Source organism: Candidatus Limimorpha avicola, from assembly GCF_056978975.1.
The window spans coordinates 1-57,671 of sequence record NZ_DBMCYK010000017.1 but is presented as its reverse complement, the minus strand read 5'-3'; the positions used below and the strand labels follow the sequence as shown (position 1 = coordinate 57,671).

Here is a 57,671-nt window from a genome sequence, read left to right as displayed (position 1 = left end):
TTGTCTCTACATAAAAATCCGGACGGTTAATGTCAACAGATCCTGCCGGACGTGTTCCGAACGGAGGATTTGCAAGTACTACATCTACAAGAGTAGCTGGTTCTTTTTCCAACGAATCTTCACACACAATAGGACTTCTGTCTGTACCTACGCCATGCAAATACAGATTCATAGAAGCAAGCGTTACCACCAATGGAGTATTGTCCACACCATGTAAGGCACTATTACGCAGGAAATCTCGTTTCTCCTTACTTGCCGATTGTCCTTTCATATAATCGTATGCAGTCAAAAGGAAACCACCTGTTCCACAAGCCGGGTCACAGACCGTTTCTCCAATTTGCGGAGCTATACAATCCACCATCGCCTTGATAAGCGGACGAGGCGTAAAATATTGTCCGGCACCGCTTTTCTTGTCCTGTCCGTTCTTTTCAAGAATGCTTTCGTAAATAGCTCCCTTCACATCACCATCCATGATAAGCCATTGCTCTTCATCAATCATGGAAATGACCTTTTTCAAATAGACAGGCTTGTCAATCTTATTTTGTGCCTTTGTATATATAGTGCCAATCAGATTCTCTTGTTCACTAAGTAGTTTAAGCGTATCTTCATACTGCCTAACCAGTTCCAAACCGTCAAGAGAAATCAAATCCACCCACTGATAGCCGTCTGGAATAGCGGATTCTTCTCCAAACATTTCCACATTCTCGGCATCCATCTTCAAAAACAGAAGATAGGTAAGCTGGGTTATATAATCGGTAAACCCAATTCCTTGCCCGGCAAGAGTAGTTGCCAGATTCCATACCTTCTTTGTAAGTGATTGCTCTGTTGTATTATTTGTTGCCATATTTTTATGCTGCTTTTCTTAAAACCACGAATGTATAAAGAGAACGGAGCGCATCGTCTGCTTTCTGCATATTACCGAACGCCCGTATCATTTGTGCCGCATGGGTCGCATCGTCTTCACGGATATCCTTCACTGTACAAGCACCATTGGAGGCTATGTAATCCACTATGCGACTTATCACTTCACGCTGCTTATCGGTTATTTCACGTTGGTTTTGTCCTAACCACAGATTGAAATACTGCTTGGAGGTAGCTACCACGCTATCCAACCGTTCGATTTGCCGGAAGGCATAACGCACAAGCTGGATAATATTTGTCAGTGCATCGCTTTCTTCTTTTGTAGTGGAACGTCGCACGCTGTTTGGATTAAGAATGGCATACGAGTTCCAAAGTTGTTTGGAAGTGAAATGGTTGTCTGCCATTTTGAGCTTATTCTCCAAATCTTTCAACATTGAATAGGTAATAGGTTCTCCTTCATTGTTGTAAATGATTCGCAATGCTTCAATTTCATCACTGTGTTCTCTACAAAACTTCTCGAAAGCCTCGGTTGTATTTTTGGCTTCTTCAATGGAAAAACCTTTCGAGATAAGCGTGTCTTCTCCCGGCATCAGCGTATTGACAAATCCGGCGGCGAGAATAAGCAAATATCGTCTTGCATCCGCATGATTGGCAAGAGGAGCAACCAATCCCTTTCGCTCGTTATTTGGCTCATCAACACTGATAAAAGGCGGAAGCATGCCGTTTTCAAGTGAACCATAAATCCGGGAAGCAAGGTCTTTCATGTCATCATGAGCCAGACGAGCAAACTCTGCCCGTTGAGAGTTGTCTGCCTTGTTATATATTCTGGAAAGCGTTGCGGCAAGACGTTGCAGGTACTCATCAGGAATATAACCATGACTGATACGCTCCAATAGTTCTTTAAGGGAGATAATCTTTGTTGTCGGTTCATCCGTAGCCGTCGGTATAGTCTTTTCGTGTTCAGTTACACCTACGGCATCTACCAAGTAGAAGCAGTCTTTGCTAAAAGCGTTCGGGGTCACATTACGCAGTTGTTCATCTCCGATGGTGCGAACACCGCGTCCTTTCATCTGTATATAGAGAGGCAACGATTCGACATCACGCATGAACATCACCACCTCCAACGGCTTTATGTCAGTCCCTGTCGCGACTAACGTGCAGGTCACTGCTATACGGAAATCCCTGTCATTTCGGAACTGGCGTATCAGCTCGTTGCTATCACCTGCAGAATATGTTATTTTCTGTATAAAACGGTTATCGGTACGCCCGAATACCTCTTTCGCTATCTGCACGATATTGGTAGCGTGAGTTTCGTTGAGTGCAAATATCAATGTCTTCGATAGCCAGTCAAAATTGGCTTCCCTTTGAGGGTCATTGAACAGTTCGGTATAGACAGCATCCCGATAAGTGGATAGGACAAGCTTGATTTGTGCCGGGTTGATGACACTTCGGTTTAACTCCTTGTTAGTATAGGTCTTGGCTTCTTTGTTTAAGATGGTTTTAATATCTCCTGTATAGCGTGTTTCCTCTTTTACCTTTTCCCCTTCCAATATAGCACCGCCATTTTCCGTCACCTGTGTTTTGATTCTATACACACGGCAATCCACATTAACACCATCAACTATGCTTTTTTCCAAGGTATAGTTGACTATGCGGTTGTTATTGAAGAATGCCATGGTTTCAGGAACAGGCGTGGCTGTCAAGCCTATGAGTCTTGCTATATCGAAATACTCCAGAACTTTCCGCCAGTTGCCATATATTGAACGGTGACATTCATCTATGATGATCAGATCAAAATAATCATGCGGTAGGTTCGGATTAGGCGGCAAAATGATTTCTTCGGTTGGTTCATTGCCATCATCTTCATCGTTATCTTCGATAGTATCCCCTTTCAAGAATGAAAAAAGTCGCTGAATAGTCGAAATAATCACATTACTGTCTGACGGAATGGATGAGGAACGAAGCCTGTTCACCGTAAATATGGTATTGAAGGCATCTCCGTTTTCTGTCAACCGAAAAGTTCCGAATTCACCCTCTGCCTGTTTGCCCAGATTATTCCTGTCCACCAGAAACAGTATTCTTCGCATGGGAGTGTAGGATAGCAGACGGTATGCGGCAAGGCAAGCCGTATATGTCTTGCCTGCACCGGTCGCCAAAACCATCAGAGCCCGGTTCTGTCCTGCACGAAAACTTTTTTCCAGCTCGGTTACAGCCTCGTACTGGCAATCACGCAATCCTTTTTTCTGCAAAGTTGGAAGTCCTGCGAAATAATCACTTATTCCCAACTGTTTGACTAATTCATAGGGAGTCGGAATAGCTATGATCTGTTTAAAGCCCTGCTCTTGTTCACGAAAATCACAGAAATACAGTTCCTTGCCATTTGACGTGAAGATAAACGGCAATGGTTTCTGATATGCCTGATAGATATGAGGAACACTTTTAGCATATAATGCCGCCTGCTCACATACCTTATCGGAAAGAGCATCTATATCTTCCCTCTTTGCTTCTAACACACCAACAGCTTTACCATTAATAAAAAGGAAATAATCAGCTTCAAGATTACCTTTTAGCAACCCTTCCCTTATGGCGACAGCCGTACAGGTCGGTTCATAGTCTTCCCTATTGATTACCTTCCAACCCGCCTCGGCGAACCACTGATCTATCTTTTGCCTCGCTTTTTCTTCCGGAGTCATAGTCATTCCTATATTTCTGCATTATCAGAAGTTACACGCCAAAAAGATAACACATGCCCACAGAACATCATTCTCGTTCATCCTTATCTGTTATCAGATCTTTTAAGTCAACTTGAAGGATCTCTGCTATCTGTTGCAGTGTCTCCAAGTTTGGCTGGATTCTGTTACAAGCATAGGCATTAACCATACTGAAACTCTTATCCAGCTTTTTAGCCAACCACGTCTGAGAAATGCCTTTGTCCACCAAGACTGCCTTTATCCTATTTAACTTCATCCTTAAATGCAATTTTATTGTGCAAATATAGCGAATTATATTCGATAGCTCGAATTGTTTTTATATTTTTGTTCTCAAAAACAATAAGTATATAACAACCCCTTTCAAATACTCCTTTGAACATGGATAGAAGAACATTATATAACCAATTTCTACAGCAATTCCCTATTGAAAGTCTTGAGAATATGACTTTGGAAGAGTATAGCAATCTTAATAGAGATAATTCATTCTGCTATTGGCTTGAAGCAAAGACAAAAGAATTAGGGTCAATATGGGGTGGTGCTGCATATAAATTCGGCATTTTTAAGTTCGACAGAACTCCCAAAGACGATAATTCAAAATACGCACATGATGAGAACTATTCGTGGAGTAGCCGTTTGGGAAGCACTTCTGAAGAAGCATTCAACAATGTCCGGAATGCAATTGTAAAGATAGCCCACCATGCACGCAATGCGGAATGGGGCGAGATTGAGAAGATGAAAGAACTTTGGCCTATAACTACATGGAAGATCGCATTCTTATATTCTAATGAGCAGTTATTGCCTATTTACGATAAAGACGGTTGGCTGATTCCTCTCGCCACTCATTTTGGACTACCAAACGCAAAGAAACGCTCCAGAGTTGATTTATACAAATTTTTACTTGAGAAGAAAGGGGATAAAGATTTATATGTATTCTACGATGAACTGCTTGCCATTATGGAGGCAGAAAAATTTAAAGCAAAGAGCAAAGTCTGGCTCTTTGCCCCAGGTGAAAATGCCTGTATGTGGGATGAGTGCAAAGAATCCCAAACCATGCGTCTTGGCTGGGACTTGATTGGCGACTTATCTGAGTTCGAAAACAGAGAAGAACTGACCAAAGCGTTACAGGTGGCCTACGGCAAGGAGGATGCTTCATTTAAGAATGACAGTCTTGCGCTATGGCAGTTTGCACATGAGGTTCGTGAGGGAGATATTATATATGTCAAGAAAGGCATTAACAAGATTATCGGACGAGGAGTTGTAGAAGGTGACTACCGTTACGACGAAACCCTATCGACTTACCGTCACATCCGAAAAGTAAAATGGACTCACGACGGAGACTGGAACTATTCCATTCACAAGCTTGTGCAGAAAACGCTAACGGACATTTCCAAATATCCGGAATTCGTAAAGAACCTGAATGATATTGTTATTGACGGGAATGAAACAGCACCATCCCAGTCAACAACATCAAAGCAATACTGGTGGCTGGTAGCGTCTCCTGACGTATGGAAGTTCTCAGATATTGATGTTGGTGAGATTATCGAATATACATTGGTGAACGAAAATGGCAATAAACGTAGAGTATACCAAAACTTTCTGGATGCCAAAGCAGGTGATGTCGTCATAGGTTATGCATCGACTCCGACCCTGCAAGTGGTTGCGTTGGGAGAAATAGCCAAGGACACAGATGACAAGCACCTATACTTCAGGAAGACAGAACAGCTACTGAATCCCATTGATTACTCGACCATTAAAGGGTATGAAGAATTGCATAACATGGAGTGCTTAGCTGGCGGTGGACGTGGCACACTTTTCAAAGTCACAGAAGACGAGTATCAAGTGCTAATGGAAATAATCCGCAAGGAGAATCCACTATCGGCAACACAGACTCTTGAGGCATATACTGATTCGAATTTTCTGAATGAGGTTTACATGTCTTCTACAGACCTGCATAGACTAAAGGCCCTGCTTAAGAACAAGAAGAATATCATTCTTCAAGGAGCACCAGGAGTGGGCAAAACTTTCACGGCAGAAAGGTTAGCTTATACACTCATGGGCGTCAAAGACAAACAAAGAATCGAACTTATCCAATTCCACCAAAACTATTCATACGAGGACTTTATTCTGGGTTACAAGCCCAATGCGGATGGAGGATTTGAGCTGAAATACGGTATATTCTATAGATTCTGCAAGAAAGCACAGAATACTCCAGACAAAGATTTTTTCTTTATCATAGATGAAATCAACCGAGGAAATCTCAGTAAGATTTTTGGAGAATTACTGATGCTTATTGAAAACAGCTATCGGGGAAAAGAAATCAGGTTGGCATACACGGATGAACCTTTTTCCGTACCGGAGAACTTATACATCATCGGCATGATGAATACCGCTGACCGCTCTTTGGCCATGATAGACTATGCGCTTCGCAGACGGTTCAGTTTCTTTGAGATGAAACCCGGCTTTAAGACAGAAGGCTTCAAAAGCTATATAGCGTCTTTGTCGAATAAAAAACTAGACAATATCATTGACGGCATACAGGTGCTCAATGAATCCATCAGCAATGACGATTCATTAGGCAGTGGATTCTGTATAGGTCACAGCTACTTCTGTAATCAGTCGGCGTTCTCTATGGAATGGTTGGAGAATGTGATTGAATATGACATCGAGCCTATGCTCAAGGAGTACTGGTTTGATGATGTCCAAAAGTATGAATCACATATCAACACCTTGAGAAGCTTGTTAAAATGACAATAGACAGAACCATACCCATAAAGAACATATACTATATGCTCACCTACGCATTCAAGGAGTTGAGACACAACAATTATGAGTATATAGCCGGAGAAAGTTTCGACAATATATACGACCTGTTTGCCGAAATTATCTCCAAAGGCATAGCATATCTATTAAAACAAGGATTGCATAAGGAGTATGCCATCATAGAAGACACTCTGACCACCTTAAGAGGTAAGTTAGACATACAAGGAACAATCAAAGAGAAAATCAGTCAGCGTACATGCCTTGCCTGTGAATATGATGAACTTACAGCCAATAATCTCTACAATGCAATTGTAAAAACAACAGTCAATTTACTTCTTGGTAAATCTGATGTTAAAATTGAGAGGAAAAGAAGCCTCAGAAAACTGATGCTGTTCTTTGACGGCGTTGACACCATGAATCCATCATTCATAAGATGGGATTCATTAAGATACGACAGGAACTCCAGAACTTATCAGATGTTGCATAGTTTGTGCTATTTCATATTGAAGAACCAGCTATTATCTACAGAACAAGGTGACACCAAAATGCCACAGTTCTCTGACGAACACATGAACCTGCTGTTCCAGCGTTTTGTAATAGAATACTACAAGAGGCATCATCCGGAATATAAAGCCTCTGCAAAGCAGATAAAATGGAATGTTAGCGACAATAGTGTAAGTTCATCAAGCATGTTGCCTATCATGCAATCAGACATTACGCTGACGCTTGATGAGCGAACACTTATCATTGACACTAAATATTACAGCAGGAACTTTCAGGAGCATTTCGGTAAGCCCACCTTCCACTCCTCTAACATCTATCAAATACACACTTACGTTATGAATGAAGACAAGGATCATACCGGGAATGTAGATGGTCTGCTGTTGTATGCTAAGACAGCAGCAGACATTCAACCTTATGGCAATTTTAAAACTAATGACGGGAATATCTTGATGGTCAGAACCATGGATCTAAGTCGGGATTTTGAGCATATCAAAAACGATCTAGATAAATTAGTGATATACTAACTATGCAAGACTTCGGAAGTACAATAAAAGCACCGATATTCGCCATCAGCAGGCTGCGTATGGGGACTGACGGCAAGGGCATTACTACGCTAGTGGCTTTCATGGGCTGTCCTCTGAATTGTAAATACTGCCTGAATCCGCAATGCCACGAACCCGTCTATGAAACTGACGGCACAACTCTGCTGAAAAACATAATGATGCTTACGCCTCAAAACCTGTATGAGTTGGTGAAAGTTGACAATCCCTATTTCCAAACCACGGGCGGAGGCATTTGCTTTGGTGGTGGAGAACCTACAATGTACGCGGATTTCATTGTGGAGTTTCGGAAGATATGCGGTCATAGATGGAAGATTACCTTAGAGACCTGCCTGCATTGCTCAGATAACGTAATTAAACAGTTGAGCGAGGTGGTTGACCATTGGATTGTAGATATCAAGACAATGGATCCACCCGCCTACGAGCAATATACAGGAAAGACATCAGGAGTTCTACAGCAACTGAGCTTACTTCAAATGAACATACCACAGGAAAAGGTAACGATAAAAGTTCCGCAGATACCCGGATTTACTGACGGTCGCGATTTAGACCTCGATATCAAGGATATTGAACGACGCTTTAACTTCACGGACATTATAAAGGTAAGATATAGAACCAATAACCGCTAACATTCATAACACTACGAACATGGAAACTGGTAAAGAAAAATGCGAAAGACTGAAAGCAATCCGAAAGCAGATAGCAGAACAGTATGGTTTGGAATACGTCCCGACAGAATGTACCCACAAGGGCGAGTGCACGGGCACTTGTTCCAAATGTGATGCAGAACTGCGTGACTTGCAGGAACAGTTAAACAGGAAAGGAATTATGGATATTGACCTGAATGTGAAAATCCCCATTCAAGGCAGTGGAGATGACACAACTGAAAATGCAGACATACATATTCTTCAGGGTGAAGTAGCTGCTCCTGAACTTCCGCTGGATGGTATGCCTGCACCACCTTTCATACCCCGCCGAAAAATTCATGTTCTGTATAAAGAGTGTCATATAGCAGGAACTACATTTCACAATCTTGAAAATGTATGGGATGAACTTTATGAGGGTGCGGAACTTGCTTTGGTCAGAGAGAAAGGCAATCTGCACGATAGGAATGCCGTTGCCGTAGCATTGGCAGATGATTACAATGGCGATCCCGAAGATTTTGATTTCGATTATATCTTAGGTTATGTTCCACGTACCGAGAATGAGCCCATAGCCATGATGTTGGATATGGGCTGGACAGAGACTTTTGGATGCGAACTCAGCCGGATCGAGGGAGAGAATCCACGAACCGGGAAACTGTATATGAAAATCTATATTGTAAGCAAGGATGAAGTGGAGGTTACCAACCATCTGCTGAGGGCGATGGAGCTTGATGACGAAGAATTTGCCGACTTCACAATCTCGTTGCTCAATCAGGGATGTACCTATTTTCGTTGGGGTGGCTTTCCGCCTTGGAAACGAAATCTTCCGAAGAAAAAGGACAAGGTGGTATTCATCTATAGACATGGAAACGAAGTAGATCTTTACCTACTCTATTGTATAGCCGTAGGCGATGATGACGCTGCCTATTTTGTGGAAGAAAAAGAACTCCTTCATGCCGTTGACGACTGTTGTTTCTATGTCTTTACCAATGCCAAAGGTCCCGTCACTGTAGCTAACGAGCAGCTTGATTTTCTGAACGGAGAGCCGGTAGAAAGCGGTCAGCCTGAAACATACCTTTCCGAATCTGCATCAGGAAGACTGTATGAATTGTTTGGAATAGAAAAACCTCAATTTGACGGCAGATAAAATATTTTGGAAATATGTTAGGTGCAATCATAGGTGACTTGGCGGCATGGACGTGGGAGAACGATCACGAGAGCTTTTATCCGAAATTGGTTTCTCAGGAAGCAAAATTGTCAGATTATGCCCATACCTTATTGGTTACATGCGATGCCCTCATACATGACAGAGATGTGCCGATAAGCGAATATCGGAGACTGTTCTCTTTTGACGGATGGGAAAAAGAGCGGATAAAATCTGTCATAAGGGCAATTGCTGTTGCATGGCTGTATGAGAATGAAGAAGAAATGCGACATGCCATAAAGACCTATTGTTATTGTCTATGGAACGACAAAGAAGAAATTTATGCTGCATCCTTTATGGCTGAAATCATCTACGCATTACGGCATGGGACAACAAAGAAAGAGGCCGGGCAAGTGGAATTTGGTGGTACATTCTACTCTTTTGCACAAAACGATAACTGGCAGAAAGGGACTGGAGCGCTCAGCATACTTATCCGTGCATGGAATGCTTTCTATTGCGCTTTCGACTATACAAGTGCCATACACAATGCGATAAAACTTCCCGGAAACAGACAAGTCAATACCATTCTTACAGGAGCGTTTGCCGAGGCCATGTATAGCTGTGAAATGACGTTTCTCAAAAAGAAATACAGACCGGAGGGAAACTGGTACAACCATATTGTGTTTCCTGACAGCATCATTGCAAAATATTCAGACATTCTCAACACCATCAAACAACACAAAGAAAATGTCCGTGTATTCTACCCTAAAAACCGCGCCTTGACAAATGTGGAACTCCATAACTGGATTACGATTGAGAATCCGTTTCAGAACATACGGATTAACACCGAATTACGCAGACGTATTCTCAAAGCATTTGATACGGGTTGGGAGGCACGATATGGATTCTATCTCGATGATGGCTGGATTTATGTCTGCCGCAGCGGTATTCTCCTGCATAGATTCCAATTGCATCAAAACAAGGATGGTCTATGGGATATCGTACATCTACAAAGAAGTGAGGCCAAACAAAGCAATAGTACGGTAGACATTACAGAAGCCTTATACGTTTGTGAACATCGATGGTTTTTGAAGAGTGGCGAGCAGAAAACATCTGAACAAAATCGAGACTGTAAACTAAAGTGTGTCAAGTAAAGGAAAAGCGATTAACTTTACAGACACACTTTAATTATGAGCAATTCATTTGATTTTGAAGGGTTCAAGGCGAATGCTATTGAACAGTTGAAGGCCGGAGTCCCTCTTTCCGGCAAGGATGGAGTATTGGCACCGCTGTTGGAGAATCTGCTTAACAGTGCCCTTGAAGGAGAGATGGACAGCCATCTGGAAGGAGGCGAACGCGAGTTTGGCAACCGCCGCAACGGACACATGAGCAAGCAGGTACAGACGTCGATGGGCGAAGTGACCATAAACACACCGCGCGACCGGGACGGCACATTCGATCCCCAGGTTGTGCGCAAACGCGAGAAGATCCTTGCGGACTCACTAGCGGACCGGATCATAGGCCTGTACGCCATCGGCAACAGCACAAGAGAGATAAGCGACATCCTGGAGGAGCAGTTCGGCAACCGCATATCGGCCGAGACCATCAGCAGCATCACGGACCGAGTCCTACCTGAGATACAGAGCTGGAAAAACCGTCCCCTGGACCGGGTGTATCCCATCGTATGGCTTGATGCGGTTCATTACAAGGTAATGGACGAGAAGAACCGGCCTGTGACCAGAGCCATATATAATGTGCTGGCGCTCAATTCCGAAGGACGGAAAGAACTTTTGGGCATGTATATATCCAAGAGCGAGGGAGCCAACTTCTGGCTCGGGGTGCTTACGGATCTCCAGAACAGAGGAGTCCAGGATATCCTCATAGCCTGCGTGGACGGGCTCAAGGGCTTTCCAGATGCGATTGCAAGTATTTTCCCGGAGACCACGGTCCAACTGTGCATCGTGCACCAGATCCGCAACTCGATCAAGTATGTCGCGAGCAAGAACCAGAAGGCGTTCATGCGGGACCTGAAGCTCGTATACCAGGCTGTCAATAAGGATGCCGCTGAAAAGGCTCTTGACGATCTTGAAATCAAGTGGGGCGAGAACTATCCGATTGTCATCAAGAGCTGGCGAGACAACTGGGACCGACTGACCGCTTATTTTCAGTATTCACAGCATATCAGGAGGATAATATACACCACCAATACTGTGGAGGGCTATCATCGCCAGTTGCGCAAGGTAACCAAGGACAAGGGAGTATTTACCTCCGACACCGCCCTTGAAAAACTTGTCTATCTCGCATTTACGCGAATCCGGAAGAAGTGGACGCAACCGGTCCAGAACTGGGGGCAGACCGCCCAGCAACTGGCGATCCTGTTCCCGGACAGGTTCAGGATACTGGCCTGAAAAACACTTTTATTTGGAGTTCTTTGATAGGTTTGATAAATTCGCGATCAGAGTTGGCGGACATGTCCGCCAACTCTGATCCTATAAAACTAAGCTTGACACAGTTCAGTTTACACTGCCAACAAAATCTGTCAGACACCAGTTCATGACATGTCTGACCCTTTTCAGTTCATAAATCGATAGCCTCCATATCATGTAAATAATGAATATCAATCATTGATTTCACATACTCTGGGACATCAGATTTAAACATTCTCACCAACCGGCCATCATCATAATTTAAATACAGCGTTACAGGTAGTTTCGAAGAAGCAGAAATTATTCTTGCTACAGTTTCTTTGTTTGGTAGACAATAACGATTAATTCCATCTGCGCTAATAATATACTTTTCACATTGTATCATCTTAAATAGAGCTAAGCTATTATTTGCTACACTTCCATGATGCGAAAGCAAGACAGCATCGCAATGCAGTTTGTTCGCTTCACAATATCCTAGTTTAAACAATGAGTGTATTATAACTGATGGCACAGAGTCAGAAAGCCATAAAATTCTTTTCCCCACACACTCAAACAATGCGGCTATACTGCTGGCGTTCTCAACACTTATGTCTTCTTGAAAACAGTCTGTATTAAAATCATTCAGTGATGTTGCATAATCATCAACAACATTACCCGCTTCAACACTAATCTCATTTGTTTCAGACTTACACAATGGACGATTGTTTGAATATTTTTCTCTAAGTAGGTTCAGTTTGTCCTCATCAGGAGAAAGGATTGTTATCCTCATTCCATCAATACTAAAAGACATCCCCTCTATAACATCACCCAAATCTAATGGGCTATGTGACTGAATATATTCATAGACTTTATCCCCTGAGACTATGCCACATAGCACTCCGTTCTTATTATCAAAAGTTTGTTCAACATCATACATTCTTGGCGGATTATATATCCACCGACAAACAACATTCCCCAAAGCACAATCTTTTTGAATATCTTTTATGAATCTACCAGCTCCGCCAATGTGGTCATCATGAATATGGGACAAGAACAAAGCATCTATCTGTTCTGAACTCCTAATAAGATTTGAAATAACACCTTTCAACACCTGGGTATAAGTCTTAGAGTACCCCATGTCAAGAAATATGTTACGACATCTACCACTTTCACCCTCATATTGTAGATGAAATGCATCACCACACTTTGCTTTGTAACAGAACAGTCTCATATCACACTCTCTTATATGTTCTAAGGACACCTTCCGGAACATTGTTATCATCCAAATAATATACTCCACATGGGGCATATAGGCACTGACATCCCATTCCTCCACTTATATATACCCGCTTTTCCCCCCGTACAATCCACAAGATAGCCAGTCCACTTTGCTTCAAAAATCGTAAAAGAGGCTCCTTTTTAACCAAAATCTGGTCGTACCCATATGTTAACGCCACAAGGTTGCCGTCTTTATCCAAATATTGACCGTCATGTAAATCATACTCCATGCCCATACCCTCGAATAATAACCTGCACGGAATGCTATATTTGCTGATAGTGCCTGACATGTCAGCTTCAATATGTCCGCAGGCTTGCTCACAAGAATAATAATATGGTACATCTAGCCCATCTATTGAATTTGCCCAACCTTGTCGGTTTCTATAAACATCTTTATATGCTGGTGACCAGTATTTTTCCCTGTTCACAAGATATTGCCAGTCGTCGGTTGGTAATTCTATACCATTCCATAAATCTCTACCATCTAAAGACTGTATTGCCTCCTCTTTGTCTTGTTGCTTTACAAGGATGGCATCTGCAGCCAAATAGACATCATGCTTTAAGTGTTTATACTCATATTTTTCCTTACCAATGTCTTTGGGTTCATCCCAACTCCTGGAGTTATTCAGGGTCAACCATTCTATGCCGTTATCATCCAATTTTTGGATTAAAGAAACAGGATCTGGCAAATCTCTAATCATGGATGCCCATGATTCATTTGTACCAGAATACTCCCAGTTATCAAACTGTTCTTCCTCATACCATTCGTGTTCTTCAGCCGCCCAGTTATCATCCGCAGCCTCACTCTCAACGCTTTTTACTCTTGCAATCATTGAAGGATTGATATTTCTCAGAAAAGATTGCCATGTTCCATGAAACAGCTCATATCCTCCAGAGCCCTCGTTTGCATAATCATCCTCATATTTGTAATTGTCTGCCAAGATCCCCATAATCTCATGAAAGGCTATCCACTGATATTTCTTTCCTATGCGGTCTATTCTTTTATCTGAATTACGGAACGTCCAGTTCTTTGCAAAACGATCGTAAGCACCATGCAAATTCACATCAAATCCTAATTCATAGGCTCTCTTAACAACCCAATTTCTAATCCCTTCAGTTGGAAATCTATCATAATGATGTTGCTTCAAAGGTAATTCCCTTACTTTAAAAGGAATCATTATTTCGTATAAAGCCTTTTTCTGCTCTACCGACATTAACTTTTCTATCTTATTACAAATAATTTCGAACATAGTATCGTTTTCGCTAGCATTCTTTAGCCCTTTTTGCCTATTTAAGATTAAAACAGCTTTCCTTTCACACATATTTTTAGCCAGTTTCTTCATACTTCCCTTAAACAGACGTAATGCTTTATTGAATTCTTTTTCATCAGAAATCGGTATTGGATAAAAGTGTTCGATTGTCGGCATAGCTATCTTATTCCAGAAATCCGCCAACCCACCTTTCACCGATTCCCAAATTAGGTTTTGCTCCGAACCTTTTCTTTCCTTGAAATCTGGTGCATCATAATCAATATGAAAGTAGTTAACTTCATCATCGGCAGGCCATGTAGGGAGTGTGGTCGCATATGGCGGGCGAACCTTTTTCATATCAACAGCAGTTATAGCCCCCTTATATCTGGCGTACTCAACAATATTTCTTGCATAATCTCGCAGTAAAATATTTTTTGGTGGGTTATTACGTTTGAAAATGGTTTCATATACATATCTTGCAAGTTTCAACAGCCCATCGCGTGATGAAGTCCGCAATGCGACCCCGTAAGCCACAGCATACAACCGTTCATAGATATACATATCATCCACATTCTCAAACTGGCGTAGCGTTTCAATCAATACTTCTACCTGCTCAGAAAGAAGGTTGACAAGAGCTTTTGTTGCCTCATCTCTGTGTTTAATATATGTTGATGACAGCAACCAACAAAGCATAATGGCTGCCAATCTAGTTGATTCGGGATCTGCTTTTACAGATACATTTTCAGCCCATGCCCAGTCTATCAAACGCCGCAGAGGATTGGCACACCTGTTATCATCATATCCTGCGCAACCATTGAAAAAGAATTGGAATCTGCCATCACGTTTTGGCATGGTAAACCCCATCATTAGTGTATGAAAATAATCAGCATTAAAAGGATGATTAGGGATAGTTGAAAACTCTACCAATTTATTATACCAATAATCAGAATCTATATTGCAATATTTGGAGCCTAGAAACTGCCTTATAGTTTTTTTGTCAATGGATTCTATAGTGCGCCAACACAAACTATTTATCTCGGCCTCAGAAATTGTGTCAAGACATGTATAATATACTCTTTCAAACTCATCTTCTGGAATGAAATGAATGACATCTGTCATCTCATGAGAAAATCTCTCGGGGATTAAGATAGCCATAGCTTCTAGAATTCCGTTGAATGACCAATGCTTGTCTACAAAAATGGAATGCAAAGTTTTGTCTGTATTTATGTTTTCTGCAAACGATTCCCAATCTCGAAACTTATTGACAATTTCACGCGCAATTATAAAATCACTGATCCTCTGATAAGAGAAAACAACACCGTCGATATTTTCTCCATCAAAAGAATACTTCGTTTTAAGCAGCAAATTGTTGTCTATTAGATCTGCAAGCAAATTATGACAAGAAGGAAATTGTTGTTGCAATAATGAGTCTGCATCTTTTATCCTTAGAAGATTATATTTAGCCTCAAATATAGGGAATGCCAGCAGTTTAACCGCCGCACTGACAACATCCCTATATTTATATTCGGATCTCTTTTCAGCAAACTTCTTATCCAAATTCTTGAAGTACTGATTAAACAGTGATGAAACGCCATTAAATCCTTTAGGAAAATTTTTCTCTCCAGAGGTTTCAAGTGTATCGCAAATTATCTTCAAAAATAAAGGGTTACAAAACTCAGGTGTAAGAATGGGAACATTGGGCAAGTTCAACTCATACGCCGAACAGAACTGTCTTACCGCCTCATATTCCAAACCTTTAAATCCTTTATGCTCAATAACGGTAGCTCCCGAATCAGTTTCCACCCCATCGGGAATAACATCATCAAAGTATGTATCACGCACTGACACCACTAAACCTATCGCAGGATAGTCTTTAAGAGACTTGATAAGTCCAGAAAGTTTGTCTTTCCATAATACAGCCTGAGGTCCTTCATTCAGCGCATCAATCATCAGAAGTGCCCTCGAACCTACTTGGGTTCCTATCTGATTGAAACTGGATAGGAATTCCCGGAAAGAACCTACAAAACCTACTTTTGAAGTAATGGTTGTTTCATAAGCCCCCTCAGAGAAGTCTGTTCCTAAGAACAACAAAGTGGGCAGACCATCATCGATTCTCTTACTGGCAACATCACCTAACAAATGCGACTTTCCACAACCAGCTTCACCCTTAATTATCAAATAGGGATTGTTTGCTAGATTAATCTTTAAATCTTCAAAGTTTTCAGTGAATGAATACAAATCTTGAGATATTTCTGATAATCTGGCTTCATCAGCTTCAAGCTCTTTCCTTACATTATCATCTTTTTTTGTCGAGGAATAATCAGAATAAAATCTAAGTCTAACTTCTTCTATTTCGTTTTGAAGAGATTCAACGCGCTTCATCAAACCTGAAAAATCAATGATAGAATCTACATGTTGATCCAAATCTGCCAATGCTACAATAAAATCGTCTCGAATCGCTTTAAGATGAGATTCTAACTGGCCTATTCTAATAGAATCCTTTCTTGTTCTATAGCTTTTCTCTGTTAACCAAGAATCTATATTTTTGTACAATCGCTCAAAATATGCAGGAGTTTTTGCCACGCAGTCAAAATACTTGGCAGCTCCTGTCTTAACATTGACTTTCTTACAATATCTTGGACCCAAGTTTGCTACGGAATCTTCAACATTGTTTTTTAATGTCTTATGTCCTAAACCGTGATACCCGAGGAATGACAATGACATTTTCTTTTTATACTCTTTTTCCAGCAGTTTATTGAAGGAAATCAACCTCTGAGCACTTATAACCTTTCCACGCTCCTCATCAGTGTACCTAATGAAAATTCCATTAATATACAACTCCTCACAAGCTTCTATAAAAATACCGGAACCTGACATTCCGATAATTGTATCTTCACTATAATCGTCATTTGTAGAAAGCTGGAATACATTCTCAGTTATATCTTCATGAAGGTAAGTCATTCTGATCATTGCCAAGAATGACTCTCCATTTTCGTTGGTCTGATCAAGGGTTGCCACAGGGAATCCCTTACTCACTGCTTCGTCAACTCCAAAATTCTTATCAATCACGTACACCGATGGAAGGTCAGAGACAACCGGGGCAAGCTCTCGTTTATTAATAATGATTATACCTGCATCGTCTACGGGATGAAGCAAAATTTTTTGCTTAACAGGGGTAACGTATTCGTATGTACTGGTATCAGGTTTATAAATTCTTAACGATACCCTACCTTTTTCCCCTAACTTTACAAGGCAATGCTTGGCCGTCAAAACATATATCACCCCAGACAATTTCCTATTGGTATAAAGCACACCAGTCCCCAACTTTTCTTTTGAGGTATCATCTTTATGTAATTCAACCGTTAACTGCGTTATTATATTAAGACATGTATCCGTCATAATCATTTATGTCATTTTTTTTCACATCTTCTCATGAAAATCCTATATAGACTTCTTGTCATTCCCAAAATAACCATTATTTTCACACCTGTAGAACATAAGGAAATCTTATTCATTCGTCTTCCTCAAATCCATCCGAAGCATTTGCCACTAACGCTTTGCCTATTTCCAGCTGCAAGAATTTAGGCAACCGAAGCAATTTTGCCATAAGTTGGCTGTAAGTGAACTCAACTCTGGTATCCAGTATCGGTTCTTCTTCGATATCCGTGTCAATTCTTTCAACAGACTCAGAGCCTTCTATAAAATCAGAATAGTCCGGATTCTCAGGCCAGTTTTCTATCGAGCCGTCACTATTGATCCTTAAACGGATATAGTCACCGCAGTCATCTGACTCCGGAATCAGGCCGTTTGGGACATATCCGGCAATCTTACATATTGCTTTTTTATCTTTATCGAGCAGGAAATACGTGCCGCTGTCGCAGACTTTGGCTTGTAAGTACATATCCCCATATTCAGACTTCCAATTTAGCAACTTATTTGTTTTCAAGTCGATTATTCCTGACCACAAACCTTTAGAAACCAACGGATATTTGTTCTCGTACAGTTGTTCTCCCATCCATACATCCGTATAGCTGCACATTTCCTCGTTATATGGGAAATATATCATAAGATAGTGCGCAACCTCACTCAGTTTCTTTTCCTTAATGCCAATCAAAATCTGTTTTGCCATAATCAGTAAATATTAACTGTTATTATTCAAACTTCATCATATCTGCCAACTGGACAAAATAATCGTTTGACCAGATGTCAAGTTCCTTGGGATTCCTAACAAAGGGAAGAACATCGCTCTTTACCTGATTAATGTTCGCCGAAACTAATCTGTCCTTCAATTGAGCCAAGAACTCCGCCTGTCCGATTTCTTCATTGTTGAACTGGCGGACACGTTCTGCGAGATGGGCAAAATCAAGAGGTACATTATGGCGAACATACCATTCAAAATCATACCAGTCACGACCTTTCACCCTGTTTTTCCAGCCCCTGTACACCAATGCGTGCATCTTCCCGGCAAACAAATCCGGCAAAGTGAAACAGCGTGTCATGAAGGAGTGCGGTTGTAAAAGCAGTTTTTGCTCCGTTCTGAAATTCAACGGGGGTTGAGTATCAACCTCAATTTTTATTTTTATGGATTTATCGGTCTGGAAAGATACATCATACACATCCGTATTGTCTTTCAGGAAAGCGGATTCCACCTTCCCGAATCCCTTTTTGTCCTTCTTTTTAATCTCCACCTCACGACCGACAATGGCAAATTCATCTATGATGGGCTGGAAGTATTTCGTGAAATCAAACTTGTCATCGGGAGCTAGAAGGGAAAAATCCATATCCTCGCTGAAGCGCTGGAGGCCATGAAAAATTCTGAGGCAGGTACCGCCATAGAAAGCAGCCACGTCGAAGAAGCCACCGTTGTAGAGCCCTGCAAGTATCACCTGCTGGTTCACTTCAAATATGGCGTTCCGCTTCTGTTGCTCCGTAGCCATATCGTATGCCGAGAGCATATTGTCATAAATCTCATTCTTCATTTCTTCAGCAATTTAAGTAATGTGCGTATCGAATCAGACTTTTTGCCGACCTTGATGTATTCTTCAAATACCCCGGCATCCATCTGCATAAAATCTTCTCGTTCCATCCGTATATCCTCCTCCAGATAAATCTCGGCATCTTTCAGATAGCGCAAATTCACTTTTGGAGAATTTGCAATCAGATCACAAAGAGCCTTTTCCGGTGTAGCCATCACAAATGCGTAGCCATCTTTCTTGATACTTGTCAGTCCTACAGGAAATGCGGCCTTAGATATATGCGTATATTCAAACCTGCCAAACGGCGTGTCAAAGTTCTTGGCATACTTCAAAGTCATGGACTGTTTGGTGTAAACCTCTTCCGGTATCAGCCCATAGTAACGCAAAGCCGATGACATGGAAACATATGATGGAGCATACAGATGATTAGCTATCAATTCGGTCGAAAGTGTTTTCCCCGTTATTTCAGGACTGCACACATAAAGCCCTTTCTTGAGACGTATTATCTGTTTGTCACGCTCAAGTAACCTGAGTTTCTGGTTTCCGCCCTTGATATGTGGAAACAGGGACTCCAAAACGGAAGCCGTAACAGGGATATTTCCCAACTGTCGCAATGGATTGTTCATAGCACAAAGATAGATATTATTTTAATATAAAAGCATATTCAATATGTTTTTCTGCTGAAAATATCACTTTCCATATAACTATGTTTTTAGTGATGCAAGTAGATAAACAATGAGGGTTATACTTTCCACCAAATCTTTTTTCGCTATTTTGTCAATATCCACCAAATCTTCCCTGGTCCGGCATATTCTAAAAAGTAACTTTACTTTATCACCGTACTCATATATACGCCTAATAAAGTAAAGTCAGAACAAAGGGAAGAAAAGAAATGGCTTCGCCAGACAACCTACCCTGTTGACCAGAATCCATACACGACACAACATGTTTTTCTTTTGGCTGCAAAAATCTTCGTGACTGCATCTTGTTTTTAGTTGACTTCAGTTGGTGAAATTACCGCTTATTTCGTATCTTCGCAACGGATAGAAAATAGGTGGACTTCGGACGGGAAACGGCAGTTTTCCCGTTGGTTCCGATTCAAGAGAAAAGAGTGGCAAAATAGGCAGTTTTGAGCCTGAAAAACAAGCGAAAAATGGCTTTTCTACCGTTTAAATGCCAATTCTTTTGTTTTCAAGCAGTTCGATATGCTGCATCGGAAAATAAATGGCACTTTTATGAATTGAAAACGGATACAAAGAAAACCGTATAAAACGCAAATATCAGCAATTAAAACGCTATAATACAGCAGATTGCGATATTTGCGTTTCTTTGTATATGAAATTGTTACTTATTTTGCAGTATCAGATATTTGTTATACTTTTGTCCCCCAGATGGTCCCCCGAGACAAAAAAGGCACTAAAATTTTGTCCCTTCTTGTCCCTCGGGATTCTCGGGGGACAAAATTGAATAGTAACGACTAATACTGTAATTAAATGGCAAAGAAAATCGACGTTCAAAAAGAGCCTGTCAAGCTACGCGAGAAAGTGCTCAAAAATGGAAGTATCAGTTTGTTCCTTGACATCTATAGTAATGGCCGTCGCCACAAGGAATACTTAAAACTGTATCTCATCAAAGCTACTACTCAGGCAGAGAAAGAGCAAAACAGAGAAACATTGGCAACTGCTCAAGCAATTAAAGCAAAACGCCAAATTGAAATCCAAAATGGTCAGTACGATTTTACCCGTCAGTTCAAGGAAGACATATTGTTTCTTCCCTACTTCAGAGAGATGATTGAAGAACGAGGTAAAAATGCTGATAGCAAAGGTAACTATGGTAATTGGAAAAGCTGTCTTCGTTACCTAGAGATATATTGTGATGAGAAGACAACATTCCGTGATGTAACTCCTGAATTTGTACAAGGCTTCAAGGACTATCTTGACGTTGCGGACAAGGAAGACTTCAAACGTGGTCCGAATGCACCAAAGCGTGTTTACGAAAAGCTATCAACCAATACGAAAGTTTCATACTTTAATAAATTGAGAGCTTGCATAAATCATGCTTTCAATGAGCGAATAATCCCAACCAATCCAATAATTGGCATTACAGGATTCAAGGCAGAAGAAGTAAAACGAGACTATCTCACTTTTGATGAAGTCAAGCTGCTCGCCAACACCCCATGTGCTTCACCTCTGTTAAAAAGAGCTTTTCTTTTCTCCTGCTTAACAGGTCTCCGTGCAAGTGATATTGAAAAATTGACTTGGGAAGAGGTCAAGAAGTTTGGAGAATATACAAGAATAGAGTTTAAGCAGAAGAAGACAGGTGGACAGGAATATATGGACATTCCCGCCCAAGCTGTCAAATATCTTGGTGAACGAGGAGAACCAACAGAACGTGTATTTAGTGGCTTTAAGTATGGCGTTTGGATAAGTACATATTTGAGGAAATGGTGTGACGCAGCAGGAATTACCAAGAAGGAACTAACCTTCCATTGCGCAAGACATATAATTTACTCTTACTCATTGAGAATAAGGAATTTACAAGATTTATTTTTTAGACAGGTAATGGTTTAGAAACGAGTAGAATTCTTCAAATCACCTGCTTTTGCATAAAATAAAAGAACACTTTTTTCACAATCAAAGATAATGAAATTCTCTATCATAACAAATAATATACCGAGAAAAATCTTGTGAAACAACAGATGCAAGATTAACAATTTATATAAATGTTAATAATACAAACTTCATTTTGTATATCCTTCAATCTATCTTTGTCTAATTTCAATTTTTTACCATTAACTACAACATAATTTTCTCCTAATTCACTTATATGGTTTGCATTTACAATACAATTCTCGCTAATAGTAACCATCTTATTTAGTGACATTAGTTGTTTTATTGCTTTTTTGATTGGAACACTTAAAGGGAAAGTCCTTTGCTCAGACACATAGACAACTGCAGTTTTGTCATCTCCTTCTGCATACAAAATTTCATTAGCTTCAACACAAGCGTACCCTTCTTTATCTTCAATCATTGCAAATCTTTTTCTGTTAGTTTCTTTAATTGATTTGCTATTTTGTGTTTTAATCTTACTTAAGGTCACACTTTTCTGCCGCTTTATTGAGTATTTATTTTTTATCTTTCTAGCTTTCTTCATATCCTATTCAAGATTAAATGCATATTGACTCTACCTGAAATCGTCATCCAACGATAAGTGGCTGAATATATTTGATGTATCTTTTAGCTAAAGAAGTAATCTCCCGCTATTGTCCCACCGGATTCTTGCAATATTTTGCAGTGTCTTGCGGAGTCGATTTTATTATACGACAAAGATAACGCTTTGCTTTGAAATACAAGTAAATGCCTTGTATTTTTGCTCCACCTCTATGTGGGGTTCATCTTTCATCCCAAATTTAGTGCTATGGTATTGGCTTTTTCGGTTTAATCCATAAACACAACATAGGGGTATCTTTGAATTTTGTTAAACATACATCTGCATCATTTAATATTAATATTCTATTCCAATTGTCAGCTTTTAATTGAGGTAGTTCTATCGCTTCATTAAATAATGCAAAGTTAGCTCCCATCTCATTGAATACTCTAACTATTCTATTGACTATAATCTCTATTTCTTTCGTAAGAATAGGCTGTTTAAGATCAAAACTTTTATGTAGTATAATGACTGTTTCTTCTTTTGATTTTCTTTCAAACATACAGTTGAAGTATCCAAAATATTCACAGGATGTCTTTAGGTGTGTAAAAATATATTCTTGTGTAGTATCTGCTTTCAAAATTTGTTTGGCTTGATAATCTTTATTGATTTCATCAAAGTATTCATATGCTGATTTTTTGTTGTTATTGATTGCTTCATCAAATTTTCTGATAAAATCATCTATTGAATATACTTTTGTTCCAAAATTAAAGAGTTTATATAATGTCTTGCTTTTTTGACGTAATCCTTCGTCATCACTAACGATACAATCACAATATGATCCAAAAAAACTATGACAGCAATCAGCTTCCATATTTTTAAGTTTAACTTTCTTTCTAGTTTCTTTATTGACACCTAATAGATCAAGAAGCATATATGACATATAATATACTGTAGCAGAATCAGAGGAGGATAATCCTATTTGAGTCAAAATAGCTTTAATCATATCTATAAAAGATAATCCTAACGGAGCAGAAGCTAACTGTTCGTTAAAGACATTTTCATCTTCTGATGTAATTAATGTAGGATTGTATTTGGCTATGGTATTATCTCTTACTATTTTATATGGCTCTTTCTCTTCATAAAGATTGTGAAACATAAATTTTACAAATGCTGAAAAACTAGAATTATCTATTTGGAGTTCATCTGTTGAAATTGGAGTTCTTTTTATTATCCAATCAAAATTTAATTCTCCTTTTAAATCCAATATACTAATATCAATAATATTATTGATTGCTTTCCTTTGTTCTTCTGTGATTTGCGAAAGATCAATATTTTCAAGCCAAGATATATCCCCGACTTTTCCTATATTCATGAAAGCATCTCTAGGAGATTGCTTCATAACCACCTGTTTAGCATCTTCGTATATTAAACGATTTCCATCAACAATAGTTTGCATAAAATCCATTTCTGCATACTTTATGTTTGTTTTATCATCTTGCAAATCAAATAAATGAGCATTTGAATAAAAGAAAATGAATTCGTCTTTGTGAGATAATATCTTTTCGCGCAAAAGAGAGTACTTTTCTTCCCTTGCGTTAAAGAGGTGGCTGAAAACTTGTTTATCCAAATATATTGTAATCATAAATAATGTGTTAATCGTAGAATACTATTATTGTTTTGTTAGCAATTCCTTCAAGACCGAAATTTTTGCCATAAGGCACTATCTATGTAACTTACTTTGCTTCTCTAAGGTAAAGTAAACTCTATGTATTCTCATCTTTGTACGGTTTAATATATATTATTACGAAAGTATTGTCCAATGCTTAAATTCAATGGCAGATTGCAATGTTTCCGTATTGACTTCATCATCTATACAGGCAACAAGAGTGCTTATAGGTTATAAGTTTGGATACATACTATCAATATCATGAGCAGTAATAGAAAAACTAATACGGATAAAAATCGGTAAACTTTAAGCATTCTTCGTCGTATGCTCTTAACACGAGTGATACCGGGATCTAATAACTTATCAATTCCAAATCTTGATAGAGTCTTATCCCCCCTTGTTCCGTAGATATACCATTAAAAATTCTTTCTAGAAGAGGGACTCAGGCAAACGCTCTGTTGAGGTTGTTTCTTGTCTGTCGGAAAATATCTCAAATTTGGATGAATCTCAAAAGGAGTAATTGTTTGCACAATAATATTGATAACCGTTTTACGTAAAACTATTTTGTTATCAATCTCTATACAAAAGATAACTACCTCCTATTACTTATTGAAAATATGAAATTTATAAGATCAATATTTCGAAAGTAAAGTTTAGAAATCGCTAGATTTTACATAAAATAAAAGAACACTTACCTTAGATTTCAAAGGTACTAAAATTCTCAATCATAAAAAATAATATGAAGAGATAAATTTCATAGGAAAATAATATTCAATCTAGTAGGTACAAGATATCATATATTTACTTTTTATATATTCCCACTAGTGTCCACTAAAAATTAGAGGACGAGTTAAAAATTATAATTACTAAATAAATTTGGTCCATCAAGACCGCTTTGTTCTTTGACATCATTGAATTTAGTTTTGCTGAAGAGCTCCCTTAATGGAGTCTTGTCCGTAAGAGAAATGCCAAGAATTTGTAGAACCTCGTATGTCGATCTATCCAGTTTCATATCATGTTGCATGATAGCTACAAGACAGTAGGCAATGATTGCTGAGTAGACTTGTATCTTTACAGCGTTCTCGGAAGTACCCCAAAATTTCTTTATTTTAAGGTGTTGCTTGAGCCATTTAAAGAACAGTTCCACTTGCCAACGATTCTTGTAAAGTTCCGCGACCTGTAAGGCTGGAATATGTTTTGTATTTGTAAGATAAATGAACTCCCTTTCGTCTTCTTCATCCCAAAACCTCACCAAACGAATCGTTTCAGGGTATGATTTTTGGGTATAGAAACCGGTAAGTTCAATCTCACAGTCTGACTGTATATTCTTAGGTAAACGTCGTTTCCATTTGAGTACTTTCGCCTTAATATTTGTTTTAGCCCGTACAACAAAAAACGAATCCATCATATGTATCTTATAAAGACGATGATAATCGTTATATGCACGGTCGAAAACATAGAAAGAGCCAGACTCATAAGGTATTACATCCATTGCCTTGACATCGTTTATCTTTGCTTCGGTTATATGGATAAAGGCAGGTACTTGAGTCTCTACATCATACAACGTATGGATTTTGACACCTCCCTTATGTGTACGGAAGTTTGCCCAAGGAAACAGTTTCAGACACAAGTCAATCGTTGTAGAATCGAAGGCATATACATTTCCGTTTAGTTTGAATATGTCATTTATTCTTTTCTTTCTGGCCTCGCTTATCATATAGAATGCGTAGTCCTCAAAGATACGGTAGTCCCGGTTCTCATTTGCTTTTGCAAGGTTACTCCGAGTGACATGTTTCCCAACCCCAAGATGGTAGCATTTCTCTTGATGTGCATTCAGCGCAACAATCAGATCACGAAGACTTTCGCGGTTACACAATTGTACGAACATCAAAGTAAGGAGTTGATTCCAGCAAGTAAAATGCTTAACATACTTGTTGCCATCATACTTCTTTACGATACGGAGAAACTTATAATTGTCTAAAAACTCAACCATTTGGGCGAAAACGTATTTGTCTTTATTCATATACAGCCTAAGTTAAGGCTGCAAAGTTATGATTTCAAATCGTTGCACAAGAAAGTCTCTTGTAACAAACTGTAATTCAATTATTTCAAAGAACTATTTGCGATTTTTAGTGGACAGTAATGATATATTCCAATGATTCAAGGCTCCATTCTTTTGCTGGCTTTTATATTGTTATCAAAAACGCATAAAGTAAATTTTAAAACCGTATTTTGTAATATTGTTACGGAAATATGTATTATAGATTTGCTCTATACGATTTTATTCTTATCTTTGCATCATATAACAGATAAATTCAACGAATATGATAGCAGAATTCACCATTGAAAATTTTTTCTCAATAAAGTCTCCACAAAAGATAAGCTTTGAACCTTCATCAGATAATTTTATGTCTGACGAATATTCATATGAAGTTAAGGATGGGATAAGATTGTTGAAATTGGGCATCATCTATGGTGCTAACGCTTCCGGCAAAACCAATATCTTGAATGCTGTGGAATTTTTCAGAATGCTTGTTCTTAGGATGCCCAAAGACCGAAATGACAAAACCGGGGTCGTTCCTTTTATGTTGGATGACATATCAAGGAATGAAAGGACGAAGATGTCTATGGTATTCTATATTAATAAGTCGAAGTATATCCTTAATTTTGAATTAGACGCAAAATATATCTATTCTGAGACATTGATTGTTTACGATTCCATTCGTCCTACCAAATTGTATAGCCGTAGTTATGATGCAACTACAGATTCCACAACAATAGATTTCGGCGTAAATCTGAAAATGCCACGGAAGAGCCAGGATGTGATTTCCGGCAACACTATCAATAATTGCAGTGTACTTGCTGCATTTGGTAAGAGTAATGTGGAACGCACCAAGTTGAACGATGTATATGATTACTTTGCCAAACAGGTAAAAGATGTATTGGCTCCTGGCATGCTGCTTTCAGGATATGTAAAATCACAATTAGATAAAGATGAAACAGGCGATTTGAAGAAATTCATTTTGAACTTTCTGAAAGCATCTGATTTCAACATAGAAGATGTCGTATTGCATGAAGAGGAAGAATTGATTACCCCTGAATTGGAGCAATTGATTCAAAATGCCCCTATTGATAATGAGGCAAAAGCTGAAATGCTTAGAAAAGGAAAAATCACAAATGCAGAATTGACATTCAAGCATAAGGTTGGCGACAAACTATACGATTTGTCTGAAGAATACGAATCCAATGGTACAATGAGATTTTTGGGGATGGCAGTAATTCTGAATTTCTTATTGAAGACCAACCGGTTTGTGCTTATTGACGAAGTCGAGACAAGCATCCACTATGAACTGCTGGCTTATTTTATAAAAGTCTTTTTAGCGAACAGTGAAGGAACATCCCAAATGTTGTTGACAACACACGACATCAATCTTCTTAATGAGGATTTCATTCGACGTGATACGATATGGTTTACCGACAAAGACGAATATGGTGAGACTAAAATAGAACGTCTTTCATCTTTAGGCCTACACAAGAATCTTTCCCCGTATAATGCTTACAAGCAGGGGAAATTGGTAAAGTTGCCGTTCTTAGGTAGCCAGTATATTAACCTAAATGACTAATGATATGGGGCGGACAGTAACAAAAAGTATCGCCATCATAGGCGAGGTAGAAACCGAGTGGTTCTATTTCGATTCTCTGAGGATCGCATGCCGCTATCCTTTCAAGGTCGCTCCGGATTTTCCACAGCATAGCGACATCAATCATATTCTAAAACTGGTAGAATCCTATTTGAACAAGCAATATGACTTTATCGTATGCCTTTTTGATATAGACCGGCTGTATCAATATCCTTCCGAAATGCAACTATACCAACGAGCAAAGAAAGAGTATAGCAAGAAGAAATATGCCGGAAAGGTTATGTTTGTAGAAACGAATCCTTGCACGGAATTCTGGTTTCTTCTACACTTCTTGCCTAATGTGGTTTGTCGGCGATATGAGAGCTATGAGCAACTGCTTCCCGAATTGCAGAAATATATGCCTGGGTATGAAAAGACAAAACGATATTTCATACGCACTAACCTCTACAAGTACTTGATTGAGAATGGTAATTTGGAACGTGCTATGTCAAACTCAGAGAAACTGTGCCAACTTTGTCAAAAATCACCAGAAGATTTGAAGGCATATTCAGAAATACATAAAGTGATAAAATTACTAAATATATTAGGTTCAATGTGAATAATCAAACATTTATAGGCAATAAGCATATGGGATTAACATACAGTAGATTTTTTAAGGTAAAGCACAGGGATTTCCTTCAAAAAGGAGTATATAATGCTTTTTTGGATCAGGATTCCTTACTTCATATAGACCCACTTCTTCTTAAAGGAAGTGAGATACCCGAGTTTACGAATGCATATACAGAGTTCTTCAATTACTTTAGATTATTTATTCCTCTAGTGAAGGCTTCAAAAGCAGATAATCTTCATGACCCATTCTTTAAAAAAATGGTAAATAGATTCACCTTCAAGGAAATTCCAAATACAGGATTGGGATTTTCGAAAGGTAATACAAAAGGAAGAGGTATTAGCGGTGCCCTTTCCATACAACTCGCTCATAGTGCATACACCATCATAAACGCAGGTCTTGAAGATCCAGAAATATTTGGTTTAATGCAATTAATAGAGGACAATATGGCAGCTGATAGAATCAGTGATATGACTATTGCCATCCTGCAAAAGCATTTCTTAGAGTATACACAACGGATTGCACAAGAAATGGGACTAACAACTCACCCCTACACATTTGAATACGGGCTTGTATTTCAAGTTCCCTATTACAAGGGAAAACCAATTCATTTTATTCCAGAATCATTTTTGGCAGATCTCCCTGTAGCTCATGATTTTGAAGATATAGATTCTGTATGTAATTACAATAATCGACTAAAAAGAAAAATTGCAGAACTAATTGGGATTAATTGGTCTGATTATAAGAACTATAAAAAAGATGATTGGAAGAATCTTATTATAGGTAATAAGGACTGCTATGAAGCAGCAATTAGCTTTTATAAAAGCCTCAATGCGGTTCCATATGATTTTGTCACAGATAATAAAAATCAGTATAGATATATATTGCTTCAAGAACTCTTAGACGAAATTCCATTCCAAAAACCAACTGAGTATGCGAACGAAGATGAAGAGGTTTACAAGCTAACGTTGGCAATGTGTTATCAGTTCAAACATTTAGTTGAGCACAATAGACTTTCTGAGTTATTCTATCGAAATAATCGGACTCCAGATGAAACAGACTGGCAACTTCTGTTATATACTGTAGCGGATACATATAAAATCGCAGGTAATCTAGACTTGGCTATAACACGTGAAGACAATCCTGGTGTAGGTGAGATTGATTTTCATATAACGAAAGGTTCAAAGGCTAATACTGTTATTGAAATTAAACGATCAACTAACGAAAATCTTATTCACGGATATCGTACTCAGTTGCCTGCCTACATGAAAGCAGAACGAGCAAAGACTGGCATTTTTATGATAATTATGGAAAAGGACAATATTGAAGAAATTAAGCAGAAATTTACAGAAGTTCAAAAGGATATGTTGGATAATGATGAGTACATACCTGAGATTATTTACATCAATGGTATGAAACAATATTCTGCAAGCAATAGAAACTACAAATTTCCAGAATTTACTTAAAATATGAAAAAACAAACAAAAGAATTATTTGATAAGTTAAGACAAAATCTTCCAACGCCACAAGAGAAGATCTGTGAGTTTACATTTTATGATCCTATAGGCATACAAATCAATGAAGCTCTCGAAAATCTAAATATTCTTGAAGTAGAGTTACATGATGTAATCATGAAGAATGTTTTCAAAGGTATCGATTATTATTCCATTGTAGGATTGGTACCAATGTGGGTTCGCAATGATGGGCATAGTCAAGAGGGATGTCTTTCTAAAGAAGATTTTGAGACACTTGTACAAGCTAATGATAATGAACTCACTCATAGGCTTCTGTATTATTATGATTGCGAAATGTTGATGTCTTCTTTTCAAAATAGAACATCTGTATTAGTTAGGCTGATAAATAAAATATATGAAATTCTAACGCCTAATTTATCCCGTGATATTAAAGAATATGATGATGTGGCTTTCGGAATAGGTACACAGGGTATTGATGTTTATACATATCTCAACTCACTTATTATAACCCTTGCTTCAAGTTTTGATATCATAACTAAGGTAGCCTACGAATTGCAAGAAATGTCTAATGTAAATTTCTTGTCTTATCCTAATATGAAAAGTGCAAACATTACGTATGGTAAACGCAAGTGGCTTGGTGATAATTTAATGGTAGAGAATACACTATTTGCAAAAAAGGAAGCTGTATGTATTCGAACTATTGAGAGTTTACGTGATGAAATAATCCATAATGGCTCGCTTGATTTTCATTATGCCCTTTATCATGGATTGATTAATGATAATATTGAGCAATGGATCTTTTTCCCTGATTTAAATGAAAGTGGAACTTTAAAGAATATAAAAGCACGTAAAAAATTCTATCCTGATTGTACTCGTACATTCAACGTGATGCTTCCTCCACTTTTACTTGAGGTTGTAGGGTGCTTGGAAAAAACTTTAAATGTGTTGATATCAGCCTTTGATTGTCCTCGTACTGACAAACAAAATTTTCTGGATTTTAAGAAAGAAATATTAGGCTGGCATGGGAAAACCAGTAATATAGAATTAAACAAATAATTTTTATGGCCATATTATCTTTTCAGGAAAAGCAATTAATTGAAAGAGTTTTCGGCATGGGCGGTGGATATGTATTGAACTTCACCAATCGGGAATTTGAAGAGTTTATGAAAGATGTTGTATCTTATAGCATATATCAAAAATACCCTGGACTATCTAAAGCAAAAATGCTTCGTCGATTTATTGAAGAAGAATCAGATACGTATGTTGGGAAAATGATAATTTTGCTTGTTAATTATATGAGAGAAAACTTATTAGACAAAAACATTTCTCAAGAAGACATTAACAAGCTATATGAATTGGGGAAAATAAAATTAGGCAAGGTTCCTACAAACCATAAAGCGCAAAAATCAGATGATAAGGCATATATAATAGACTTTGAGTACTTAAAAAAGGCATTGCTAGATATAGACAAGAAACAAACGCAACAACAAAAAGGATATGCGTTTGAAAGTTATTTGAAAGAGCTATTTGATGCTTTTGGTATGGATGCAAAACCGTCTTATCGTACAACAAATGATCAAATAGATGGAAGTTTCCTATTAAATGGTAATACTGTTCTTATTGAAGCTAAATACAGAACTAAAGAAATTACCAAAGATGATTTATTATTGTTTTCAAATAAAGTTAAGGCAAAATCACCATTTACGAAAGGTGTATTCATAACTCTCTCCAAACCATCAGATAAAACGCTGGATTATTTTTATGACAAATCTTCGAGAATTATCCTTTTTACGGTTGAAGAACTTTACTTATTATGTGAAAATAAAGGATCGCTCATTAGTATTCTAAATAAAAAATTCCGCTATTTGGAAGAAACTGGACATATATATCGGCATATTATGAATCTGTTATAGGATGTATGAAAAATTATTCATACATCCTATACACATTAGAAATTAAGTTTAGGCAACGTATTTACTATATCTACCGTTTGACAAGAGAGCATAATCACCGATAGGAGCAGGTCAAGGATATAACGAGGTTGTTCGTGTTCTTGTGACCAATCATTGGGGTCATTCTTGATTTGGGACGCTTTGTCGATAGTTACGGCATAACGTTCCATTATCCAGTCGATAGCAGACTTACCATTTACGATGTACTCGTAGGCTTTAAGTGGAATATTCTCAATAATGATATGGCCGTTGTAAATAATGGATTTCTTGTCAGCTATGAGTTTGCCGTTCTTATTACGCACTTTGGCAAAATGCATCTTTTCCACGGCAAAGTATTGATAGGTTTCATCCGTCCATTTACTATTCCAGATGTCAATGTCACCAATAACTTTTATCCCCAAAGACCGATGCGCAACCATCGGCATATTTGCATAAAACGGATAATCACCGTCTTGGCCTGTAATCTGCTCGTTAATGCCTTGTTCGTAGTTCAAATGCAGGTCGGCAAGTTCCTTTCCTGCTTTATAAAAAGCCATGAAATCCTGTACATTATCCACTATGGGAATGCGTGGCAATGACTTTTTCAAATCATCGGCGAAACGCTCACGGTATTGTTTGGAATGAAGTAACCCATACACATAGTAGAAAATATGTTCTTTGGTAATAGCTCGTAAACCACCAAAGCGTTTCCGCACTTCTTTCAAAATCCAGTCTGTGATGCCATCGTGACGAATATAGCGATTTGGTTCTGCATCATCGAAAAGTGAACCCTGTGGATTTTTGTTTTCTTCGTACCAATATAATGGGTAGAACTGACAATTAAATTGTAATTGATAATCAGGAATATAATGGGTAATTATGGCTGAGGCATCTTTATTAGACCCTTTGCCATTTACGCATAAAATGATTTTATCTGTATTCTGAGGGAATAAATCTTTACATTGTCCTGGACTTTCTATGAGACTTGGAGAATAATATAAGTTTGTCACACAAAATGGCCTATACGAACATTCCATAAGTCTTTCCCTTTCAAACTTTAGTAAAGTTCCGCGCGACAAGAAATTTCTTAATGAACGAGTCCAACTTACTTTAGTTGTATCAGTATCTATGAATGATTCGACAGACAGCGCTTTTTCTTGTGATTTAATTGTTTGAAATTCGCGGCATTGAGCATTGTAATTATTAATTAAGTAATTGATATTGTCGTCCAATTGAGAATTAGAAAAATTATTAACCCAAACATCTCGACCTGTGGCTACTGCTGGTCCATTATGATTAAAAACGCTAACACCTTTTTTATCAAACAGCGGTATTAGATTATCAAATACTCCATCACGTTGATTTATCCAATCAGCCTTATCATTAGGTGTGATGATCTGCCATTCCAATTTCTGCGAAGAAATGGAACGGAAATCTTTTACCAGTTTGAGCTTCTGCTCACGAGTGAGATAATCACCTATGTCATGATAATGGATAACTGCCTTTTGCTCTTTCTTTGCCGGATTTTTTACAAGGAAAGTTATGGCGATAGGAGTACGAGAACCGCTGCCAAAAATTTTGCCGCCCTCTTTACGGGATAATTCTCCGGAAGTGCGCTGATTTCCACGCAAATTCAGTACATAAACAGAGGTAAATTCCTCCTCTATACATCTGCGCATACCATCCTGACCGATACCGTCAAGCCATGCACCATTGCTTATGAATGCTACAATACCTCCTTCATTTTGTGGAATACGGTCAGAAGCCCACCGAAATGCTTTCACATAACTGTCGTAAGTTGATTTACTAAGTCCTGCTAAACTTCTTTTTGTATAAGTTTCACTCAGTCTCTTTTCCATAGCTGGATATACAGTATTTTGTGCATTGTCATTAGCCGATTTCTGACCGATAGAATATGGTGGATTTCCTACAATTACCCTAACGTGTGTAGCCATTTGCTTCTTAACCCGTTTGGAATTGTCTTGGAAGAACTCCGTGAAAAGCTCGTTGTGCTTTTTCTCTGCCAACTGGAAGGTATCAGTCAGACAGATTCCGCTATATGGCAGGTAAGTTTTACGACGAGTTATCTCATGGAATACCGATTCTATGTTCACATCAGCTATATAATAGGCCAGCAACACGATTTCATTGCAATGAATTTCATTAAGATACTTGCGCTCCATATCCTCCGGGCAGATAAGACCGGACTGCAACAATCTCGTAATGAATGTGCCTGTACCCACAAACGGGTCAAGTATATGTACATTATGTGCGGTCAACGAAGTGTTGAACTCCGCCTTAAGAATGTCATCTACAGAGCGGATGATGAAATCTACACACTCTACGGGCGTATAAACAATACCTAGTTTTTCCACTGTAAGCGGGAATGCACCCTTAAAGAATTTCTCATATAGGTTCTTGATGATGGTCTGTTTTCCCTCCAAATTATCAATGCCACCAACATTCATGCGTACCGATTTGTAGAATTTATCCAGTATCTCGGTATCTTTCTCGAAAGCCTGTTCTTGTAAGAGGTCTATCATGCGCTGCATGGAACGGCTCACGGCGTTGTTGTTCACGAACTGGTAATCGGCAAACAAAGCGTCGAACACCGGACGGGTGATGATATGCTGTGCCAGCATCTCGATGGCCTGTGCCGCATCTACTGACGGGTTAAGGTCGCGCTGTAGCCCCTTGAGGTATTCGTTGAACGCCTTTTTGTGTATGCCGGACTGGATAAGTTTGGATATGCGCTCGATGAACTTGTGCGCGATGAGTCCGATTTCCTTAGCCCAGTTCTCCCAATATAGGCGGTCGCCGCACTTTTCCACGAGCTTGGCATACATACCGTCCTGCAACTCGCCGAATCTGAGTTCCAACTGGCGTGCGATTTCTGCATTCTCCAGCTCCCGTGCCTCACTCTCTCCCTCTTGAAAGCCTAATCCCGGCCTGCCGATAGTGACTGACGGAGTGTAGGACTGTTTGTTTGGTTTCTGCTTGTTGAGCGCAATCTTATTCACCATCGCATTGAAACGGTCGTCGTGAGAGCGTAGCGCGTTCAGGATTTCCCAAACTACATCAAAGGTCTTGCTATTATCAAGTGCTTCTTCTGCTGAAACACCAGAAGGCACGACAATAGGGATGATGATATATCCGTATTTCTTCTCATCGAGCTGTCCCTTGTGGAAAGTACGCATCACACGGCCAACAGACTGTACCACATCCACCTGTGAATTACGGGCAGAAAGGAACAGTACAGCATCAAGCGACGGTACGTCTACACCTTCGGACAAGCAACGCACATTGGTCACCACCCGACACTCTCGGTCATTGTCCGGCTCATCAGACAGCCATTGCAGAATTCCATTTCGTTCCTGTGAGTTCATAGAGCCGTCTATGTGTTTTGCGGTTATCGAAACGGTATGCGATAGGCTTTCCGCATCCAGATTTTTGTCGTACTTTTCCGATATTTGCGGCAGTACGGAAGCAACATATTTGGATGCGATGCCCGTCCTGCTTGCGCTCTTGTCAATGGACGAACAGAACGCCACAGCACGGCGCATCATGTGTGGATCGGCATCCCATGTGCGATGATCATCACCCTGTATCATCTTTGAGAGGCCGTTGATCACACCGATAAGTTTGGACGTATCATCAAAATTCAGTTCGGTGGTCGTATCGGTGATGTCCCGCTTTATATTATCAGGCACATCGTTTTCACCGACAGTAAGGACAAGCACCTTGTAATCGGTCAGCAGCCCGTTCTGTACGGCATAGGAGAAATTCACACGATAGAACTCTTCTCCATAAAGTGCCTTGTCGTCCATTGAGCAGAGGATACAGTCCTTTTCAGAAGCCTTTACTTTGGCCGATTCACCGTACAGGCGCGGCGTAGCGGTCATGTACAACCGTTTTCGACCTTTCACATTGTCATCGGAGTGTATTTTAGTGAAATTGCTCTCGTCCTTATCAGACAGTTTTACACCCGTAGTGCGGTGTGCCTCGTCGCAGATAATGAAGTCGAACACACCATATTCGCCGTTTGTTTCGGAAAGTATTTCCTGTTGTGCCTCTGACACGGCATCAATGGACTGGTATGTGGAAAACACTACCACCAGTCCATCATGGCTGCGGTACTTCTTCAGTTGCGAGGCGATGGACTTCGGATTGGTAGATGCAGGTACGGCAAGGTCTACCACACTGTCATCTGCATCATCATATTTGTTTTTCTGTATCTTACGCGAAGCCTTGGAATCCGAACAGATACAGACCGCCTTTATGGTTTTTCCCGCATCAGCTGACCATGCGTTGAGTGACTGACCCAGCAGAGCGATGGACGGAACCATAAACAACACCAGCCCCTTGCCGTTCAACAACTGTTCGGCGATAAGCAACGAAGTATAGGTTTTTCCTGTACCGCAGGCCATGATGAGCTTACCACGGTCGTTTCCCTCTGTAATATAATGCATGTATGCCTTGGATATGGCATCGAGTTGATGTTTGCGCGGTTTTTTGCCTTCTATGAGTGCTGAGTTTCCCGTAAGACCATCCAACAGCTTTTGCCAATCCACTGGGGATGAATTCAGGTCGGCCATGCCGACACGTGTCACTGGCGGTTCCTGATTACGGATGGCTTCCTCGGCATTGCTCCCCCAATGACTGGTAGTAGAAATCCATACGCGATTGGAGAAACGGGTTGTTTGAAATGTAACCTCATTTGTAAATGTGCGGCTGGAGGTGGCAAGGAACGAATCCACGGCAGGCTTGTCTATTGTGGCATCCTCGGCATAACACTTGCACTGGATGGCCCAATAGTCGCCCATTTCTGTCTTTGCCACAAGGTCTATACCTGTGTCTGTACCTCCGAAATCCTTACGTCCCGGAAACTCCTCCCATAGCCAGACTTTTTCCAACTCGTTGTAACGTGGGTCTGTCAGCAACCATGAGCGCATCAGTCGCTCGAACTTTGTACCTTTCTCCTTTTCCGTGAATGATTCGGTACGGAATTTATGCAGTATCTCCTTGAAATTCATCTCTTGATAAGAGATAAATGCAAGTAAAATCACATTTGAAAATCAGTATGTTCTGTACCTATGAGAATTTGATTGGCTCAACAGGCGGATAGTTTTAATACAATTTATGGCATTATCAACAAGTTGTTTATGCTTATTCTTCAGTATTTTGTGTACCTTTGCATCATAACTATAACTCTTATCAAGAGATTCGGCTTTTTACTAAACAATTTTCATGCCTGTCCTGTTATAAGTCTTTCAGAATAAGTCCGTTCGCCTTATCCACCACATTCGTGTCAAGCGAAGCAAGATAGATGCGTGTCGTTTCTTCTGAATCGTGCCCCATACCTTCACTAATGACTGCAAGAGGGATATTTTTGCTTTTAGCGATACTTGCCCAGGCATGTCTTGCACAGTACATGCTCAACGGATGAACCAAACCGACTAAACGGGCTATCTCTTTCAATGCAATGTTTACACGAGAGATGGCATTTCTGTACTGTATCCGTTCATCGGTACATCGGGTGATTATTGGCAATAGATATTGCATGTCAGAATAACTTTCATACTTATTTACAATCTCTCCCATACACTTTTCCCATTTAACGGTGAGTTGCCGGCTAGTTTTTTTTCTCCTGTATGTCAGAATACCATTTTTCAAATCCGATTTTCTCAGATATGCCATATCAACAAATGACATTCCACGGGTGTAGAACGAAAAAAGGAACATATCCCTTGCATAATCAAGATGCGGCTTCAATGTCAGATCAAGTTCCTTGATATATTTGATGACTTTTAGAGGAACAGCACGTTTCACTGTCTTGTCAATGCCTGTATAAACATGTCTAAACGGGTACTTCTGTTCAATCAGTTCTTTTTCCACGGCACGGTTATACACGGCACGCAAAATACGCATATAAAATGAAACTGTGTTGGGACAGATTTCTTTGCTTTTCAGCCATGCCTCATATAGCATCATCATATCGCTATCAATTTCACAAAGAAGGATATCTTGTCCATAGCGAAACTTCATGAAACTGTTCAATGCCGCTGTATAAGTTTCTGATGTCCGTATTTTGTTCAATAATTCTAATTGTTTGATGATGCCCTGCATAAAATTAAAAAATGACTGTTCATCCACCCTGTTTTGAAAGGCAACTATAATATCATTCGCTGTATATGTACTTTTTCGGTTATCCAGTTGGTGGATAATCATGTCCAGCCGTTTCAGATCCCATTCCATGCGTTCCTGCAAGGAAAGGAGCAGATTGCTTCGCTCCGAACGACCGACAAAGATACAGCTTCCGGCTTCGTTCCATTCATCCGTAAATATCCGGTAATCCGTCTTTAGCTGACGGATTACACGGTTCTGGATAATCTGATAATAGATGGTTCCTTCCTTTCCCTCTATGGTGGAAGGTCTGAATTTTACTTTCACACTGGCCATATCAATCGGATTCAGATTTTACCTGTAATTTAAGTTTCTCCTGTATCAGGCTGTCGGAAACAGCTTTCAGCTCGTTTTCATACCCGTCAGCCTGTTTTCTAACCCATTCGATGGCCTTCTCGTCACGATGGATGTCAAAAACCTTGTTCAACCAGAGAATATCTTCCGAAGTACACCCACTCCAGGAACGGATGGCACGGAACTTCAGGGCATCGTCTGCATATTGCCGGTTAGACTGCCAAAGTCTGATATTTCCCCATAAGGACAGGCTGCATACCACGCCCATTCCGACTAAAAGAGAAAATACTTTACTTGACCTGATGTCAAAACTATGCCGGTGAATATGCCTTACGCATGTTGGAATCACTTCTTCTGCCTGTCCGTCAGTAGGTGTTCCGGCTTTCTGTTCCAGTTTCCCGTTTATCATCTCAATCTTGTTCTTGATTTCTTCAAACAAAACATATACATTGTCTTTTTCCATACTTTACCATCTTATTTTACGTTGGATTTAGTTAACTTTAATCTTTCTTTAGCAAAGGAAAGAGAGATACGTAAAAGTGTTATCAATGAGCTTAACGAACTAGTGAAAAAATATGGTGCTATCTTATCTGATAAGAGTTTTTTTGAATGGTTCACCAGTTTAGACACTAAAGATATCATTATAGGATCTGAATACATAGAGCAAGTAAAAGGCATTGTAGACCAATTTGCTAAAATTGTTGCAACAAAACATACTGAATTAATAGAGGAGCTTAAATTGAAAATAAATGATCTCAAGTTATCTATTGATAATTGGAAAGCAAAAGATACGGAATACCAGCAAAAAATTGATGCAAAGAGAGAAGAATTGGAAACAAAGGGTATTCCTTTTGATCTTGGCAAAATAAATAAAATAATAAATGACAGCATGACTTATGCCAAGAAACTCAAGGAAATAGAGGATAAAGAAAAAATATTGAAGGAGAAGCTAAAAGAAAGAAGAGAATTGGTTAAAGAACGAATATCGATATCGTCTACACGTAAAATGACTCATGATGTATTTGCCACAACTATTAGTAACAGTCTTAAAAATAATGTTGATGAATTTTTTATAACACTAAAGTATGCTGAAGAAAAGTACACGACAACATTTAGAGATTTATTATTGGGGATTACTCAATGGAGAAAAACAAAACTGGATGCTATTCTTAAAAATGTAACACCGCTCAAACTCGCAGAATTTGCGATTAAAAAAGATTTCTCTTTTATGGACAACTTGAAAGATGAAAATGGTAATAGCGTATTTAGTTTGGAAGACAAAAATGTTTTTTTAGCCAAATGCCTAGAAAATTATCGGTATGAAGAGTTTGAAAGTGAATTTTTTGATGACCTTCCGACAATTACTGTTGCCAAGAAAATTACAGATGACACAGGTGTCGAACGGTATATTACACGTTCCTTGTATCAACTATCAATGGGACAACAACAATCTATCCTTTTAGCAATATTATTACAATCAGATAGTAAAAAGCCATTATTGATAGATCAACCTGAGGACAATCTGGACAGTGAGTTTATCTATAAGTCGATTGTACGTAATCTTCGCAGAATAAAAGAGTATAGGCAAGTTATTATAGTTACTCATAATGCAAATATTGCCGTTTTAGGAGATGCAGAATTGATAATCCCATTAAAAAGTACACACTCCAATTCTATGATAATGGATCGTGGATCAATTGATAATGAAAAGACGAGAGTTCTTTGTTGTGAGATTTTGGAAGGTGGAAAGCGGGCTTTTAAAAAAAGGCAGGAAATTTATAATATTTAAATATAATCTTATTTTAACGAGGGCACGAGTCTGAGTTTGCCCTCGTTAATTTTGTTATAGAATTTGTTTTACGCATTAGATTAGCAAAATCACATGATTAGTGAATCATTACCATAAATCTGACTGGCAGTCATAATTGACATATAGTTACAAACAAGATAGAGGTAAAAAATGATGAAAAGATTTCTGGGCTTAATATGGTTTCTCGTAAGAACAGCACGCTCAGGGTGAGTCTTTTATTTTATAGTGATATATCTTATTACTCTAATAAAACGAGATTAGATACTGTTCCAAAAATGTATTTGGAAAGTCAACATCCGTTTGCTCCCTTTATACACCTTTTGAAACAGTATCATTTTTTCTAAAAAATCATATCTTTTATGATATAGCTTCTAAAAAATTAAGTGCAGTCTGTATACGGTCTTTACCGGGGAGATCAAGAAGCACAAGACCGTCAAAACTGAAGATATTTTCAGCATCCCTAAAACCAACAGCATTTCCTTCAGTATCTGAAATAACCTCAAAACGATTTTCAAACTTTCTCGCAACCTTCTGTCTTTTATCCTGTATGCCAATCTTCCAGCCTTTTGGATAGCATTCCATATACATGGCATCAGAATCCGAACCCTCAGTCCTTATGTACAATGCCCCATGTTCTGTATTGTCACTCCAATCACTGAGTTCATATTCATTACTTCCTTTTGCTTCATAGAGTTTACGTACAGTGTAGGCATATGGGTCAGTATTATAACCCTGCCATGGTTTCGTTTTTGAAGATTTAATGGTCCACACAGTAAATTCATTATCTACATCATGCCTGAAATAATGGCGCATCACACCTTCGTTATTTGCTTCTACAAATTCTTTATAGTTCATCATATAATAGGCCATGCTGTCATAAAAATAACATATAGGACTATCACCGTTCATCAAATGCGTAAAAGCTTCAAGAGCATTGTCAAACCCTCTGTCATCTTTACCTATAGTAAAGATATAATCCCATCTTCCCGTCATACCGTAGAACCAACAGTCCACATATGGTCTGATACCCTTGAAACCGCAGCTTGCAAGTCTCTGGATCCTTTCTGTGTCACTTATGGCCCAGAATTCATAGAACCTTTTAATGTAACTTTCCGTATCAGTGCAACTTACAATGGAAGGCATCAGAAGCCCGAATGAATAATAAAGAGGTCGGCATGTAGACAATTCCCTGATAATATCGAAATTTGGCGTACCATACAATCTGGCTTTAACTCGTTCATCCTCAAGCGATTTATCCGTAGTTTCCAGCAAAGTCTCAAACATATTGGCTGCAGCAGAAAGTTTATTCGAAATAACGTCTGCTTCATGGAAATCCGACAAACGGGCATTTGCTCCAACCTGATATCCATTCGTAAGACGCTGTCTCATACCCCTTACCCAACCGGTCATAACACGCAAGTAATCTGTAGAAGCTACCATGTCAGAATTCGGCAGCAGTTCCTCCGGATGAGAAAGCATCCACTGTAAGAAACTCCACAGGACTATCTGATATGTAATATCCATATCAGTCCCCATTTCCAGACATGTTGAAACAAGGTCTATATTACAGTCAAACAGGTTGACCTTATGTCTCTCCACCTCTTTCTCCAGACGTTCGGTAGAAGAAGTTGCAATAAAATAACGCGACATGAAAGTACCAAAATCCCCACACTTACTGTAGATATCCACAAGAAGATCAAGAATCCTGAACAGTTTTATCACATTCTCCTCCTCCTTATACACTTCAATCCTTGAACTGTCTATTTCATGAGCATAAAGATCCTTCATGTTTTTCAGTCCGCTGTTCTTGTAAACAGACTCTGCATCCGGCATAGCGGCAAACATAAGGAACTGCGACACATAGTCAAGCAGGTTCATAAACCATTCATCAATGGACGGATACAGGATTTTCTTCTTTTCCTCCTCGCTTTTTGCATTCCAGCATTTGTATGCTCTCGGCCAGAGTATATCACACCAGTCATGTTCTATTGAATATTCAAAGTATTCTTCCAAGGTAGGCGTATCCGGTATCCCTGGAATATTCCTGAACGGATACTTTACGTCCTTGAAATTTTTACCAAGAAAATCTTCGAATTCCGCTTTCCAGTTTTCGAATGGTGTAAGCAGTTTACCTCTGGCATTCATCTTGACATACAAGTCATCATTTAGGTCCAAGTTCTCCATGTCAAGGCTCTCAAACTCAAAAGGAGAATCATTGAAGAACGTTTCCGCCATATCCTCTATATGGTCTTTATATCTCTCAGAGCCAAGTAAGGAATCAGCCTTGTCAAGAAATTCAAGCATGGAATTTATAGAAGAATCCAGTTTCCAGGATTCAGAAAACCATCCGGGAACATTCTTGATGTAATCGGATATCGGGGCTCCAAGATTTTCCGGCAGTTTGAATTCACGCATAAGTTTGCAGAACTGTTCTGTTGACGGACGTGAAGTATATGTAAGCGGCTTCAGACAATCTGAATATTTAAGGTCGCACTTCTGGTTCAGCAGCCAACCTATAAGAGCAAGCGTGGTAAGCCTCTGCTGGCCGTCCACCGGCTGAAAATACGATTCAGACGGTTTTGTCATATCCGTAGAGCCATATATGAAATGTAGTTCACACGTTTCACGGTTCAGCAGGGCATCAAGCAGTTTCTTGATGAACTTGTCACGTTTCTCGAAGTTCACATCCGCCCCCTGTACGTAGTCACGTTGAATGATAGGGATAGCCACACCGTTCCTGCCGGCGAACTTATTGTATTTTTCAGTATTCTTGTTGAGCATATTCTTGTTTATTTTGAGGTGTAATAATTATATACGTCATTAATGACTCTAAAATAGTTGTTCCTGTCTTCTGGACGCCATAAGCGCATATCACCAGGAGAGCATCTTGAATACTCTTTACAGAACACCTTACGTGTTGCCGGTGGCGCATAAGTACCATTGGTCTTGGACGGATTGGAAACGTCACAGCTGTCATGACGGTCCATAAGGATAGAGCGTTTCCTGTCCAACAGATAATTCTGCATTGCCGAATTTGTTTCTTTGTCAACCAGGGCCAGATTCCTGATACTATGCATCTCTTCCGGTTTTATCCCAGCTAGATCTCCGAAAAATCGGTCCAAGATTATGGCATTTCGGCTCAGTTCGTTATGGTTGTAATCATCGGAAAATATTTTTTTATCAGATGTAAGAGACTTCAAAACACTGATAGCCTTCTCTACTTCCTGTTTCTTATCGGTTATTCTCCTGTCCATGGAATCAGAATCCGGACTATCAGATACATCATTTTGGAGCAAGGCACGTAATTCAGCATCATCAAGTTTGTTGAAATCCTCACTTCTCCTTTCAAACCACATTCTGAAATCCTCGAAACCAATGTCGGATGTAATGTTCTGCGGATGGATATGTTCAAGTGATGTCACATTGAATATCTCAAACAGATGAAAAGCAAACCTCTTTTCCTCTGTATTATCATTGATTGCTTCCTGTACATTGAGCAGTTTTAATACTCTTATTATGGCATCGTTGTTTTCATCATAACGGAGGCTTTCAAGAGTAATACCCTTACCCAGTCTGACCAGTCTGCCCACCTCCTTTTCAAGTCTGCCGGTAAACTGCGGTCTGTCTATAGGAGTTCCGTTTTCATCAACAGACATCTTATAGATATACTCGACGAAATCCCTGCGTTTCCGTTGCTTTCCGACTTGCAGTATACGGCAAAGCCCTATCAGATGATACCAATGCCTGTTAGAGTACCAGTTCGATACAAGATTGAAAATTATCTGTATTCTTTTCCATACGTCCTCTACCGTATCACTGCTATTGTCATTCCTCCTCAGATATTCATTGATTACCTGATAATTGAAGTCATCCCTGGAATTCTTGGATTCCTTGCGTTCCACAGGCCTGTTGCCATTCTCGTCAGTCATTTCATTGTTCAGTCTGTCTGCCACAAAATCCAGAACAAGTTCCATGTGAGACAATGTTCCGTCATTTGCTTCTGCCAGCATCGACCATAAATAAGGGTTCTGTAAAGCATGCTCCATTGCGTCCCACTCAAGCGCTCTGCGATATGATGCACCCCTGCTGTAATGCCCGGAAGAATTTGTATTCCTTTCCTGTAGCAGCAAAGCTTTGACAAGTTCCGTCGAAGTCAGTGGAATTTTGCCATAGTTCAGTTCACGGAAAGCTCTGTGAGCTTCCTTGCTGCCGATTTCGTACCATATTACTCGGACATCGTTTTGTTCCTCGTCCTCATCCGGAGGCATAGCAAAGATATCCCGGATTTTTCCCTTATATCTGTCATGCCCGTCCCTAGAAAACCAATCTACAATTGTAGAATACGCTTTCTTCACATAGAAATTGTCTATGTTGTCAATATATTTCTTATCATCCTCCATGAATTCAAGTTTGGCCAGATATTCATTCTGTATATCCCTGCTGGGGAGAGAGAACTCATATACGGGGTATTTATAATCACTGTTCTCCGACAGATAATGCATAAGGATATATATCGTTGTAAGACGTTGCTGGCCATCGACAACAAAATATGTATCTGCATTCTCCGGATGACTTACCACTGTAATGGGCTGAAGACAATAGTACGGTTCACGACCTTCGTTATTACGGTTTCTTTTTGATTTCAGAGATTTTACGAAATCCAGCAGGTCATCTAGGAGTTCCTCTACCTGGCGTGATTCCCAACGATATCCGCGCTGATACGGCGGTATAATGAAATGCATTTTTAGCAATTCATGAAACGGTTTTGGTACAAGAGACATATAATATAGTTTTTAATAGTTGATTATTTATTTGATCTTATGAATTTATTTTTATATTAATACTTAGGACTATATAATCCTATTTTGTCGTTCAAAAATTGTATAGAACATATTTTGTTTATACCCAATCGTGTTGCCAATGTCCGCCATTCCTTGACGGCATCTACAGCTTCGCTAATGATTTGCTTGGCTGTCTGTTTCTGGAGCATATATTCCTCACAGGAATTCAGCAATTCATTCAAATCCGATTTATTGGTATAGCTGTTAATTAACAGACTCTGATACTCATTCAGCGTTGGATTCATATCGTAAGCCGGAGTCAAAGTCCACCCCTTGGCAGTTAGAAGAAAACCGTGATTGCGGAAATGGTCATCGCTATTCCCAATGCAGATATTGAATGCAACCCTGCGATACAGTTCTTGCAGATTATCCTCCACGTTGGTACAGTTCTGAAGTATGAAATCGACAATATCCAGATAGCCATGGCCGGTATTGGCATTATCACCATCATTTAAGCCCAAAAGAGTCATAGCTGAAGCAAAGTGTATGCGTTTACCGTCTTCCTTCCTGTCAAATCGTCGGGAAAGCAATGTATGATATTTGTCGTTTGTGAAGATTACTCTTGTCTCTGCTGCGTGTATGCCGGCCTTCTTTGCCAATAGGTGTGAGAAATGTTCCCAAAGCCCAATATCATAATCATCTTTGCGGGACGGGAACTTTGCTATATTCAGGATCTTGTTCTCATCAATTACGCTTGCCTTTGGACGCGCCCCGCCAAGGGATGAACCAGGCTGTACCAGTTGAGCAATCCAACGCATTTCAGGTAACCTGTTCTCATCTTCACTTTTCTCTATTTCGGAACTAGCTGCAATCAACTCACGAATATCTGTCAGTGGTGGTATGCGCAAGATTTCGCTTGCATTAATATAATCTCCATTTATAGACTCCTTGAAACGGAAAGCACCCATTCGGAAAAAATCATCAATACCATTCAAAAAATCAAAGGAAGACAATCTACGTACAGGTCGCCTCTCTTCCATCGCTGCAATTTGTTCATGTCGCAACAATAGCGTTCGTCCCCAACGATCCGGCAAAGCATCCGAAAAACATCCGAACATATCTTTCTCCGGTTGCGTATATTGTTGTCCCGGATAACTATTGAGGTCATCACTCAAGAACAAATCTCCGTGTTTCTTCAGCCACTCATCTGTAAAGGTAAAACAATAGCTGTCCGAGCCACGAAAAGATTCATAGACTAACTCTCCAACAAATTCTGTTTCCTTGAGCCAATCAAAATCGGCATAAACATATAACGTCTTCATCATTTACACCTTTTTTGAGGCACGTTCCCTATTCTTCAAACTTAAATCCTGCAAAGTTTTTCCTAACTTATCTTCTTTGGCCAGCCACATAATATCATCGTCAAGCTGCAAAGCATATAACACTCGCAAATAGATCCCGATTGCTACTGTCGGTACACCTTTTTCTATTCGGGACACAGTCAACGGAGAATATGTGGCACGTTCAGCCACCTGAGCCACACTCAGATTCCTGCGCAAGCGGGCCAGTTTAATTTGCTCTCCCACAACCGACATTTTCTGCTCCAACTTTCGGGGCAACTTAGTTCCCATTGTATTCTTTGACATATTAACTCATCATATAATATGCAAATATACTACTTTTTATCTATTTAATAATGTATTACAGGTAAAAATCTCAAGAATAGAAGATGTGATATTTAGTGGTTCTACACTTTTTCAAGCGAATCAGAATTCCTTTGTACACTTTTCCATCAAAATTGAAGCTTGAAATCTACACTTTTTTATGAAATCAGCAACTTTACTTTATCCCCGTATTCATATATACGTTCATTAAAGTAAAGTCAAAATAAGGGAAGAAAAGAGATGGCTGTGCTATGGCTAAATGGTTCCAGCCATTTTATCTTTTGGCTGCAAAATTTATGGGTGCTCCTGGTGCTATTAAACCCGAGCAAAACATCTCTTCAAGCAGACGCAATATTCCACAATTGGAACCCCAAAATATCCGTGAATCCATCCTCGATTTTACAGCCCGTCTGATACGATTCTGATATACTGCAAGCCTCCGGTAAAGTGCTGTTATTCTGGCTAAACATGGCTTGACGACGCCTGGATTATTGCTTGTACCATCGTCGCGTCCAGATTGCCCTGGATTTGCAATACTGTCCCTATCTGCGTGCGCATCTCTATGCTCATCGGACCGAATTCGTGTCCTGACTCTGTCTGTTTTCCTGCTTGTCAGCATCGGTTCCTGGCAACTATTGCCACGCACCAGCTGGAGAAACTCTCCTGCCGCCCACTCACCGGCCTCAACCTCGGTATATCTGCGTTTGCTTTCATAAAACCGCCACTCGGATATCCCGATTTCTTTCAGACGGCTCTTGTATGTGACTCCATGCTCATTGTGATATTGAACTATATCTACGATTTCTTCTCGTGTAAGCATTTTTTGCGTGAAGATACTTCGCATGGAATAAATTCGCTATATGCGCTTCACCGGTTGCCTACATTCCTTTGTGAGCATTACCAACATTAAAATCCTACCGAAACCTATGCTAATTCAGCATAATATTCCTCATTTAAAACCAACTGATAAATATCCGGATTTTTGATCAAATCATTTACATATTTAGAAGGGAGACAAATGCCATATCCCATAATATCATATCTTCCGCCATCTGAGCCGCCTTGACTATCAAATGGAATTTGAAATACCGTTCCAACAACATAACCTTCATTGTTAATAACAGGACATCCACTATTTCCTCCCTTTACTCTAGCTGTAATGACAAAGAAGTCAAGTTTTGACATATAAGAGCCAACTTCTGCAACAATTTGTCCTATGGATGCTTTTTGCCTTCCCTGTACATAACTAGCCACCGTTGCTGTTTCAGAAATAAGGACGGGATTAAGTCCAGGAATGGGAGGATACCCCATAGTTAATACATCGTTTAATATAAAAGGATCTTTGAGTTTAAAGGCTTTGATGTTGATCGGTACATTTCTTGATTTAATAATTGCGAGATCATAATCATTTAAATCTTCTCCTTTTGCGTACCAAACGGATTCTAATTCAACAGGACTATTATCTGGATAAAGAATATTAAAATACTCCAATCCTTTCACGCAGTGGGCAGCTGTTACAAACATATTATTTCCTATATAGTAGCATGTGCCCATATCTTCATCTCCAGTAGACCTATTTTTCCCGACTATTGGCAGGACAGAATTCTCAAAGTATCTTCTTGTATAAGCAAATCCGCGATACTTAAAATCATATAGCCCATAGACTAATTCTTGAATAAATTCTTCTGGATTTGAAGAGTTGACACTATCAACAGCAATGTATTGAGGATCAATTTTTAAAAAAGAAGCCTCTTTAACTTTTATCAACAGATTATCATCTTCCATCTGTTCGCATATCTTTAGGTATTCTTTTCCTATTGACATGTTTATTAAAGACATTCCTATTCCACGACTATCTGGCTCAGAAAAGCCAGGAATTGTCTCAAGAAATTCCATCAACGATGCAGAATTCTTATCTTTGTTTGGAAATTGATGAAAGAAATCGTATATCTTTAACTGTTTTCATTCTATGAATAATTAATATTAAATTAGACTCTTATAATAATCTGCTATAGCTTTCATGTATTCCTCTGTCAGCTTTGGATTTTCAGACCGGACTGTATTCTGCTGGTAAAGAGCTGAAATTTGGTCAATAGTTTTCATCAGAATTTGTGTGGCTTCTTTTATCATATCTGGGAGTTGTTCGTTTATTCTGTTGTTTTGTGAATAGAACTTATTTCTTGAATTGGATGTTACAAAGTGTCCATCAACCATATCTGGACTATAAATAATCACATCAGCAGGTTCTCCATTGACAGCAGTATAATAAACACTACTCCTTAAATCCCAAGGACCATTATGAACATACTCATTTCTGAATGTTTCAAACTTCCTTATTACTTCAGGATCTGTAAACAGCAATCCATTTTGTTTGAGAGATGGATCGATATTCTTAATATTAGGTTTATACATAGCCCTTTCTTTTTTGCAATGCATTTCCTTATACTTAGTGAAATCATATTGATCAAACATAAATTGCTCAACAGCTATTTTGGATAGAATATCAAAAATTGAAGTGAAAGATACAAATATACTATTTAACAATACATGAGCTTGTGTTTCGCGTTCACCTCCATGTCTTATTTGCAAAACGGATTCACATTCCTTTTTTATATAATCACGTTTGGCTGTTTTAATACGTTGATATGCAGCCTTTATTATATAATCATATAAAACCATTTTATTATTTCTACTATAATATTCCGAACAAAAAGATAATAATTGAATTATAATTTTATGTATTTCAATACACTTAGAATCCTTATATATTTTAGTTATTTCTTTTATTTTTTCTAACTGTTGTTCAGAAATTTCAAAGCGGTCTTTTTTAGAGTTTTTTAAGTTATTTTCTATTGTAGGTTGAACATTATTTGAAAACATATTTTGAACAGAAATATTTAAATAAGTCTTCTGTTCATGGTTTTCAAACTCAGCAGTACAAGTTTTTATATATTCACCAACTCCATAACATTTATTTGGTATTTTTTCTAATTGTTTTTGAGTATTATCATCTGTTACATTATCATTATCCGTTGTTGTATTTTCGTTTCGCAATGAAACAAAACCAACTACATTTTCTATTGAGGACTCTTCTTTTAACATCTGGACAATCTGTAAAATCATTTCATATTCTTTTTTTGAAGAATCATATTTTATGTCCCCTAATCGTATATTTGCAAACTTTAATATATAATCGTATAAATTTGATATATATATATTCTTTCTTTTATGCCAATACTCCATTTGAAGAGATCTTATTCCATGGATAACTTTATTCTTTTCGGAAATATCCAATTTATCCAACTCATTAACCACTGCCTGTAATTTTTCACCTTGTCTTTTACTGATATCAAGATAATCTTTTGTATAATTGATATCATGAATATTTTTCGTTGAAATATTTCCAGAAATATTATCACTAATTTTTTTATTATCCTGCTCAAATTTCACAATAATCAGTCCAATTATAGCCACAACAATGATAAAAGGTAACAACTTGTACACCAATAATGCAATAATTGCCAGTATATAGTAGAAACTTTTCTTCATTCGTTTAGTTACATCTTTCTTTCAAGAAAGTGCAAATATATGAATAATAATAAATAAAACAAATTATTTTTTAAATTAAAATCTTCTCTATTTTCAGTAAAGGAAGTTTAACTTTTTATGTAATTTTTTAAATCAGATCTTTTAATAGAAGTATTAGTACTCGAGATTATGATTCTACATATTTAATGAAAGCATCAGAAGAGACAGCCTATACTTGTGAGTGGCACTCCAAAAGTTTTTGTCCAACTTTTTTTTGGGGGGGTATTTCACCTGTCAGACATCCTCTAAATTTAGGTATAGATTTTGCGATTTTCTAATATCCAAAAATTCATACGCATGCAATATTTGTTCGAAATCATTTATCTAAACTATCCCTCCATAGTCGAACTTCATCATCTCTTTTTTTATTCAAGATTATTAAAAATTTCAACTTTTTTACTTTCATCATTATATACAACCTGAAACAATTTCCATGATTATTCAGAATACGAATGTCATTTTACAAGTCTTTTCGGTTAAAAACACACAATAAATTAATAATATCATTCAAGTCGATAAAATTGTGTAATTTTGCAGACAACTAATAAAAAATATCATGAAAATAGCAATTCCAACAAGAGACAATCATGTTGACAATCATTTCGGTCACTGTGCTTATTATACCATAATCACCACTGATGCCGACAACAACATTACGGGAGAAGAAATATTGGAGTCACCTGAAGGCTGCGGCTGTAAATCCAACATAGCCGGAATTTTAAATCAGATAGGCGTCAGCATCATGTTGGCCGGCAACATGGGACAAGGTGCTGTCAATAAACTTACAGAGAGTCATATAAAAGTAATAAGAGGCTGTTCAGGAGAAGTTAAGGATGTGGTACGCCGCTATCTTGCAGGTGAGATAACCGACAATGAACAGATATGCGACCATCACGACTGTTCCCATCATTAAAATTGTAATGCTTCGACATAAAAAATCCACGGCAAACATCATGTCGTGGATTTTTTGTCACTTGAAAACACAGTATCATTTTCTAATTTTAAACAATCTGAACACCTCACCTATTATCATCACCGGACTTGTTCCAATAATTATACAAAGCCAGTCATGCAAAGATATAGGTGTCACGCTGAACATCTCACCTCCAAAAGTAACAATAAGATACTGACCTATTGCTATTATGAACAATGCCAAAACGAAGCCTGACAGTGTTTCTTTCTTAAACAACCCGCAAAATGCAGACCTATTTGTATGGTAAGCCTTGGCATTGAAAAGATTCCAAAACTGTAAAAACACAAATATTGAGAATGTGAGAGACAACTCATAGGTCGTCAATCCATGAGCAGATATACTGAAATTAAAGAAATGCTGCAGATAAGTATTGAAATCGAAATCCAACAAAGACAATACATTTTCATGTTTGAAATACTGAACAAAACCGAACATCACAAGGACAAAAAATATTCCCATGCCAAATATACCGTATGCTATGGGCTTAGTAATGATATGAGCATTTTTGGAGCGTGGTTTTTCTTTCATAACGCTCTCTTCCGGAGGCAATGAAGCGAGAGCAAGAGCGGCGAAAGTATCCATTATAAGGTTTACCCACAACATCTGTGTCACTGTAAGAATCATCTCCGTACCAAGAAGGGCACCCAACAAAACAATAAGACAAGCAGCTACATTGATTGTCATTTGGAACAAGATAAAACGTTGAATGTTAAGATACAATGAACGTCCCCACATCACGGCGCGAGCTATGCTGCGGAACGAGTTATCCAAAATCGTAATATCACTCGCCTCCTTGGCGACTGTAGTACCATCACCCATAGAGAGTCCGACCTGAGCCGCTTTCAATGCCGGAGCATCATTGGTACCGTCACCGGTAACAGCTACCACTTCTCCTTCATTCTGCTGCAGACGTACAAGACGTTCTTTATCCATAGGTCTTGCACGAGACATTATCTTAATGAGAGGAATACGTTTTTTTGCCTCTTCATCGGTGAGAGCCTCGAAGTCCTTTCCGGCAATATGATTGATATTTCTGTCATCTTCAGGTTTCCACAATCCCAATTGACGGCCAATCTCGATAGCTGTACCCGGAGTATCGCCTGTTACTATCTTTACATTAATACCTGCTTCCATACAACTTTTCACAGCCTCAGCCACATCAGGACGTATTGGGTCGGCTATAGCAACTATGCCCAACAATACAAGATTATCAGCCACAAGATTATCGGTCATCGGATCAAACGACTGTTCTTCAGGGTTTCCGACCTTATAAGCGAAAGCCAACGTTCTCATAGCCTGACTTTGATATGCCAACAATTTCTCTTCGACTGCAGCCCTATAGGGAGCAATATCCACAAGACCATGTTCTGTTGCCACTTTGTTACAATGCTGAAGCACTATTTCAGGAGCACCTTTAACATAAAACATAGGTTTCTTGAAAGTAGGAGATTCCACTACAGTAGCCATAAACTTATATTTTGTAGAAAATGGCACCTGCTGGTACATTTTAACGTCTTCCCTATAATCCAAATAATTGACATTCTGTTTATTAAGCCAAAGCAACAAAGCACCTTCCGTGGGATTGCCGACTACTGTAATCTTTTTTGCATTCGACATATCTAAAAATGCAGTAGTATTGAGTGCAATGCTTTCTATCAGAAGACTACTGTATTCATCCTTTCCCAAAACATTATCTCGTAAGGAATATACGGTCATATCACTGACACTCATCTGGTTTTGTGTCAAAGTACCAGTCTTGTCGGTACAAATAACCGTTGTTGCACCCATTGTCTCGCAAGCGTGCATTTTTCTTACGAGGTTATTTGTTGACAACATACGTTTCATGCTGAGAGCGAGACTCAATGTGACGCTCATAGGCAGACCTTCAGGAACAGCGACGACAATGATAGTAACGGCAATCATCAAGGTATTAAGCAGATATCTTACAAATTCGAGCCAATTATCAACGCCATTAATAGCAAATCCATCTGTATCGAAGGAAAAATACATCACAAGACGCATAACAATTATGATACCTGCAATGAAATAACTTGCATAACTGATAATATTGCCGAGTTTTTCCAATTGTTGGTCGAGAGGTGTTTTTATATCATTTTCTATCTGAGAACCTTTATATACCTTACCCCATTCCGTGGCATCTCCTACTTTTTCAACCTTCATAATGCCGTGCCCGTCTATTATTTTACAACCACGCATCACCCGGTTGGATGGATAAGTAGCATCCGGGTCAAACTCGCTCTCTTCAATAGTTTTGCGAGCCATTGGTTCTCCGGTAAGGTCAGATTCATTAACCTGAAGGGCGAAAGCATCAAGAAGGACACCATCAGCAGGCACCTCATCGCCGGTTTCTATCATCACAATATCACCAACAACAATGTCCCTACGTTCCACAAGTGTGATATTGCCATCTCTTATGACTTTAACAGTCTCTTCGTCATTAACTTTATTTAAAACATCAAATTTTTTATTGGCACTAACCTCAAAAGCAAATCCGACACAAGTAGCCAACATCACTGCAACAAATATACCCATAGGTTCAAGAAAAACACTCAAACCTTCAGCATGAGTCAAAAACTGGTACAAAGACACCAATACCGACAACAACAAAGCAATAAGTAAAATCTTTATTATCGGGTCTTTAAACTTACCCATAAACTGTTTAAAAAGGGAATCTTTTTTTGGTGGTGTCAAAACATTTATACCGTATTTACTACGACTTTCTTCAACCTGCTCTTTAGTTAAACCTTTATATTTCATAAAAAAATCAAAAAAGTGTTGTTTTTATTTTAAGATTGTTGTTGCTAAATTAATTCCAATTTATAGGCACATCACGAAATTCCACCTCACAACCGTCGATATTAATAACCAAAGCATTAAATTTATGAACCTTGGAAGGCAATATTTTATCTCTCAAATAGAATTCCGCCTTAACCGGAATATTGGTTCTCGTATCAAACCTACGACTTGAAGCAGACACAATATTCCCTTCTGTATCATAACATTTGATATTATACACATTAATAGATTTGTTCACGTCAAGATTTGTTATCATGACAGAGAACTTTACTTCCTGCTGATAAGAATTGCCATCAACAGACACAAGTTCCACATCGAATTTATCCGGACAAGGATTGTTAATTTTTATCTTCTCTTCCACTTTGGGAGTTTCAATCACAATAATCTGCTGTTTCGGTTTCTCAACTAAAGGTTTTTCAACTTCTTTTTTCTTCTTGACAGTTTGTTCAAAAGGTTGGCTTTTCTTTTCAGTCAATTTAAGGACCTTATCATCTATTGTCTTATCAGACTGAGCCATTCCTTCAAAATGGAACAACAAAACAGCAGAAAACACTGCCATAAGGAATAATATTTTTCTTGTTTTCATATCTAATATAATTTAAAAATAAAACTTTTTTCTCAAATATCTTGAACCGAATTTAAACTGCACGGTAAGAGTATTGTCATCTTGGTCGTAACAATATTTATCATCATAGTTTACAATAAATTTGTCATTTTCGCACACTATATCTTTCACAGTAGCGCAATTCGACGTCACTTTTGGCAGTTTGGATGTTTTAAGAACAGTATTTCCATATTTCAATTGGAAAACAAGTCTTCCGGACTCATTCATCACCTCATTGAAAGAAATGTCATCATATATTTTGGAATAACGATTTATTATCGATTCCAATCTTGTACGTCTAAAGTCGTCTTTTTCCATTTCTCCCAGCAAGGCTCTCATTTGAGATATGGAGACATCAATATCTTCAATACTTTGAATATCAGATATTCCATCTTCAAAACCATCGATTTTGTCATCAATGGCTTTTTCCTGTTTATTGAACTCATCGATAAGTTCTCTTCTATCGAAATCATTGAAAGGGTACATGACATACAAATCATAATACTCTTCTTTAGTTTTACGGTTATAATAACGTTCAAGATAAGTCATTGCTTTAGAAAGAGATATACCTTGCAGCGCCGGTATCTTGGAAACTTTTGTCTTAACGTATGTGGACACCTGTTTCTCAAAATCGGATTCTTTTTCTTCAAGAGTATATTTGCTATTTGAGACTATTTCGCTTGACACCGTGACAGATATCGAAGAAGCCATTTCATTCAGCAAATAATTCAAAGCCTCTTTTTTAGCATCTTCGTATGACTCGGCACCCATTGCCTGTACGATGATATAACCTGAGGAGCTGCCGCTTTTTGTCCATTCAGGACGTTCCTTGCTACTTTGTTCAACGAGTTTGAACCCATTCTTTGATTGTCCCATTGCTATCAATGGAAGTACAAACAAAAAAATCAACAATAATCTTTTCATAATCTCAATTTTTTATCCAACTCACATCGGGATTTTCTTCCAACTGTTTTTTTGCATTGTTTATTTCCTCATCCGAAACATTTTGGAACAAGAGGCTACAGCTATTATAGCAATCCACATTGGATTTAGGTATAGCATTATATTCCACGAGAGCCTCCTTCAACATGCCACTATTAAGGTAAACCTCTATCTTGGCAGCTATTGTCTCGCATTCGGTACGGTAATACTCGTCTATTCTTTTCTTGGCCGTTATAAAAAGATTTTTAATTTTAGGGTCACGAGCCTGCAAAGAAGACAATGCTTTATGCACCGATTTTGTCAAAGTAGTGCCAAACCCTTTTTTATTAATGACTTCAGTTGCAAGAACAACCTCACGTGTCATATCCGCGAAATAGAGTGCTATTTCCACTTCTGTCAAATATTGTGGTGGCACTGACTCTGTAACATCTTCAGAGACAATTGTAACTATTGGCACCAATGCAAATTTATAACTATCAGATACTGAAGCAAGTCCATTCAAAGACACAGCCTGACTCAACCTATTGTACAATACTGTAGAAACATCTCCGTCAATATCTATTTCCGGTTCAAACACTTTAACCGGCACATCGGCCAACAAATCTTTAGAATTATCCTGAGCTGTCAACGTGATAGGAATCGACATCAAAACAGCAATAATCGACACTATAATCCTTTTCATATTATTTCTCTCCTATTATTAGCCAAACTTCACCCAAACCACGTTCATAAATCTTAGAATCCAAAAAGAACGGATCTTTTCTAAGAAAACTTCTCAAATCATTAACGAATTCACGAGCTCCAATGGCAGATTGTCTTCCTTTACGTTCTTTATAAAGAGGTATGCGAACCTGTTCATAGTTGATAAAATTCTCTGAAGCGCGTGTTCTCACTGGAGCATGATTTACAGTATAGTCTTGCATCCAATAATCTATTATGTCAACGAGTTCAAGTTCCTCATCTTCAAAGAAGTATTCAGTTTCAAAATTGACATCGAGATTATCCCAAACCTTAAGTTTCACGACTATTTCTCTGCCATTGACAGCCATATCTTCAAAATAAGCCATCAGTTGGTCAGAAAACGAATCTATATAATTCAGCACTGCAACTTCAAGCAACTGATTCACAGTAGCCGAAGCAGAAGGTTCTCCATCGCCTGAATTAGCGGCAATAACTTTGTTACTATATGCATCAACAGCTCTAAGGACGTATGTAATAAAACGTTGAGGACCTCTTGTCTTCACCATATAATCAAGGTCGAGAATAATATCCGGTTGAGCATTATTCTTCACCATATCGAGAGGAGTAGATTTAATAGAAGCACCGGATGATGAACTTGACAAAAGGCTCTCTTCTATTGAAGCGTTATTCATAGATTTCAGTGTCTGTTCCAAATCTTTCAGAGGGAAGCCGCGTTCAGCGAACAACTTCGACAATTCTGCTATTACAAGTCTCAGATCCTCACTATCAGCACTTTTAAAAATGCTGTTATAGTCAGATACATATCTCACAGCACCTGTTTCATCAGTAAATTCCTGCAAATAATTATTTCTGTCACAATACGAATCAGAAGGTATAACCATCAGAATCGGTTTTTTTGCCTGTCCCATAACAAAAATTGAGACCATCAACAACAAGCCAAGTAGTAGAACTCTTTTCATAGTAATTGTAATTTAATGTTTATTAAAACAAGAAATCAAGGCTTTTAGCATAGCCTTCTTTTATCATATACTCTTTAAGGTCATCATAAAGAATCTGAATATCAAGAGACACCATATAACCTTTTTTTATTTTTGAAGTTTTAGGCTGTCCGCTTTTATTCACAAAGCGAAGATATTTACCTCCTCTGCCCTTATTATCCTTAAGCATGAGGAAAGAAGAAAAAAAGTCTTCATTTTCAGGAGTAATTCCATTTTTTATGATAGCCGGTGTTTCTTCGGTACTGCCGGAGCCTTTAATACCTTTAAAAAGGCAATATGCCACAGCATCTCTTTTGGCTATCTCGACAGCCTGTTCCATTTTTTTACCTTTAGCAGTAACAGTCAGCACTTTGGTTCCGTCCTGTCCAACACCTTTCACTACAATCTCGCTATCGGAATTAAGACTGAACACGGATTTGTCCTGTGCATAAGACACTGTACAACAACAACATAACGTCACAAACAATAGTACATTAATAAATTTCATTTTTTTCATAAGATTTATATTTTTCAATAATCTTTGCAAATATAAACATTTTTCATCAACTTACAATTAAAATTTATAATTTTTAAACAAATCCATTATCTTTTTAAATATTTTCATATAAAATTTAATTTCGTATAATCAGGATTTTTAATAATATCTTATCATACAATAGTTCGTTAAAAATTAGCCAAGCCTAAGCGGCTCTGGCAGTAAATAAAATGAGTTCTTTGAAAAGTCTGTCAATTAACTGCGTGTCCGGTTCAAT

At 38.6% G+C, this 57,671-nt stretch carries 41 protein-coding genes (1 of these 41 running past the window's edge); 15 read left to right on the top strand and 26 right to left on the bottom strand.

The window, feature by feature from the left end:
- The 3 genes from ACZOVS_RS08205 to ACZOVS_RS08195 form a co-directional block, all read right to left on the bottom strand.
- On the bottom strand, window positions 1–844 hold the 5' portion of the coding sequence (locus ACZOVS_RS08205; protein WP_204402249.1) for a type I restriction-modification system subunit M. Its footprint begins 575 nt before the window's first position; only the first 844 of its 1,419 coding nucleotides appear in the window; the start codon lies at window positions 842–844; the stop codon falls past the left edge of the window.
- Between the two features lie 4 nt (window positions 845–848).
- Window positions 849–3,554 carry a type I restriction endonuclease subunit R gene (locus ACZOVS_RS08200; RefSeq protein ID WP_483996746.1) on the bottom strand — a complete coding sequence of 902 codons (2,706 nt, stop codon included), beginning with the start codon at window positions 3,552–3,554 and terminating at the stop codon, window positions 849–851.
- 67 nt (window positions 3,555–3,621) lie between these two features.
- A complete protein-coding gene (locus ACZOVS_RS08195) occupies window positions 3,622–3,828 on the bottom strand; it encodes a helix-turn-helix domain-containing protein (RefSeq protein ID WP_087249120.1) in 207 nt (68 codons plus the stop codon).
- A gap of 122 nt (window positions 3,829–3,950) precedes the next feature.
- Here ACZOVS_RS08195 and ACZOVS_RS08190 point away from each other — a divergent pair, with 122 nt between their 5' ends.
- The 6 genes from ACZOVS_RS08190 to ACZOVS_RS08165 are packed head-to-tail and all read left to right on the top strand — an operon-like array spanning window position 3,951 to window position 11,592.
- Window positions 3,951–6,320, top strand: a complete 2,370-nt coding sequence (locus ACZOVS_RS08190; protein WP_483996744.1) for an AAA family ATPase — start codon at window positions 3,951–3,953, stop codon at window positions 6,318–6,320.
- A complete protein-coding gene (gene mcrC, locus ACZOVS_RS08185; protein WP_204402250.1) occupies window positions 6,317–7,360 on the top strand; it encodes a 5-methylcytosine-specific restriction endonuclease system specificity protein McrC in 1,044 nt (347 codons plus the stop codon). Before ACZOVS_RS08190 ends, mcrC begins: the two co-directional genes overlap by 4 nt.
- Before the next feature lie 2 nt (window positions 7,361–7,362).
- Window positions 7,363–8,025, top strand: coding sequence for a radical SAM protein (locus ACZOVS_RS08180; RefSeq protein WP_087249114.1), 663 nt, complete (start codon window positions 7,363–7,365; stop codon window positions 8,023–8,025).
- Window positions 8,026–8,044: 19 nt separating this feature from the next.
- A complete protein-coding gene (locus ACZOVS_RS08175) occupies window positions 8,045–9,187 on the top strand; it encodes an HIRAN domain-containing protein (RefSeq protein WP_483996743.1) in 1,143 nt (380 codons plus the stop codon).
- A gap of 14 nt (window positions 9,188–9,201) precedes the next feature.
- Complete coding sequence (locus ACZOVS_RS08170) at window positions 9,202–10,338, top strand: ADP-ribosylglycohydrolase family protein (protein WP_483996742.1); 1,137 nt, start codon at window positions 9,202–9,204, stop codon at window positions 10,336–10,338.
- 36 nt (window positions 10,339–10,374) lie between these two features.
- Window positions 10,375–11,592, top strand: a complete 1,218-nt coding sequence (locus ACZOVS_RS08165) for an IS256 family transposase (protein WP_483996741.1) — start codon at window positions 10,375–10,377, stop codon at window positions 11,590–11,592.
- A gap of 169 nt (window positions 11,593–11,761) precedes the next feature.
- Here ACZOVS_RS08165 and ACZOVS_RS08160 read toward each other — a convergent pair whose 3' ends face one another.
- From ACZOVS_RS08160 to ACZOVS_RS08140, 5 genes are all read right to left on the bottom strand, one after another.
- Complete coding sequence (locus ACZOVS_RS08160; RefSeq protein WP_249054969.1) at window positions 11,762–12,727, bottom strand: MBL fold metallo-hydrolase; 966 nt, start codon at window positions 12,725–12,727, stop codon at window positions 11,762–11,764.
- A gap of 94 nt (window positions 12,728–12,821) precedes the next feature.
- Complete coding sequence (gene avs2, locus ACZOVS_RS08155; protein WP_483996740.1) at window positions 12,822–17,522, bottom strand: AVAST type 2 anti-phage system protein Avs2; 4,701 nt, start codon at window positions 17,520–17,522, stop codon at window positions 12,822–12,824.
- 106 nt (window positions 17,523–17,628) lie between these two features.
- Window positions 17,629–18,246 carry a hypothetical protein gene (locus ACZOVS_RS08150; RefSeq protein WP_087249104.1) on the bottom strand — a complete coding sequence of 206 codons (618 nt, stop codon included), beginning with the start codon at window positions 18,244–18,246 and terminating at the stop codon, window positions 17,629–17,631.
- 22 nt (window positions 18,247–18,268) lie between these two features.
- The gene (locus ACZOVS_RS08145) at window positions 18,269–19,096 is read right to left on the bottom strand and encodes a nucleotidyl transferase AbiEii/AbiGii toxin family protein (protein WP_087249102.1); all 828 of its coding nucleotides are present in this window, start codon (window positions 19,094–19,096) and stop codon (window positions 18,269–18,271) included.
- Window positions 19,093–19,719 carry a type IV toxin-antitoxin system AbiEi family antitoxin domain-containing protein gene (locus tag ACZOVS_RS08140; RefSeq protein ID WP_087249100.1) on the bottom strand — a complete coding sequence of 209 codons (627 nt, stop codon included), beginning with the start codon at window positions 19,717–19,719 and terminating at the stop codon, window positions 19,093–19,095. The genes ACZOVS_RS08145 and ACZOVS_RS08140 overlap by 4 nt, the downstream gene beginning before the upstream one ends.
- Before the next feature lie 867 nt (window positions 19,720–20,586).
- Between ACZOVS_RS08140 and ACZOVS_RS08135 the strand changes: the two genes are divergently transcribed.
- On the top strand, window positions 20,587–21,663 hold the full coding sequence (locus ACZOVS_RS08135) for a phage integrase SAM-like domain-containing protein (RefSeq protein ID WP_483996739.1): 1,077 nt from the start codon (window positions 20,587–20,589) through the stop codon (window positions 21,661–21,663).
- Between the two features lie 136 nt (window positions 21,664–21,799).
- Here ACZOVS_RS08135 and ACZOVS_RS08130 read toward each other — a convergent pair whose 3' ends face one another.
- From ACZOVS_RS08130 to ACZOVS_RS08120, 3 genes are all read right to left on the bottom strand, one after another.
- Window positions 21,800–22,246: a LytTR family transcriptional regulator DNA-binding domain-containing protein gene (locus tag ACZOVS_RS08130; RefSeq protein ID WP_301939555.1), complete on the bottom strand. Its 447-nt coding sequence runs from the start codon at window positions 22,244–22,246 to the stop codon at window positions 21,800–21,802.
- A gap of 262 nt (window positions 22,247–22,508) precedes the next feature.
- Complete coding sequence (locus ACZOVS_RS08125; protein ID WP_483996738.1) at window positions 22,509–23,885, bottom strand: hypothetical protein; 1,377 nt, start codon at window positions 23,883–23,885, stop codon at window positions 22,509–22,511.
- 874 nt (window positions 23,886–24,759) lie between these two features.
- A complete protein-coding gene (locus ACZOVS_RS08120; protein WP_483996737.1) occupies window positions 24,760–25,932 on the bottom strand; it encodes an IS4 family transposase in 1,173 nt (390 codons plus the stop codon).
- Window positions 25,933–26,233: 301 nt separating this feature from the next.
- Here ACZOVS_RS08120 and ACZOVS_RS08115 point away from each other — a divergent pair, with 301 nt between their 5' ends.
- The 5 genes from ACZOVS_RS08115 to ACZOVS_RS08095 are packed head-to-tail and all read left to right on the top strand — an operon-like array spanning window position 26,234 to window position 31,545.
- On the top strand, window positions 26,234–27,532 hold the full coding sequence (locus ACZOVS_RS08115; protein WP_204500386.1) for an AAA family ATPase: 1,299 nt from the start codon (window positions 26,234–26,236) through the stop codon (window positions 27,530–27,532).
- Between the two features lie 4 nt (window positions 27,533–27,536).
- Window positions 27,537–28,148: an RloB family protein gene (locus ACZOVS_RS08110; RefSeq protein ID WP_483996736.1), complete on the top strand. Its 612-nt coding sequence runs from the start codon at window positions 27,537–27,539 to the stop codon at window positions 28,146–28,148.
- Window positions 28,145–29,623 carry a hypothetical protein gene (locus ACZOVS_RS08105; RefSeq protein WP_483996735.1) on the top strand — a complete coding sequence of 493 codons (1,479 nt, stop codon included), beginning with the start codon at window positions 28,145–28,147 and terminating at the stop codon, window positions 29,621–29,623. Before ACZOVS_RS08110 ends, ACZOVS_RS08105 begins: the two co-directional genes overlap by 4 nt.
- 3 nt (window positions 29,624–29,626) lie before the next feature.
- Window positions 29,627–30,688 (top strand): hypothetical protein, encoded by a 1,062-nt coding sequence (locus ACZOVS_RS08100; RefSeq protein ID WP_483996734.1) that lies wholly within the window; start codon window positions 29,627–29,629, stop codon window positions 30,686–30,688.
- Window positions 30,689–30,693: 5 nt separating this feature from the next.
- Entirely contained in the window at window positions 30,694–31,545 is an 852-nt protein-coding gene (locus tag ACZOVS_RS08095) for a restriction endonuclease (protein ID WP_483996733.1), read from the top strand.
- A 35-nt stretch (window positions 31,546–31,580) separates the two neighbouring features.
- Here the strand turns inward: ACZOVS_RS08095 and ACZOVS_RS08090 are convergent, their stop codons facing one another.
- From ACZOVS_RS08090 to ACZOVS_RS08080, 3 genes are all read right to left on the bottom strand, one after another.
- On the bottom strand, window positions 31,581–36,596 hold the full coding sequence (locus ACZOVS_RS08090; protein WP_483996732.1) for a DEAD/DEAH box helicase: 5,016 nt from the start codon (window positions 36,594–36,596) through the stop codon (window positions 31,581–31,583).
- A gap of 226 nt (window positions 36,597–36,822) precedes the next feature.
- Window positions 36,823–38,022, bottom strand: coding sequence for a tyrosine-type recombinase/integrase (locus tag ACZOVS_RS08085; RefSeq protein WP_483996731.1), 1,200 nt, complete (start codon window positions 38,020–38,022; stop codon window positions 36,823–36,825).
- A 1-nt stretch (window position 38,023) separates the two neighbouring features.
- On the bottom strand, window positions 38,024–38,503 hold the full coding sequence (locus ACZOVS_RS08080) for a hypothetical protein (RefSeq protein ID WP_483996730.1): 480 nt from the start codon (window positions 38,501–38,503) through the stop codon (window positions 38,024–38,026).
- A gap of 21 nt (window positions 38,504–38,524) precedes the next feature.
- Here ACZOVS_RS08080 and ACZOVS_RS08075 point away from each other — a divergent pair, with 21 nt between their 5' ends.
- Window positions 38,525–39,829: an AAA family ATPase gene (locus ACZOVS_RS08075; RefSeq protein ID WP_483996729.1), complete on the top strand. Its 1,305-nt coding sequence runs from the start codon at window positions 38,525–38,527 to the stop codon at window positions 39,827–39,829.
- A 378-nt stretch (window positions 39,830–40,207) separates the two neighbouring features.
- On the opposite strand, the gene ACZOVS_RS08070 is transcribed toward ACZOVS_RS08075, so the two are convergent.
- From ACZOVS_RS08070 to ACZOVS_RS08055, 4 genes are read right to left on the bottom strand one after another with little or no spacing between them, the layout of a single operon-like run.
- Complete coding sequence (locus ACZOVS_RS08070; protein WP_483996728.1) at window positions 40,208–42,631, bottom strand: GmrSD restriction endonuclease domain-containing protein; 2,424 nt, start codon at window positions 42,629–42,631, stop codon at window positions 40,208–40,210.
- An 8-nt stretch (window positions 42,632–42,639) separates the two neighbouring features.
- Window positions 42,640–44,631, bottom strand: coding sequence for a DUF262 domain-containing protein (locus tag ACZOVS_RS08065; protein ID WP_483996727.1), 1,992 nt, complete (start codon window positions 44,629–44,631; stop codon window positions 42,640–42,642).
- 56 nt (window positions 44,632–44,687) lie between these two features.
- Window positions 44,688–45,953, bottom strand: coding sequence for a type II toxin-antitoxin system HipA family toxin (locus ACZOVS_RS08060; RefSeq protein WP_483996745.1), 1,266 nt, complete (start codon window positions 45,951–45,953; stop codon window positions 44,688–44,690).
- Between the two features lie 3 nt (window positions 45,954–45,956).
- The gene (locus ACZOVS_RS08055) at window positions 45,957–46,277 is read right to left on the bottom strand and encodes a helix-turn-helix domain-containing protein (RefSeq protein ID WP_483996726.1); all 321 of its coding nucleotides are present in this window, start codon (window positions 46,275–46,277) and stop codon (window positions 45,957–45,959) included.
- Between the two features lie 269 nt (window positions 46,278–46,546).
- Between ACZOVS_RS08055 and ACZOVS_RS08050 the strand changes: the two genes are divergently transcribed.
- Entirely contained in the window at window positions 46,547–46,720 is a 174-nt protein-coding gene (locus tag ACZOVS_RS08050; protein WP_483996725.1) for a hypothetical protein, read from the top strand.
- A 499-nt stretch (window positions 46,721–47,219) separates the two neighbouring features.
- Here the strand turns inward: ACZOVS_RS08050 and ACZOVS_RS08045 are convergent, their stop codons facing one another.
- The gene (locus tag ACZOVS_RS08045; RefSeq protein WP_483996724.1) at window positions 47,220–48,191 is read right to left on the bottom strand and encodes a S1 family peptidase; all 972 of its coding nucleotides are present in this window, start codon (window positions 48,189–48,191) and stop codon (window positions 47,220–47,222) included.
- Between the two features lie 87 nt (window positions 48,192–48,278).
- Entirely contained in the window at window positions 48,279–49,844 is a 1,566-nt protein-coding gene (locus tag ACZOVS_RS08040; protein ID WP_483996723.1) for a hypothetical protein, read from the bottom strand.
- Between the two features lie 595 nt (window positions 49,845–50,439).
- Here ACZOVS_RS08040 and ACZOVS_RS08035 point away from each other — a divergent pair.
- Window positions 50,440–50,796, top strand: a complete 357-nt coding sequence (locus ACZOVS_RS08035) for a NifB/NifX family molybdenum-iron cluster-binding protein (protein ID WP_483996722.1) — start codon at window positions 50,440–50,442, stop codon at window positions 50,794–50,796.
- A gap of 75 nt (window positions 50,797–50,871) precedes the next feature.
- On the opposite strand, the gene ACZOVS_RS08030 is transcribed toward ACZOVS_RS08035, so the two are convergent.
- From ACZOVS_RS08030 to ACZOVS_RS08005, 6 genes are read right to left on the bottom strand one after another with little or no spacing between them, the layout of a single operon-like run.
- A complete protein-coding gene (locus tag ACZOVS_RS08030; RefSeq protein WP_483996721.1) occupies window positions 50,872–53,634 on the bottom strand; it encodes a calcium-translocating P-type ATPase, PMCA-type in 2,763 nt (920 codons plus the stop codon).
- A gap of 49 nt (window positions 53,635–53,683) precedes the next feature.
- Window positions 53,684–54,259 (bottom strand): hypothetical protein, encoded by a 576-nt coding sequence (locus ACZOVS_RS08025; RefSeq protein WP_483996720.1) that lies wholly within the window; start codon window positions 54,257–54,259, stop codon window positions 53,684–53,686.
- Between the two features lie 12 nt (window positions 54,260–54,271).
- Window positions 54,272–55,201 (bottom strand): hypothetical protein, encoded by a 930-nt coding sequence (locus tag ACZOVS_RS08020; protein ID WP_483996719.1) that lies wholly within the window; start codon window positions 55,199–55,201, stop codon window positions 54,272–54,274.
- 4 nt (window positions 55,202–55,205) lie between these two features.
- Complete coding sequence (locus ACZOVS_RS08015) at window positions 55,206–55,901, bottom strand: hypothetical protein (protein WP_483996718.1); 696 nt, start codon at window positions 55,899–55,901, stop codon at window positions 55,206–55,208.
- A gap of 1 nt (window position 55,902) precedes the next feature.
- The gene (locus ACZOVS_RS08010; RefSeq protein ID WP_483996717.1) at window positions 55,903–56,880 is read right to left on the bottom strand and encodes a DUF6175 family protein; all 978 of its coding nucleotides are present in this window, start codon (window positions 56,878–56,880) and stop codon (window positions 55,903–55,905) included.
- Window positions 56,881–56,902: 22 nt separating this feature from the next.
- A complete protein-coding gene (locus tag ACZOVS_RS08005) occupies window positions 56,903–57,415 on the bottom strand; it encodes a hypothetical protein (protein ID WP_483996716.1) in 513 nt (170 codons plus the stop codon).
- Between the last annotated feature and the right edge of the window lie 256 nt (window positions 57,416–57,671).

Bases quoted from the DNA above. Each gene is read 5' to 3' on its own strand.
- ACZOVS_RS08200 (WP_483996746.1), bottom strand. From the start codon at position 3,554: ATGACTCCGGAAGAAAAAGCGAGGCAAAAGATAGATCAGTGGTTCGCC.
- ACZOVS_RS08195 (WP_087249120.1), bottom strand. From the start codon at position 3,828: ATGAAGTTAAATAGGATAAAGGCAGTCTTGGTGGACAAAGGCATTTCT.
- ACZOVS_RS08190 (WP_483996744.1), top strand. From the start codon at position 3,951: ATGGATAGAAGAACATTATATAACCAATTTCTACAGCAATTCCCTATT.
- mcrC (WP_204402250.1), top strand. From the start codon at position 6,317: ATGACAATAGACAGAACCATACCCATAAAGAACATATACTATATGCTC.
- ACZOVS_RS08180 (WP_087249114.1), top strand. From the start codon at position 7,363: ATGCAAGACTTCGGAAGTACAATAAAAGCACCGATATTCGCCATCAGC.
- ACZOVS_RS08175 (WP_483996743.1), top strand. From the start codon at position 8,045: ATGGAAACTGGTAAAGAAAAATGCGAAAGACTGAAAGCAATCCGAAAG.
- ACZOVS_RS08170 (WP_483996742.1), top strand. From the start codon at position 9,202: ATGTTAGGTGCAATCATAGGTGACTTGGCGGCATGGACGTGGGAGAAC.
- ACZOVS_RS08165 (WP_483996741.1), top strand. From the start codon at position 10,375: ATGAGCAATTCATTTGATTTTGAAGGGTTCAAGGCGAATGCTATTGAA.
- ACZOVS_RS08160 (WP_249054969.1), bottom strand. From the start codon at position 12,727: ATGGGGTACTCTAAGACTTATACCCAGGTGTTGAAAGGTGTTATTTCA.
- avs2 (WP_483996740.1), bottom strand. From the start codon at position 17,522: ATGATTATGACGGATACATGTCTTAATATAATAACGCAGTTAACGGTT.
- ACZOVS_RS08150 (WP_087249104.1), bottom strand. From the start codon at position 18,246: ATGGCAAAACAGATTTTGATTGGCATTAAGGAAAAGAAACTGAGTGAG.
- ACZOVS_RS08145 (WP_087249102.1), bottom strand. From the start codon at position 19,096: ATGAAGAATGAGATTTATGACAATATGCTCTCGGCATACGATATGGCT.
- ACZOVS_RS08140 (WP_087249100.1), bottom strand. From the start codon at position 19,719: ATGAACAATCCATTGCGACAGTTGGGAAATATCCCTGTTACGGCTTCC.
- ACZOVS_RS08135 (WP_483996739.1), top strand. From the start codon at position 20,587: ATGGCAAAGAAAATCGACGTTCAAAAAGAGCCTGTCAAGCTACGCGAG.
- ACZOVS_RS08130 (WP_301939555.1), bottom strand. From the start codon at position 22,246: ATGAAGAAAGCTAGAAAGATAAAAAATAAATACTCAATAAAGCGGCAG.
- ACZOVS_RS08125 (WP_483996738.1), bottom strand. From the start codon at position 23,885: ATGATTACAATATATTTGGATAAACAAGTTTTCAGCCACCTCTTTAAC.
- ACZOVS_RS08120 (WP_483996737.1), bottom strand. From the start codon at position 25,932: ATGAATAAAGACAAATACGTTTTCGCCCAAATGGTTGAGTTTTTAGAC.
- ACZOVS_RS08115 (WP_204500386.1), top strand. From the start codon at position 26,234: ATGATAGCAGAATTCACCATTGAAAATTTTTTCTCAATAAAGTCTCCA.
- ACZOVS_RS08110 (WP_483996736.1), top strand. From the start codon at position 27,537: ATGGGGCGGACAGTAACAAAAAGTATCGCCATCATAGGCGAGGTAGAA.
- ACZOVS_RS08100 (WP_483996734.1), top strand. From the start codon at position 29,627: ATGAAAAAACAAACAAAAGAATTATTTGATAAGTTAAGACAAAATCTT.
- ACZOVS_RS08095 (WP_483996733.1), top strand. From the start codon at position 30,694: ATGGCCATATTATCTTTTCAGGAAAAGCAATTAATTGAAAGAGTTTTC.
- ACZOVS_RS08090 (WP_483996732.1), bottom strand. From the start codon at position 36,596: ATGAATTTCAAGGAGATACTGCATAAATTCCGTACCGAATCATTCACG.
- ACZOVS_RS08085 (WP_483996731.1), bottom strand. From the start codon at position 38,022: ATGGCCAGTGTGAAAGTAAAATTCAGACCTTCCACCATAGAGGGAAAG.
- ACZOVS_RS08080 (WP_483996730.1), bottom strand. From the start codon at position 38,503: ATGGAAAAAGACAATGTATATGTTTTGTTTGAAGAAATCAAGAACAAG.
- ACZOVS_RS08070 (WP_483996728.1), bottom strand. From the start codon at position 42,631: ATGCTCAACAAGAATACTGAAAAATACAATAAGTTCGCCGGCAGGAAC.
- ACZOVS_RS08065 (WP_483996727.1), bottom strand. From the start codon at position 44,631: ATGTCTCTTGTACCAAAACCGTTTCATGAATTGCTAAAAATGCATTTC.
- ACZOVS_RS08060 (WP_483996745.1), bottom strand. From the start codon at position 45,953: ATGAAGACGTTATATGTTTATGCCGATTTTGATTGGCTCAAGGAAACA.
- ACZOVS_RS08055 (WP_483996726.1), bottom strand. From the start codon at position 46,277: ATGTCAAAGAATACAATGGGAACTAAGTTGCCCCGAAAGTTGGAGCAG.
- ACZOVS_RS08050 (WP_483996725.1), top strand. From the start codon at position 46,547: ATGGCTAAATGGTTCCAGCCATTTTATCTTTTGGCTGCAAAATTTATG.
- ACZOVS_RS08045 (WP_483996724.1), bottom strand. From the start codon at position 48,191: ATGGAATTTCTTGAGACAATTCCTGGCTTTTCTGAGCCAGATAGTCGT.
- ACZOVS_RS08040 (WP_483996723.1), bottom strand. From the start codon at position 49,844: ATGAAGAAAAGTTTCTACTATATACTGGCAATTATTGCATTATTGGTG.
- ACZOVS_RS08035 (WP_483996722.1), top strand. From the start codon at position 50,440: ATGAAAATAGCAATTCCAACAAGAGACAATCATGTTGACAATCATTTC.
- ACZOVS_RS08030 (WP_483996721.1), bottom strand. From the start codon at position 53,634: ATGAAATATAAAGGTTTAACTAAAGAGCAGGTTGAAGAAAGTCGTAGT.
- ACZOVS_RS08025 (WP_483996720.1), bottom strand. From the start codon at position 54,259: ATGAAAACAAGAAAAATATTATTCCTTATGGCAGTGTTTTCTGCTGTT.
- ACZOVS_RS08020 (WP_483996719.1), bottom strand. From the start codon at position 55,201: ATGAAAAGATTATTGTTGATTTTTTTGTTTGTACTTCCATTGATAGCA.
- ACZOVS_RS08015 (WP_483996718.1), bottom strand. From the start codon at position 55,901: ATGAAAAGGATTATAGTGTCGATTATTGCTGTTTTGATGTCGATTCCT.
- ACZOVS_RS08010 (WP_483996717.1), bottom strand. From the start codon at position 56,880: ATGAAAAGAGTTCTACTACTTGGCTTGTTGTTGATGGTCTCAATTTTT.
- ACZOVS_RS08005 (WP_483996716.1), bottom strand. From the start codon at position 57,415: ATGAAAAAAATGAAATTTATTAATGTACTATTGTTTGTGACGTTATGT.